Annotated in this window: 39 protein-coding genes, 6 tRNA genes, 3 rRNA genes, 1 other RNA gene and 1 other annotated feature; of the genes, 16 read left to right on the top strand and 33 right to left on the bottom strand. The window is 31.5% G+C overall.

Going from position 1 to position 51,332, the window contains the following annotated elements; genetic code table 11:
- The 16 genes from HMPREF9630_RS08370 to HMPREF9630_RS08300 form a co-directional block, all read right to left on the bottom strand.
- Positions 1-75 (bottom strand) — tRNA-Asn (locus tag HMPREF9630_RS08370).
- Positions 76-79: 4 nt separating this feature from the next.
- Positions 80-196 (bottom strand): 5S ribosomal RNA (gene rrf / locus HMPREF9630_RS08365).
- 164 nt (positions 197-360) lie between these two features.
- A tRNA-Ala gene (locus tag HMPREF9630_RS08360) sits at positions 361-436 on the bottom strand.
- Positions 437-653: 217 nt separating this feature from the next.
- A 23S ribosomal RNA gene (locus tag HMPREF9630_RS08355) occupies positions 654-3,565 on the bottom strand.
- A 359-nt stretch (positions 3,566-3,924) separates the two neighbouring features.
- Positions 3,925-5,453 (bottom strand): 16S ribosomal RNA (locus tag HMPREF9630_RS08350).
- The 16S, 23S and 5S rRNA genes sit together here with 2 tRNA genes alongside, the layout of an rRNA operon.
- 502 nt (positions 5,454-5,955) lie before the next feature.
- Positions 5,956-6,149: non-coding RNA, 6S RNA (gene ssrS / locus HMPREF9630_RS10115), on the bottom strand.
- A 71-nt stretch (positions 6,150-6,220) separates the two neighbouring features.
- A complete protein-coding gene (locus tag HMPREF9630_RS08345; RefSeq protein ID WP_009528054.1) occupies positions 6,221-7,243 on the bottom strand; it encodes a LacI family DNA-binding transcriptional regulator in 1,023 nt (340 codons plus the stop codon).
- A 717-nt stretch (positions 7,244-7,960) separates the two neighbouring features.
- Complete coding sequence (locus HMPREF9630_RS08340; RefSeq protein ID WP_009528053.1) at positions 7,961-8,800, bottom strand: metallophosphoesterase; 840 nt, start codon at positions 8,798-8,800, stop codon at positions 7,961-7,963.
- 39 nt (positions 8,801-8,839) lie between these two features.
- Positions 8,840-9,079 (bottom strand): heavy-metal-associated domain-containing protein, encoded by a 240-nt coding sequence (locus HMPREF9630_RS08335; protein ID WP_009528052.1) that lies wholly within the window; start codon positions 9,077-9,079, stop codon positions 8,840-8,842.
- A 249-nt stretch (positions 9,080-9,328) separates the two neighbouring features.
- Positions 9,329-10,852 carry a degradosome RNA helicase CshA gene (locus HMPREF9630_RS08330; RefSeq protein ID WP_009528051.1) on the bottom strand — a complete coding sequence of 508 codons (1,524 nt, stop codon included), beginning with the start codon at positions 10,850-10,852 and terminating at the stop codon, positions 9,329-9,331.
- 435 nt (positions 10,853-11,287) lie between these two features.
- The gene (locus HMPREF9630_RS08325; RefSeq protein ID WP_009526398.1) at positions 11,288-11,485 is read right to left on the bottom strand and encodes a cold shock domain-containing protein; all 198 of its coding nucleotides are present in this window, start codon (positions 11,483-11,485) and stop codon (positions 11,288-11,290) included.
- 312 nt (positions 11,486-11,797) lie between these two features.
- Positions 11,798-12,898, bottom strand: coding sequence for an FAD:protein FMN transferase (locus HMPREF9630_RS08320; protein WP_009528050.1), 1,101 nt, complete (start codon positions 12,896-12,898; stop codon positions 11,798-11,800).
- 144 nt (positions 12,899-13,042) lie between these two features.
- Complete coding sequence (locus HMPREF9630_RS08315) at positions 13,043-13,303, bottom strand: putative Se/S carrier protein (protein WP_009528049.1); 261 nt, start codon at positions 13,301-13,303, stop codon at positions 13,043-13,045.
- A gap of 4 nt (positions 13,304-13,307) precedes the next feature.
- Positions 13,308-14,582: a double-cubane-cluster-containing anaerobic reductase gene (locus HMPREF9630_RS08310; protein ID WP_009528048.1), complete on the bottom strand. Its 1,275-nt coding sequence runs from the start codon at positions 14,580-14,582 to the stop codon at positions 13,308-13,310.
- Between the two features lie 28 nt (positions 14,583-14,610).
- Complete coding sequence (locus HMPREF9630_RS08305) at positions 14,611-15,360, bottom strand: hypothetical protein (RefSeq protein ID WP_009528047.1); 750 nt, start codon at positions 15,358-15,360, stop codon at positions 14,611-14,613.
- Positions 15,357-16,109, bottom strand: coding sequence for an acyl-CoA dehydratase activase (locus HMPREF9630_RS08300; protein WP_009528046.1), 753 nt, complete (start codon positions 16,107-16,109; stop codon positions 15,357-15,359). Before HMPREF9630_RS08300 ends, HMPREF9630_RS08305 begins: the two co-directional genes overlap by 4 nt.
- A gap of 491 nt (positions 16,110-16,600) precedes the next feature.
- Between HMPREF9630_RS08300 and HMPREF9630_RS08295 the strand changes: the two genes are divergently transcribed.
- The 3 genes from HMPREF9630_RS08295 (at position 16,601) to HMPREF9630_RS08285 (ending at position 20,219) form a co-directional block, all read left to right on the top strand.
- On the top strand, positions 16,601-17,569 hold the full coding sequence (locus HMPREF9630_RS08295) for a P1 family peptidase (protein ID WP_009528045.1): 969 nt from the start codon (positions 16,601-16,603) through the stop codon (positions 17,567-17,569).
- Between the two features lie 122 nt (positions 17,570-17,691).
- Complete coding sequence (locus HMPREF9630_RS08290; protein ID WP_009528044.1) at positions 17,692-18,474, top strand: ECF transporter S component; 783 nt, start codon at positions 17,692-17,694, stop codon at positions 18,472-18,474.
- Positions 18,475-18,944: 470 nt separating this feature from the next.
- Positions 18,945-20,219, top strand: coding sequence for a Glu/Leu/Phe/Val family dehydrogenase (locus tag HMPREF9630_RS08285; RefSeq protein ID WP_009526406.1), 1,275 nt, complete (start codon positions 18,945-18,947; stop codon positions 20,217-20,219).
- A gap of 173 nt (positions 20,220-20,392) precedes the next feature.
- Here the strand turns inward: HMPREF9630_RS08285 and dnaB are convergent, their stop codons facing one another.
- The 5 genes from dnaB to HMPREF9630_RS08260 form a co-directional block, all read right to left on the bottom strand.
- Positions 20,393-21,721, bottom strand: a complete 1,329-nt coding sequence (dnaB, locus tag HMPREF9630_RS08280; protein ID WP_009528043.1) for a replicative DNA helicase — start codon at positions 21,719-21,721, stop codon at positions 20,393-20,395.
- Positions 21,722-21,730: 9 nt separating this feature from the next.
- Entirely contained in the window at positions 21,731-22,177 is a 447-nt protein-coding gene (rplI, locus tag HMPREF9630_RS08275; RefSeq protein ID WP_009528042.1) for a 50S ribosomal protein L9, read from the bottom strand.
- Complete coding sequence (locus tag HMPREF9630_RS08270) at positions 22,174-24,174, bottom strand: DHH family phosphoesterase (protein WP_009528041.1); 2,001 nt, start codon at positions 24,172-24,174, stop codon at positions 22,174-22,176. Before HMPREF9630_RS08270 ends, rplI begins: the two co-directional genes overlap by 4 nt.
- Complete coding sequence (locus tag HMPREF9630_RS08265; RefSeq protein WP_009528040.1) at positions 24,171-25,118, bottom strand: DUF2232 domain-containing protein; 948 nt, start codon at positions 25,116-25,118, stop codon at positions 24,171-24,173. Before HMPREF9630_RS08265 ends, HMPREF9630_RS08270 begins: the two co-directional genes overlap by 4 nt.
- A 441-nt stretch (positions 25,119-25,559) precedes the next feature.
- On the bottom strand, positions 25,560-26,120 hold the full coding sequence (locus HMPREF9630_RS08260) for a hypothetical protein (RefSeq protein WP_242824694.1): 561 nt from the start codon (positions 26,118-26,120) through the stop codon (positions 25,560-25,562).
- Between the two features lie 187 nt (positions 26,121-26,307).
- On the opposite strand from HMPREF9630_RS08260, the gene HMPREF9630_RS08255 reads away from it, so the two are divergent.
- On the top strand, positions 26,308-26,736 hold the full coding sequence (locus HMPREF9630_RS08255; RefSeq protein WP_009528038.1) for a hypothetical protein: 429 nt from the start codon (positions 26,308-26,310) through the stop codon (positions 26,734-26,736).
- A 392-nt stretch (positions 26,737-27,128) separates the two neighbouring features.
- Here HMPREF9630_RS08255 and HMPREF9630_RS08250 read toward each other — a convergent pair whose 3' ends face one another.
- The gene (locus HMPREF9630_RS08250; protein ID WP_009528037.1) at positions 27,129-29,075 is read right to left on the bottom strand and encodes a bifunctional metallophosphatase/5'-nucleotidase; all 1,947 of its coding nucleotides are present in this window, start codon (positions 29,073-29,075) and stop codon (positions 27,129-27,131) included.
- Positions 29,076-29,342: 267 nt separating this feature from the next.
- Between HMPREF9630_RS08250 and HMPREF9630_RS08245 the strand changes: the two genes are divergently transcribed.
- The 5 genes from HMPREF9630_RS08245 (at position 29,343) to HMPREF9630_RS08225 (ending at position 30,356) form a co-directional block, all read left to right on the top strand.
- On the top strand, positions 29,343-29,759 hold the full coding sequence (locus HMPREF9630_RS08245) for a pyridoxamine 5'-phosphate oxidase family protein (RefSeq protein ID WP_009528036.1): 417 nt from the start codon (positions 29,343-29,345) through the stop codon (positions 29,757-29,759).
- Positions 29,760-29,976: 217 nt separating this feature from the next.
- A tRNA-Lys gene (locus HMPREF9630_RS08240) sits at positions 29,977-30,052 on the top strand.
- An 18-nt stretch (positions 30,053-30,070) separates the two neighbouring features.
- Positions 30,071-30,145, top strand: a tRNA-Glu gene (locus HMPREF9630_RS08235).
- Between the two features lie 43 nt (positions 30,146-30,188).
- A tRNA-Val gene (locus tag HMPREF9630_RS08230) sits at positions 30,189-30,264 on the top strand.
- Between the two features lie 9 nt (positions 30,265-30,273).
- A tRNA-Leu gene (locus tag HMPREF9630_RS08225) sits at positions 30,274-30,356 on the top strand.
- Between the two features lie 100 nt (positions 30,357-30,456).
- Here HMPREF9630_RS08225 and HMPREF9630_RS08220 read toward each other — a convergent pair.
- Together HMPREF9630_RS08220 and HMPREF9630_RS08215 are read right to left on the bottom strand one after the other, a co-directional pair.
- Positions 30,457-31,368, bottom strand: a complete 912-nt coding sequence (locus tag HMPREF9630_RS08220; RefSeq protein WP_009528035.1) for a ParB/RepB/Spo0J family partition protein — start codon at positions 31,366-31,368, stop codon at positions 30,457-30,459.
- Positions 31,340-32,125, bottom strand: a complete 786-nt coding sequence (locus HMPREF9630_RS08215; protein WP_009528034.1) for a ParA family protein — start codon at positions 32,123-32,125, stop codon at positions 31,340-31,342. Before HMPREF9630_RS08215 ends, HMPREF9630_RS08220 begins: the two co-directional genes overlap by 29 nt.
- Positions 32,126-32,454: 329 nt before the next feature.
- Here HMPREF9630_RS08215 and yajC point away from each other — a divergent pair, with 329 nt between their 5' ends.
- Positions 32,455-32,805 (top strand): preprotein translocase subunit YajC, encoded by a 351-nt coding sequence (gene yajC / locus HMPREF9630_RS08210; RefSeq protein WP_009528033.1) that lies wholly within the window; start codon positions 32,455-32,457, stop codon positions 32,803-32,805.
- Positions 32,806-32,853: 48 nt separating this feature from the next.
- The gene (locus HMPREF9630_RS08205; RefSeq protein ID WP_009528032.1) at positions 32,854-35,004 is read left to right on the top strand and encodes a protein translocase subunit SecDF; all 2,151 of its coding nucleotides are present in this window, start codon (positions 32,854-32,856) and stop codon (positions 35,002-35,004) included.
- Between the two features lie 36 nt (positions 35,005-35,040).
- Here HMPREF9630_RS08205 and HMPREF9630_RS08200 read toward each other — a convergent pair whose 3' ends face one another.
- From HMPREF9630_RS08200 to HMPREF9630_RS08175, 7 genes are all read right to left on the bottom strand, one after another.
- The gene (locus HMPREF9630_RS08200; RefSeq protein WP_009528031.1) at positions 35,041-36,027 is read right to left on the bottom strand and encodes a hypothetical protein; all 987 of its coding nucleotides are present in this window, start codon (positions 36,025-36,027) and stop codon (positions 35,041-35,043) included.
- 13 nt (positions 36,028-36,040) lie between these two features.
- Entirely contained in the window at positions 36,041-37,108 is a 1,068-nt protein-coding gene (locus HMPREF9630_RS08195) for a hypothetical protein (RefSeq protein WP_009528030.1), read from the bottom strand.
- 174 nt (positions 37,109-37,282) lie between these two features.
- Positions 37,283-38,740 carry a hypothetical protein gene (locus HMPREF9630_RS08190; protein ID WP_009528029.1) on the bottom strand — a complete coding sequence of 486 codons (1,458 nt, stop codon included), beginning with the start codon at positions 38,738-38,740 and terminating at the stop codon, positions 37,283-37,285.
- A complete protein-coding gene (locus HMPREF9630_RS08185) occupies positions 38,737-39,330 on the bottom strand; it encodes an ATP-binding cassette domain-containing protein (protein ID WP_009528028.1) in 594 nt (197 codons plus the stop codon). Before HMPREF9630_RS08185 ends, HMPREF9630_RS08190 begins: the two co-directional genes overlap by 4 nt.
- 69 nt (positions 39,331-39,399) lie before the next feature.
- Positions 39,400-40,269 (bottom strand): 4Fe-4S binding protein, encoded by an 870-nt coding sequence (locus HMPREF9630_RS08180; protein WP_009526345.1) that lies wholly within the window; start codon positions 40,267-40,269, stop codon positions 39,400-39,402.
- 3 nt (positions 40,270-40,272) lie between these two features.
- Positions 40,273-40,413 carry a CD1871A family CXXC motif-containing protein gene (locus HMPREF9630_RS10450; protein ID WP_009528027.1) on the bottom strand — a complete coding sequence of 47 codons (141 nt, stop codon included), beginning with the start codon at positions 40,411-40,413 and terminating at the stop codon, positions 40,273-40,275.
- Positions 40,414-40,433: 20 nt separating this feature from the next.
- A complete protein-coding gene (locus HMPREF9630_RS08175) occupies positions 40,434-41,051 on the bottom strand; it encodes a TlpA disulfide reductase family protein (RefSeq protein WP_009528026.1) in 618 nt (205 codons plus the stop codon).
- 594 nt (positions 41,052-41,645) lie between these two features.
- Positions 41,646-41,895 (top strand) — a binding site (T-box leader).
- A 146-nt stretch (positions 41,896-42,041) separates the two neighbouring features.
- Between HMPREF9630_RS08175 and HMPREF9630_RS08170 the strand changes: the two genes are divergently transcribed.
- From HMPREF9630_RS08170 to HMPREF9630_RS08150, 5 genes are all read left to right on the top strand, one after another.
- Positions 42,042-42,242, top strand: a complete 201-nt coding sequence (locus HMPREF9630_RS08170) for an ACT domain-containing protein (protein WP_009526348.1) — start codon at positions 42,042-42,044, stop codon at positions 42,240-42,242.
- Positions 42,243-42,403: 161 nt separating this feature from the next.
- Complete coding sequence (gene ilvD / locus HMPREF9630_RS08165) at positions 42,404-44,059, top strand: dihydroxy-acid dehydratase (RefSeq protein ID WP_009528025.1); 1,656 nt, start codon at positions 42,404-42,406, stop codon at positions 44,057-44,059.
- A gap of 220 nt (positions 44,060-44,279) precedes the next feature.
- Positions 44,280-45,911, top strand: a complete 1,632-nt coding sequence (ilvB, locus tag HMPREF9630_RS08160) for a biosynthetic-type acetolactate synthase large subunit (protein WP_009528024.1) — start codon at positions 44,280-44,282, stop codon at positions 45,909-45,911.
- A 545-nt stretch (positions 45,912-46,456) separates the two neighbouring features.
- Positions 46,457-47,923, top strand: coding sequence for an alpha-amylase (locus HMPREF9630_RS08155; RefSeq protein WP_009528023.1), 1,467 nt, complete (start codon positions 46,457-46,459; stop codon positions 47,921-47,923).
- Between the two features lie 437 nt (positions 47,924-48,360).
- Entirely contained in the window at positions 48,361-49,242 is an 882-nt protein-coding gene (locus HMPREF9630_RS08150) for a DUF4300 family protein (protein ID WP_009528022.1), read from the top strand.
- Positions 49,243-49,314: 72 nt separating this feature from the next.
- Here the strand turns inward: HMPREF9630_RS08150 and HMPREF9630_RS10365 are convergent, their stop codons facing one another.
- Both HMPREF9630_RS10365 and HMPREF9630_RS08145 read right to left on the bottom strand, forming a co-directional pair.
- Complete coding sequence (locus tag HMPREF9630_RS10365) at positions 49,315-49,476, bottom strand: hypothetical protein (RefSeq protein WP_207634965.1); 162 nt, start codon at positions 49,474-49,476, stop codon at positions 49,315-49,317.
- Between the two features lie 246 nt (positions 49,477-49,722).
- Positions 49,723-51,332, bottom strand: a 1,610-nt coding sequence (locus HMPREF9630_RS08145; RefSeq protein ID WP_009528021.1) for a SpaA isopeptide-forming pilin-related protein, incomplete at its 5' end; no start/stop codon positions are given.

Below are 51,332 nucleotides of genomic sequence, written 5' to 3'. Positions count from 1 at the left end.
TGGCTCCGAAGGTGGGACTCGAACCCACAACCTACCGGTTAACAGCCGGGTGCTCCGCCGTTGAGCTACTTCGGATTACAATTGGCTATGACCTACTCTCCCAAGACCCTGCGGTCTAAGTACCATCAGCGATGAAGAGCTTAACTTCTGTGTTCGGTATGGGTACAGGTGTATCCTCTCCTCTTTTATAACCATATTGTTTCTTTCGATTGATATACTTCGCATAACTTCGTTAAGTTTCATATCGCTCGTCGGTCACGTATCCTTAGTACGCTCCCCCTCCTTACTCATTCACTTCCATCGTTCTACTTGTATCTGAATCGAAATATTTTTCATTTGTTATTTAAACATAAGATCTTTTGGTGGAGACAAGGAGATTCGAACTCCTGACCCCCTGCTTGCAAGGCAGGTGCTCTCCCAACTGAGCTATGCCCCCATCTCTTTCGATTGATATACTTCGCATAACATCGAAATATTTTATCTGATTGTACTTTGCACAATCAAAACTGCATATCATCTCTTTTCAAACATATACTTCGTATTACTTCGTTAAACTTCGTATCGCTCGTCAGTCACATAGCTTAGTATGCTCCTTCCTTACTCACTTGTTTGCCTCATACTACTCGCATATCTTTGAAAATACCTTATATTAGTAGGTTAAGTCCTCGACCTATTAGTACAAGTTAGCTTAATACATTACTGCACTTACACTTCTTGCCTATCTACCACTTACTCTTAATGGGGTCTTACTTCTTTCGAATGGGATATCTTATCTTGAGGTTGGCTTCGTGCTTAGATGCCTTCAGCACTTATCCGTTCCGCACATAGCTACCCAGCTGTGCCTTTGGCAAGACAACTGGTACACCAGTGGTGCGTCCATCCCGGTCCTCTCGTACTAAGGATAGCTCCTCTCAAATATCCTACGCCTGCGACGGATAGGGACCGAACTGTCTCACGACGTTCTGAACCCAGCTCGCGTACCACTTTAATGGGCGAACAGCCCAACCCTTGGGACCTACTCCAGCCCCAGGATGTGATGAGCCGACATCGAGGTGCCAAACCTCCCCGTCGATGTGAACTCTTGGGGGAGATCAGCCTGTTATCCCCAGGGTAGCTTTTATCCGTTGAGCGATGGCAATTCCACTTTCTACCACCGGATCACTAAGCCCGACTTTCGTCTTTGCTCGACTTGTTAGTCTCGCAATCAAGCTCCCTTTTGCCTTTGCACTCTTCGCATGATTTCCGACCATGCTGAGGGAACCTTTGGACGCCTCCGTTACTCTTTGGGAGGCGACCGCCCCAGTCAAACTGTCCGCCAAGCACTGTCCCGTACCTTGCTTCAAAGGTTCCGGTTAGAACTCACATAATCAAAGGGTGGTATCCCAAAGTTGGCTCCTGTAAATCTGACGACCTACATTCTCTGCCTCCCACCTATTCTGTACATTAATTACATAAATTCAATACTAAGCTACAGTAAAGCTCCATGGGGTCTTTCCGTCCTGTCGCAGGTTTCCGGCATCTTCACCGGTACTACAATTTCACCGAGTCTGTTGTTGAGACAGTGCCCAAATCGTTACGCCTTTCGTGCGGGTCGGAACTTACCCGACAAGGAATTTCGCTACCTTAGGACCGTTATAGTTACGGCCGCCGTTTACTGGGGCTTAAATTCAAATCTTCGATTTCTCTAAACTCTCCTCTTAACCTTCCAGCACCGGGCAGGCGTCAGCCCCTATACTTCACCTTTCGGTTTCGCAGAGACCTATGTTTTTGGTAAACAGTCGCTTGGGCCTTTTTTCTGTGGCCTACTCTCGTAGGCACCCCTTCTCCCTAAGTTACGGGGTCATTTTGCCGAGTTCCTTAACAACAGTTCTCTCGCTGGCCTTAGGTTTCTCACCTTACCCACCTGTGTCGGTTTTCGGTACGGGCTACTTGTATCTGGATAGAAACTTTTCCTGTCAGTGTGAAATCATTAACTTCGCTACTTTATTCGCTCCCCTTCACAGCTCATATTATCAAGCATACGGATTTGCCTTTATACTCTAACTTGCTGCTTGGACGTGCTCTTCCAGTCGCACGCTTTAACTATCCTCCTGCGTCATTCCTTCTCCTCTTTGGCGATACTCGTAGGTACAGGAATCTTAACCTGTTATCCATCAGCTACGCATCTCTGCCTCGCCTTAGGCCCCGACTTACCCTGAGCGGACGAACCTTCCTCAGGAATCCTTGGGTTTTCGGCCTGTGTGATTCTCACACACATCTCGCTACTCATGCCAACATTCTCTCTCGTATCTTGTCCACAGTCTCTTTCGATTCTGCTTCGTCCTATCATACGATGCTCTTCTACCACTCACGTCTTGCGTGAATCCAAAGCTTCGGTAGTATGTTTGAGCCCCGGTAATTTTCGGCGCAAAACCACTCGACCAGTGAGCTATTACGCACTCTTTTAATGTATGGCTGCTTCTAAGCCAACATCCTGGTTGTCTGTGCAATTTCACATCCTTTTCCACTTAACATACATTTGGGGACCTTAGCTGTTGGTCTGGGCTTTTTCCCTCTTGACTATGGATCTTATCACTCATAGTCTGACTGCCTTTTATCATATATTGGTATTCGCAGTTTGATAGCTTTCGGTAACCTATACGGCCCCTAGAGCATTCAGTGCTCTACCCCCAATATACTTTTTTTTAAGACGCTAGCCCTAAAGCTATTTCGAAGAGAACCAGCTATCTCCGAGCTCGATTGGAATTTCACCTCTACCCACAAGTCATCCCCGAACTTTTCAACGTTCGTGGGTTCGGTCCTCCATTTCATGTTACTGAAACTTCAACCTGCTCATGGGTAGGTCGCCCGGTTTCGGGTCTATGCTGTATAACTTATCGCCCTTTTCAGACTCGCTTTCGCTTTGGATTTGAAACTTAATTTCTTTTCCTTGCTTTACAGCATAACTCGTTGGCCCGTTCTACAAAAAGTACGATGTCACTTATCGCTCCATCTGTTTGTAAGCATATGGTTTCAGGTTCTCTTTCACTCCCCTCCCGGGGTTCTTTTCACCTTTCCCTCACGGTACTTTTCTCTATCGGTTGATTAGTAGTATTTAGCCTTTGGGGGTGGTCCCCCTTTCTTCTCGCAGGGTTCCTCGTGTCCTACGATACTCTGGTACTATCTCGTGCGTCTTCTTGTTTCGATTACCGGACTTTTACCGTCTTTGGTGTAGCTTCCCAGACTACTTCTTCTTCAATACCTCGTCACTTTCTTGATAGTCCTTACCCCATTTAAGTTTCCTTATATGGTTTGGGCTCCTCCCATTTCGCTCGCCGCTACTTTGGGAATCGATGTTTCTTTCTTTTCCTCCACCTACTTAGATGTTTCAGTTCGGCGGGTTCCCTTCCTATTACCTATTTATTCAGTAATGGATACTTAATATCTCTATTAAGTGAGTTTCCTCATTCGGATATCTATGACTATAACGGATGTTTGCTCCTTATCATAGCTTTTCGCAGCTTGCCACGTCCTTCTTCGGCTCTAATCACCAAGGCATTCACCTTATGCTCTTTCTTCCTTAACCTTTTCGTTTTTTTATCCTTAGTTTTCTCTAAGTTGACCTTGCTATTTGTTTACTTGGTGTAAATTGTATAATCCTTTGACTTTTTATTCGGAAAGACTTAATATTTTATTTTTGTCTTTCTTCCTTTTTGTCTGCGTTTTATACTTTGATGATATGCAGTTTTCATTGTACAAATTTCATTTCGTTTGATATACTTCGTCTAACTTCGTTAAGTTTCGCATCTGTACTCAGTTACATACTTTAGTATGCTCCTTCGTCCTTTGCTCGCTTGCCTCGTTATACTCGTATCTGAAACAAAATTATATTTTTTGTTGTTTTATGAACAACAAAAATCGGATAGTAAACTTTTTTCTCCTTAGAAAGGAGGTGATCCAGCCGCACCTTCCGATACGGCTACCTTGTTACGACTTCACCCCAGTTACTAAGTTCACCTTAGGCAGCTTCTTCTTTCGTTAGATCACTGACTTTGGGTGCCCTCAGCTCCCATGGTGTGACGGGCGGTGTGTACAAGACCCGGGAACGCATTCACCGCAACATTCTGATTTGCGATTACTAGTAACTCCGACTTCATGTAGGCGAGTTTCAGCCTACAATCCGAACTTGGACCGTTTTTTTCAGGTTTGCTCTTCTTCACAGATTCGCTTCTCTTTGTTACGGCCATTGTAGCACGTGTGTAGCCCTAAGCATAAGGGGCATGATGATTTGACGTCATCCCCACCTTCCTTTAGGTTATCCCTAACTGTCTTACTAGAGTGCCTGCCTTTACGCACTGGCAACTATTAATAGGGGTTGCGCTCGTTGCGGGACTTAACCCAACATCTCACGACACGAGCTGACGACAACCATGCACCACCTGTGTGGGATGTATACCCGAAGGTATTATTACGACTTTACATCGCTTTTCATCCCCATGTCAAGCTTAGGTAAGGTTCTTCGCGTTGCTTCGAATTAAACCACATGCTCCGCTACTTGTGCGGGTCCCCGTCAATTCCTTTGAGTTTTATTCTTGCGAACGTACTCCCCAGGCGGAACACTTATTGCGTTTGCGCCGGCACCGAGATTCCTCCCGACACCTAGTGTTCATCGTTTACGGTGTGGACTACCAGGGTATCTAATCCTGTTTGCTACCCACACTTTCGTGCCTCAGCGTCAGTTTTAGTCCAGAAAGTCGCCTTCGCCACCGGTATTCCTCCCAATATCTACGCATTTCACCGCTACACTGGGAATTCCACTTTCCTCTCCTATACTCAAGCTTAATAGTTTCAAGGCCGAACAGTAGTTGAGCTACTGCCTTTTAACCTTGACTTAACAAGCCGCCTACGCACCCTTTACGCCCAGTAATTCCGGATAACGCTTGCCCCCTACGTATTACCGCGGCTGCTGGCACGTAGTTAGCCGGGGCTTTCTTGTATGGTACTGTCATTTTTTTCTTCCCATACGACAGAACTTTACGACCCTAGGGCCTTCTTCGTTCACGCGGCGTTGCTGCATCAGGGTTCCCCCCATTGTGCAATATCCCCCACTGCTGCCTCCCGTAGGAGTTTGGACCGTCTCTCAGTTCCAATGTGGCCGTTCACCCTCTCAGGTCGGCTACTGATCGTCGCCTTGGTAGGCTTTTACCCCACCAACTAGCTAATCAGACGCAAGCTCGTCTATAACCGCCTCAGCTTTGATATACAATATTCCCATATCATATATTTTATCTCGTATTAGCTAACATTTCTATTAGTTATTCGTGTGTTATAGGTTGATTACTTACGTGTTACTCCCCCGTCCGCCACTAAGTCTTATATTCCATCCGAAAACTTCACATATGACTTCGTTCGACTTGCATGTGTTAGGCACGCCGCCAGCGTTCATCCTGAGCCAGGATCAAACTCTCAATTAAAATTTGACTTCTCTCAGCATTATTTATCCTTACTGACTTTGTTTGTTTGGTACATTTAACTTATTCTTCATAAGTCTTCTTTGTTTACTATCCGATTTTCATTGTTCATCTGTCCTTTGACAGCTCGTTTATTATATCTCTTATCTTTCTCCCTGTCAAGTACTTTTTTTTACTTTTTTTATTTTCTTTTTTTACTCTCTCACTGAGAGCTTTATCATATTATCATATTTACTTATGCTTAGTCAACTGTTTTTTTTATTTTTTTTTACTTTTTTTATTTTCTTGTCCTTTTTATTATTTTTATTGTTTTTTATCCTTTATTTGATTATATACTTTATTCCATTATTTTGTTTTTTCGTTTCGAATTTTATTATTCTTAATTATACATATGATTACATATTATATTTTTCTTTTTTTATTCTCATTATTTTTTATATGACACTATGCACTAATTAAAACTATATTATATATGATTAAAAATTTGCGTTTTTTCTTTATAAAATAAAAAACCAGAATATCGTCTCTACTCAAATTCAAGTCCCGAGATCACTCAGGTGGGTATCTTGCTTTGGCTATCTGAGGTCCAAAATATGTCCTAATTGAACACTAAGGCTTATCATTGACCAATAGACTACGATTCCCGTATACAAATTGTCGGTTGAATTTAAAATAGATTGACATATATTCCAGTAATTTTCTTTAATTATACAATAATATTGTTTTTTTTTCAATAAAATTATTAAATTTTGATTAAAATAATTTCATTTTTAATTGTTTAGTGTGCTTTTTCTTTCCACTAAGGTATATGGCAATATCATTTCATTTATTTTCTTTTCTTTTGATTTTTCTCTATTTTCTATATCTTTTACTATCATTCTTGCACAAACAGCTCCCATATCATACAAAGGCAAGGATATTGATGTTATTCCAGGTCTTATGATTTTAGTAATCTGAGTTTCATATACCTGAGCAACTTTCACATCATCAGGAACAGCTTTCCCATTGTCTTGTAAATAATATAAACTTCCAAGCGTCGCTTCATCTATTGATGATATTATAGATTTGATATTTTTATTTTTTTTCATTGCGGATTCTACCAATTTATATGTTTTTTCTACTGTATCCGCTCCATATATTATTTTACATTTACTTAATTTTATATTTTTTTTCTTCAAAGCTTTTTTTAGAATTTCTTCTTTGCTGCTTTCTTTATAATCATCTTCTTTTTTTTCAGGCCTTAAATAAATGATATCTCTGTCATCTTTATCAGTAACTTTTTCTATCAGCTTGACAAATGCCTCTACTCTGTCAACATCTACATAGTCTATTCCCGGAATCATAGGTGTACCTAATGTGTAATAAACTGTCGGAATTGCGGATTTTTTTAATTTCTTGTCGAGTTCTTCATTGATGTTTTGAGTTATAAATATTATTCCTGCAACTTGTTTGGACTTCAATAGATCTACATAAGCTATTTCTTTACTGCTTTCGCAATAAGTGTTGCATAATATAGTGTCATATTCATACATTCTGGCTATTTCTTCAACTCCGTTTAAAAATTCACTCATAGTATATTGAGATGAACCAGGTGTTATTACACCTATGAGTTGACTTTTTTTCATAACTAAGCTTCTTGCTACAGGATTTGGTACATATCCTGTTTCTTCTATAACTTTGAAAACTCTATCTCTTATATTACTACTAACTGGTTTTGAATCGTTTATTACTCTTGACACCGTTGATATTGATACCCCCGACATCCTTGCTACATCTTTAATTGTAACCGGCATTTTACCCTCCTAATTCTTTCTAAATATTATTTTTCGATAAATTAAAATTCAAAATTTTAAATAAATGTCGAATTATTATAGATGTAATTCATATTTAAAACAAAAAATTAGTTAAAGATACAAATTTATTAATAAAAATAATATAAATCTCTATCAAAAGTATAATACCAGTTAGTATTTTTTATAGCTACTGTTCAAAACTTTTAATACTTAAATCTTGCTATAAATGTTATAAAGCTATTCACCAACTTTTGAAACGATAATTATATTAATCTTAAATCAAATTTTTAACATTTAAATTATATAATAAAAAAAGAAATATTGCAATAAAAACGTTTTATTTTTATTATTAACATTATAAAATATTAATCCGATATTGTAATAATAATCATTTATAATCACAAAAATTTTAGATTTGATTACTTTATATTTTGTTGATTAGCAATAATTTTGTTGTAATGTAATTACATGGCGATTTAATGTTTTTTAGTATTATACTAAAAGTTAATAGAATAATGGATATTTCTGTTTTTAAGAGTTTATTTGCTAAGCAAATCAAGTATATTTAAAATATAATTTTTATCCATTAATTAAATATTAGTATTAATCATTTGATTAGATAATATGAATGAAAAATAAAATAAACTATTCATAATTTTTAAAAAAAAGATTGCACTTGATATAAATGCAACCTCTAATCATATTTCCATACATTATTTATTTTTTGGTATGTAGCGTAGTCACTACAATATCAGGCTTGTTGAATAATCTCACAGTAAATATAGTTCTTCCAAGACCCCTACTTAATATCATTGTTGTATCACTTTTTTTATAGATACCGCCTGTATATTTAGGAAAAAAGCCTTCACCAGGAGTTAAAAGTCCTTTACCAAATAATCTTACCTGTCCTCCATGCGCATGACCTGAAAACACTAAATCTACTTTATTTTCTACATATATTTCAAATTTTTCAGGTCTGTGAGAAAGTAATATTGCCAGCTTCTCTTCATCTATATATTTTTTAATATGTTTCAGCTTCTCTTCAAATATGACGTACCTTGTTTTTTTGTCATAAAACGAAGGATCCTTTAAACCGTATATTTGGATAAAATCATTCTTTTTTAGTATTTTCTCCATCTTATTATCTATAATCTTTATTCCGAACGATTTTATAATTTTACTATGCTTTTCCCAATTTTTGTCTCTTTGTTCATGATTTCCTGTTACAAAATATACAGGATACAGCTTTGATATCTGTTTCAAAAATATAAGTGAATTTTTTATCTTATGTGTATAGCTATAATATATATCTCCTGTTATTACTATTATATCAGGAGTTTCTTGTATTATTTTTTTCAGCAGTCTTTTTTGATTTTTTCCAAATAACTTATTATGCAAATCTGATATTTGCAATATTTTAAAACCTTCAAAATTATAAGGTACTTTATCAGAATTATAATCAATATATGTCTTGCTGATAGAATTATTTTCTCTATATATAAATCCTGCAAGCAAAAATGAACATAGTGTTGTAAGTTTAAATATATTCTTTTTCATAAATAATACCTTTTCATCAACAAAAGCTACTATTAATAATTATTTTATATCTTTTACTTCATACCCAGTATCATCCACAGCTTTTCTAAGCACCTCTTTATCAATAGGTATATCAGATGATATTATAGCTGTTTTTTTGATATGTGATGCTTTTACTTTTTCTACACCAGGCACTTTTCTTAGGGCATCAGCTATGTGGCTTTCGCAATGTCCACACATCATACCTTCTATCATCATAGTTGTAGTATATTTATATTTTTTTTCAAAAAGTCCGAACATAACATCCTCCTTATATGCAAGATAAATAATTAAATATTTTGTTAATATTCTATTATTGTAAGCAATCTAAGCAATAATCTATAAAACTGTTTTTAAATAAATCAATATTATAAAATATATTATGTTTAATACTTTTATAAATACTATATTTTAAACAGTATAAAAAATTATAGCACATTTATATCAAAAAAACAATTTTTCAAATAAAATTTAATTTCACTTTTTATGTTTATCTCACTCTTAAAAAAATTATTCATTATTGGATCTTTGGCGTTTTCTGTCATATCTTACAGATTTTTTATCTTTATTTCCTTTTTCATTGCCATTTTTCTTATCTTGACGATTTCTATGTTCTTGATGATTTTTTCTGTTATCGGATTTTTTGTGATAACTCCTCTTATCACTTCCTGCTCTGTTTTTATTTTCAAATTTTCTATATTTTTTGCTCAATTTTAATGGCGACTCACCTGTCAATCTGACTGCAGCTTTTTTCTTATCGCTCTTTGTCATTATTTTTAGCGCAGACGCTATCAAATCTACTGCATCATAAGTTTCCAACAATGTTTTAGCAATTTTTTCAAGTTGTTCTTCTTTTCCATTTGTTATGGTATCCACTATTTTATCTGAAGCTCTTAAATATATTGCTTCTTTGGCTTGTGCACCTGTAGGATTTTTGTATTTCTCCATTTTACTTTTTGTATGGCGTTCTATCTCTTGCAAAAACTCCATTTCTTTTGGATGAACAAAAGTAAATGATATTCCTGTATTGCCGGCACGTCCTGTTCTTCCTATTCTGTGTACATAGCTTTCAATTTCTTGCGGCAAGTCAAAGTTTATTACATGTGTAACCCCTGATATATCAAGACCTCTTGCAGCCACATCAGTTGCAACAAGTATATTTATATGTCTCTTTTTAAATTTTTCCAAGACTTTTTCTCTTTTTTCTTGTCGCATATCTCCATGTATGCCTTCTACTTTGTAGTCTCTTAATTGTAATCCGTTTATAAGTTCATCAACTCTTCTTTTTGTTCTTCCAAATATTATACAAAGAGGAGGCTGATATATGTCAAGCAATCTGCAAAGAGCTTCAAATTTCTCATGTTCACTTATCTCAATATATTTTTGGTCTATCGCATCTACCGTCATTGCTTTTGATTGCACTTTTATATGTGCAGGTTCATTCATAAAAGTTTTGCTGATATTTTTTATTCTGTCAGGCATAGTAGCAGAAAACAACATAGTTATAAGTCTATTAGGCATTTCATTCAATATTTCTTCAACATCTTCAATAAATCCCATAGACAACATTTCATCAGCTTCATCTAAAACAACTGTATTTATATATTCAGTTTTTACCGTTCTTCTTCTTATATGATCCATTAATCTGCCGGGAGTTGCAACTATTATGCAAGGTCTGTCTTTTAATCTTTTTATCTGCTTTGTAATCTCTTCACCGCCATAAAGAGCTACCGATTTTGACGGATAATATTTTAACAATCTGTTTATTTCCGCACTCACTTGCAAAGCAAGTTCTCTTGTAGGCGTCATTATAACAGACTGTATTTTTTCACTTTCAAAATCTATATTTTCTATTATAGGTATCCCGAATGCCACTGTTTTTCCGGTACCTGTTTGAGATTGTCCTATAACATCTTTTTTTTCAAGCGCAATAGGTATTATTTGCTCCTGAATTTGTGTCATACTTTCAAATCCCATATCATCTATGGCTCTCAATATATTCTCATTAATACAGTTTATTTCTCTAAAATTCATACATTCTCCCTTTACATCTACAATGTTCATATGAATATGAACTAAACCAAAACCTAATAGAGCAAAAATAATTCTATTAATGATACCAAGTTTCAGATTATAACATAACTCTATAATTCAACTGCCTAAATAAGCATATAATTAAAAAACGGCTTAATATAGGTCTTTATTCAAAAAATAATAAAATATTTATGATTTTTACACAATTATTGATATAAAATTATACCATTAAAATTAATATACCATATATATTTAAAAAAATATCACAATTTATATAAAAAACTAAGGAAAATTGATTTTATGACAAAAATAAAAGCCTGATTTTTAATGAAAAAACAGGCTTTCATCTGATTTTGACATTATCAACATTTACATAATAATTTTTAACAAAATTTAACCGAGAAATAATTCTCGGTTAAATGAATTGTCTAATTATTAAAGTTTAACTACATTAGCAGCTTGTGGTCCTCTTGCTCCTTCAGTTATTTCAAACTCTACTGCTTGTCCTTCGTCAAGAGTTTTGAATCCATCTGTTTGTATAGCTGAGAAATGTACGAATACATCGTCTCCGCCTTCTCTTTCTATAAATCCGAATCCTTTTTCTGCATTAAACCATTTTACTTTTCCAGTCATTGTAAATGCCTCCTTAATAAATATAATTTTTAGTAACTCAAAAACTGTGGAACTTTTAAAAAAACATTACGTGTGACCCTTATTGTAAATAAAATTATATTATTAAGGCAAACAAAAACATTTTTTTACTTCCAAATTTATTCAATTACATTTGATAGAATAACACAGTTTTTCTAAAAAAGCAAGTATAATATTAACTATTTTAAGCTTTACAAAAATGAAAATTACAACATTTTACAAAAATATTACACAATTCATATTTCAAATATATTTATTATAAAGAAGCTACTAAGTTTTTATAATATTAACTGATTACTGCAAAATTTCATACTCTTTATTTGTCAACTCAAGTTTTTCATTTACACCTGATGTTATATAAACTTTTTTATCTTTTGTCACAAATATAGCTTCAACGCCAGGTGTGTTTTCTATTAATTTAAGTCCCTCATCTACTCCAAGCGCAAATGTAGTTGTAGACAGCGCATCTGCCACCATTGAATTTTTTGTAAGTATAGTTGTTGACATAAGTTCATTATCTATAGGATAACCTGTCGAAGTTGATAATATATGGTGATAACGAACACCGTCTTTTATAAAATATCTTTCATATACACCTGATGTAACTATGCTTTCATCTTGAGTTTTATATATCCCAAAATAGGTGTTTGCATCTTGCGAAAAAGGATCTCTTATTCCCACCTTAAAATCTTCTCCGTTTTTACTTCCATGGACATATACATTACCACCCAAGTTTACTATTGCAGATTTCACATTATTTTCTTCCAATATCTTAATTATTTCATCAGCAACATATCCTTTTGCTATCGCTCCAAGGTCAATGACCATACCCTCGTCTTGCAAAAATACTGTTTTATCAGTATCATTAAGCACCATTTTTTTATAATCTATTTTTGCAAGCGCTGATTTTATTTCATCATCTGAGGGCACTTTTTCCTTATCAGTACCTATTCCCCACAGCTTTACTAAATCTCCTACCGTTATATCAAATTTACCCCCAGACAATTTGCTGTATTCGATAGAGCTTTTTATAACATAATATGTGTCTTCTGAAACTTTTACAGGCTTAATACCTGCATTTTTATTTATTTCAGATACTTCGCTGTTATCTGAATTAAGTGTAAATTTTTCTTCCAGTTCCTGCACTCTTTCTTGTACTTGCTTATATATTGTATCTTTATCAACATCTTCATCTCTTATGTTTAATGTAAGTATGGAGTTTAAGAAAAACAGTTTATCTTGCAACAACATCTTTTCATCCGATTGTTGCTCCTGTTGTTGAGATACTTCTCCTTGTTCTTTTTTTACTTTTATATCCTTATTTGAGCCACAAGCAGAAAACAATAAAATCGATCCGATTATACAAGAAAATATTTTTATATTATTTTTTTTCACAGTTTAAATATCCTTTCTAAATAAAGCAATTTATTATTTAAAAATTTTTTTCAATAAATACTATCATAAAAAAATAATATTTTCAATACGCGAATACTTAATGTTATACTAAAAATTACTTTCTCATATGTTGAAATTACAATTTCAGCAAAATTTGTATCTGTTGGGATTATCTTTATTTTCACAAGAATAGAAGTCGTCTATATTTATAGTTAATTCTTCTGATATTTTTTTTATCATATCTTTATCATTTTCATCGTAATATAATATGCAAACTCCACAGCAATGATCAGCTTCTCTCGGTGTAGGAGCTAAAGTTGATTTAATTTTTTTATCTTCCATAGCTTGATATAATGCCATAGCATCCATAGAATTTGATACTAATACATAATGTTTCATTTCCATAATATTAACTAAGCATTTCTATGAATGCGCCTATTCTTGTTTTTAATTGCTCTGCATCTTCATCTGTATAGTCTGTTTCTATTCCTATACAAGGTATTCCTGCATCCGCTAAGGCTTTTTCTACGAAATATCCTTCTATATCATAGATGTTGCAGAATTTAAGATTGACATCTATTACTCCATCAGCCTTATATTCTTTGGCAAGCCTTATTATATCATCTATCCTTGACTTATTAGGTGTAAAACATGCACAGTTTATATTACCTAAATATCTTTGTGCCAAATTTTCAATCATTTTTTCCATGGATGTTTTTTCTTCATTTACAAGTGCTTCACTATATCTTATGCCTGTACACATTTCCTCGCATACCACAGCTCCGCCACTTGTTTCTATTATTTGATGTAATTTCCAGTTAGGTATTGATAAAGGTGTACCTGTTAAAAGTATTCTTTTTGTACCTTTTTCATATACGCTAAAATTATCCTTTTTCCTTTGTTCAAGCTCATCACATAGAATATTTACCATCTGTGCAAATCTCTTAGGATCATCATAAAAAGCTATCTGAGTTATAAGCAATACATCTCTACCGCTTATAGGGATATTTTCCATTTTTCTAAATTCATTTAATCTTTGAAGAGCTTTTCTCTTGGCATTAACAGTCAATATAGCATCATACAAACTGTCTTGTGTAACCGTATTTCCTGTAAGCTCTTCCAATTTTTCTATATAATTTTTTATTTCCTTCTCCCATTTTTCAAAATCATCTTGTCTTTTCATCTGCGGTATGTCCATTATGTACATAGGAGCATCTTCTGAAAGCACTTCCCAAGCTTTTTTCTTACCGTCACAAGTGGTTTCACCTACAAATAAATCACATATTCTAAAAAATGGACAAGTTCTATCAAATCTTGCTCCTAAAGATGCTTTTATAAGTGGGCATGTCGCTGTAGGCAATACTTTTTCTCCACCCGGAACCCAAAATTGGGAGCCTGAACATAGACCTGTCGCTATTGCACCCGCTGCTATAACTACTTCGTCCGGAACGTGAATACAAAAACTTCCTACTACTTTTCCTCCATTTTTTTGATGCTCTATCAATTCTGAAGGACGTATACCATGTATATCTGCAACAACCATATTAAAATAATCCATCTTATTCGGTCTGTCCTTCTGGCTTAAAAATACATCTCCAAAAGCCTGCGGTAAAGCCTCACATAGTAAATCATGAGTTTCAACATCCATGCCAAGTTCTTGCCACATTTTGTGATTGTCTGCCATTTTTTTATACCTCCCAATATTTATTTTCTTAATAATTTATATATAAAGGTGCATCATATATACATCCTTTACAAGCTATATCAATATTTTTAATACCTTGCTTAAGCAATATGTCTTTTTCAAACTGATTTGATATGTTTTCATATATTCCGTATGGGCAAGGTGTATATATGCTCTTCTTATTTTTATTTCCCAAAGATAAATTTTTACTTATATCATCAAGAAAAGTTATTCTCTCATCTAATGATATTATGTATTTTGAAAAAAAATTGAGCATAAATTTTTCTTTCATAGATAAATTTGAATTTTCTATTTTTTCGTATAAGTTTTCAATATACTTCAACTTTTGTTTCTGTAAATCATATACATTATTGTCAAATTTTCTTCCATAAACTCTTTCTATCACACTTGACAATTTTTCATTATTTGAATATACCTCTACAACTTTATCTGTATTTTCACAAAAAGCATTATAAATATTCGTACATATATCCGATAAAAGATACATTTTTGATGAAAAGAGCAATGGACATTTTCCTGTTTTCATATATATAATCGTACTTCTTATAGTGTCGCAAGAGTCATATTCTCCATACTCAAAAATATGCGAATCCACTCCTACGATAGGAATTACTACAAGTCCATATGCATATAAAAAAGCTTCATCTATCCCTTCGCCAAATATACCTATTACATTGTTTTCAGTTTTCATCTTCATCAAAGTATCTACATAGGCTCGTCTTCTATACTCAACCATAGTTTGCACTATATCCGTCATCCTAACAATGCAGCTCCTATCGCACCCGCAAATCTTGCATTTTCATCAGTAAAAACTTCTTTCCCCAATTTTTTTGTAAGTTCTTTTATCATATACTCGGAATCACAAAATCCGCCTGTCAAAAAATATCTTTCGCTCTCTTTTTTCTTCATCACAAGCGATACTACTTTTGTACATATAGAGTTAACTACACCTGATGCTATATCTTCCCTTGGTGTACCTTTTCCCATAAGAGATATAATCTCCGACTCTGCAAATACTGTACACATAGAAGAAATCTTGATTTCTTTTCCTTTTTTTGCATATTCAAACATCTCTGCAAGGCTGAGTCCAAGCCTGTTAGCCATTATCTCCAAAAACTTACCTGTTCCTGCCGAACATTTGTCATTCATCAAAAAATCCATTACATTGCCATTTTTTATCTTGATTATTTTTGTATCTTGGCCACCTATATCAATAACTGTAACATCATCCTTAAACATATGCGAAGCACCCTTAGCATGGCATGTTATTTCTGTTACAGTTTTATTTGCATAAGGTACACTTACTCTGCCATAACCGGTTGCAACTATACTTATATCTTTAAAATCAAAACCTAAATCCTCAATCCATCTATGTATATCCATACTTGTCTCTTTACTGTTCCAACCACTTGGCATAAGTTTTTTATGTAAAATATTCGTCTTTTCCTCATCCATAATTACCACTTTACTTGCAGTAGAACCTATATCAATACCTATATACTTCATATATAAACCTCATTCACTAAATATTACGACATACTTATATAAATCTAATAAGTAGATTATTGTATTTTTTAACTTATATGTTTTTATACTAAAATCTTATAGAATAACGAAAAAACATAATAATTAATTTTTTCGGTAGACTATTTATATTAATTTTATACAATTATATAACTTATCCATAATTTTATTAGAAAATAGTATTACTTGCCACTTAAATAAAATTTATCAAAATGATTACACGATGAGTTTATCTGTTTTATATTTTTTTGTCAATAGATAATATTTTTTCGCAACACTTTGCCAAGAAATTGTCTATAATACAATGCCAGCACAAATATTTTTATAACGATATATATTCTTAATTGATATTTCGCTTTTTATAAAATATCCTGAATGCATAAAAATATATTTTTTCTATTTTATATAATTTTTATTTTATAGTATAATATTTTAAATTTCTCTCAAAATAATTTATTCTAAAGGAGTATATGATGTATAACGGATTTTTGACAGATGTCGATGATATAAAGGTAGGTCATTTTCAAGATTATAACGCTCTTACAGGTACTACCGTAATAATACCTGTAAACGGTGCTGTTTGTGGAGTTGATGTGAGAGGCTCCGCTCCAGGTACAAGAGAAACCGATTTGCTTAAACCTGAAAATTTAGTTGAAAAGGTAAATGCTGTAATGCTAAGCGGAGGCTCAGCATATGGACTTGACGCTGCAAGCGGAATTATGCACTACCTCGAAGAAAATGATATGGGGATGGATGTAACAGTTTGTAAAGTCCCGATAGTTGTCGGCGCAGTAATATTTGATTTGACAGTTGGTAGCAATAAGATAAGACCTGATTTTAAAATGGGGTACGAAGCTTGCAAAAACGCTACATTTAATAATAATTCCTCAGGCTGTATAGGAGGCGGTACAGGAGCTTGTGTAGGAAAGATACTCGGAAAAGAATTTTCGATGAAATCAGGTATAGGACAAGCCTCTATAACCATAGGCGATTTTAAAATAGCCGCTCTTACTGTTTTAAATGCATTCGGAGATATATATGATGCCGAAAAAAATATACAAATTGCAGGTGCATATTCAAAACAAGAAAAAAAATTTTTAGACACTATGAAAATATACGAAAAAAATTTAGACAATTATAATGTGTTCAATAAAGCCACAAATACAACAATATCCATTGTAGCGACAAACGCAAATCTTACAAAAGCAAATTGTAACAAAATATCTCAAATGGCTCATGACGGATTTGCAAGAAGTATAATACCTGTACATACTATGTTTGATGGAGATACTATATTTACATTATCAACAGGCAAAATTGATGTAGATATAAGCTTTGCAGGAGCTATGGCAGCAAAAGTCATTTCAAGATCTATAGCAAATGCAATATATACTTCAAAATCATATGATAACTTACTATCCTACCAGGATATAACAAATTAATATCATAATATCTATGTTTTAATATAATTATTTTTTAAATTTTATAGCATTTTTTATAAATAAGTAGTATAATTAGCAACAGAACAGTATCTTTAAATAAAGAAGTGTATCTGGAGGACAAAATGAATAACTCAAAGACAAAGAAGATAGTCGTATCTTCTATGCTCGGAGCAATCACTGTAATACTTGGATTGACTCCATTAGGTTTCATACCGCTCGGCATTATAAATGCTACAACTATGCACATACCTGTAATAGTCGGTGCAATTTTAGAAGGCCCTGTGGTTGGAGCATCAATAGGTCTCATATTCGGTCTGTCATCATTTATCAAGGCTTTTATGGCACCTACACCAATATCATTTGTATTTTATAATCCCCTCATATCAATTCTGCCAAGAGTTCTTATAGGAATTGTATCATACTACGTATATGCAGCACTTGCCGATAAGGATAAAAAATTTTTAAAAATCATAAGCTACATATTGTATCCGATTTTTATAATATTTTTATCATATCTGCTATATCAAAATATAGTAAGTGCTCATATCTTTAATGCTGTGTTGACAACAATATTCTTAATTACATCAATAATTTTGGCATATATTACTTACAAAAGCGACTACAATAATTTTGCAATAACAGCAAGTGCTTTTATAGGTTCGATGACAAATACCGTCTTAGTCCTTGGCGGCATATATCTTATGTATGCACAGCCATATATGGAAAAGATAGGTAAACCTATTGAACAAGCTAAAAGTGCTATACTGGGAGTAAGTATAACGTCAGGTTTACCGGAAGCAGTTATATGTGTACTTATCACAACAGTCGTAGTGAATTCCGTTTCAAAAATTAAGATGGATTCCGCAATATATAACGAAAAAAAGATTAAAACCATTGCAGATTAATTATATTAATTAATGTAGATACTGTTAAGAATTTAAAAGTTTGGCTTTTTATTTAAGCCGAACTTTTTTGTTTTCTAAAAATAAATTTATTTGCAATATAACATTATTTTTATTCTAAATTCATTTTATTTTCTAACATTATAAATCTATGTATAAACAATCATAGACCATTTACATTCACTCATTTTTATGTATGTTTTTTTATTTTTTTATAAGTTTTCAAAACAAAAAATCTATACAATTCTTGCAAGAAAAAATTCAAAAAAATATTTTTTTAAAAAAATTAAAAAAATGCTTGCAAAAAAAATCAAATTGTTTTATAATTAACACAAACAAAAGAAATCATTTGCAAAAAATTAAAAAACATTTTCTTATACTTGTTTTTTTATTACAGTTTTACATAATTTATATGATTTCTTGATTATATTAAACAATAAAAATTTAAATTTAATTTTAAGGAGTGTTTTATTATGGCAACAGAATCTTTAAATCCATTAGTTAACTCTCAAAAACAATTAAAAAGCGCTTGCGACCTTTTAGGAGTAGAGCCAATAGTTTATGAATTATTAAAAGAACCTCAAAGAGTAATAGAAGTATCTATACCTGTTAAAATGGATGACGGTTCAGTAAAAGTATTCAAAGGTTGGAGATCAGCTCATAGCTCAGCTATAGGACCATCAAAAGGCGGATGCAGATTCCATCAAGACGTTTGCTTGGACGAAGTAAAAGCACTTTCTCTATGGATGACTTTCAAATGCGGTATAGTAGGTATTCCATATGGTGGTGGAAAAGGCGGAGTTTGCGTTAATCCAAAAGAATTATCAGATAGAGAATTAGAACAAGTGGCAAGAGGATATATAAGAGGAATATACAAATATATCGGCGAAAAAATAGATATACCTGCTCCGGACGTTAATACAAACGGACAAATAATGGCTTGGATGGCTGATGAATACATCAAATTAAATGGCGAAAAAATGGAAATAGGTTTTATCACAGGTAAACCGGTTGCATTCGGCGGTTCTTTAGGAAGAAACGAAGCTACAGGATTTGGTGTTGCTGTAATAACAAGAGAATTTGCAGCTAAAAAAGGTATAGATTTCAAAAAAGCTAAAACAGCTGTACAAGGATTCGGTAATGTTGGTAGATACACAGTTAAAAACGTTATAAGACAAGGCGGAAAAGTAACTGCTATAGCTGAATATGATTTCAAATCTAACAAAACTTATGCAATAGTAAATGACGCCGGATTTAAATTTGAAGAATTAGATAAATATCAAGTAGAACACAAAACATTAATAGGATTCCCGGGAGCAAAAGAAATAACTCTTGATGAATTCTGGAAATTAGATGTAGATATATTAATACCGGCTGCTATGGAAAATGCAATAACTGCAGAAAACGTAGATTTAGTAAACGCAAAAATAATATGTGAAGCCGCTAACGGTCCTGTTACTCCTGAAGCTGCCGAAATATTGATCAAAAAAGGTATAGATATCTGCCCTGATATACTTACTAACTCAGGTGGAGTTCTTGTTTCCTACTTTGAATGGGTACAAAACCTATACGGATATTATTGGTCAGAAGCAGAAGTTGAAGAAAAACAAGAAATAGAAATGGTAAAAGCATTCAACAATATCTGGCAAACAAGAGAAACTTACAATGCACCTACAATGAGAGATGCAGCATTCGCATTCTCAGTTAAAAAAGTAGCTGAAGCCATGAAACTAAGAGGTTGGTACTAAAATTTGATACAATTAAAATAATTGTATCAGCAATGGAATTGATATTACGATTTAACATATAAAACATACCCTTTCCAAAAAAAAATCTCGTCACTTAAAGTGATGAGATTTTTTTTGGAAAAAAATTTTTCAACATTTAATCTAAATAGTATTCAGCATTACATAAGCTATTATTAATACGTTTCCAAACTCAAAAACAACTGATATTTTCCATGCCAAGCAAGCTCGACGGTTCCTATCTCTCCACTTCTATGTTTTGCAAGTATGACCTCTGTTACATTTTTTTTATCTGTATCAGGATTATATATCTCATCTCTGTATAAAAACATAACTATATCGGCATCTTGCTCTATTGCCCCTGATTCTCTCAAATCTGACAGCATAGGTCTGTGATTAGTCCTTTGTTCAGGCGCTCTTGAAAGCTGTGACAATGCTATTATAGGGCAACCCAACTCTTTTGCAAGAATTTTAAGCCCCCTTGATATTTTGGATATTTCCTGTTGTCTGCTCTCTGTCCTTACTTCCGACTCCATTAATTGAAGATAGTCTATAACTATCATATCAAGCCCTTTTTGCATTTTCAGTTTACGACATTCTGAGCGTATTTCAAGCAAATTTATTCCTGCCGTATCATTTATATAAATAGGATATTTCGTCATAACAGATATTGCGTTTATGAGTTTTTGCCAATCTTCTTCTTCAAGTTCTCCTGTTTTTAATTTTTTCAGTTCAACTTTGCTTTCAGCTGACAAAATTCTCTGAGCTAATTGCGTTTCGCTCATCTCCAAGGAAAACACTGCAACTTTTTTTCCGTCTTTTGATGCATTGTGTGCAAGATTTAGTGCAAATGCGGTTTTTCCTGTAGCAGGTCTTGCAGCAACAAGTATTAAATCAGTTTTTTGCCATCCATTTGTGATGTGGTTGAGATCTATAAATCCTGTTGTAATTCCTGTCATAGAGCCTTTATTTTTATAATTTTGCTCTATTACGCTATATGTATCTGTAAGCACATCTTTTATATGATGAAGTGTTGATTTTGTCTTTTCTTGAGAAATATTAAATATTGTATGCTCTGCTTCATCAAGCACATTTTCTACCGATTTCCCTGATTTTGCCGTATTTATTATGTCTTGAGATGCTTTTACCAATTTTCTCAAAGTAGATTTTTCTTTTACTATTTTAGCATAATGTACAGCATTGCTTGAATAATCAGGCATTGATGGGAGTTTGGATATGTATTCATATCCACCTACTTCTTCTATATTTACAGAATTTTTTATGGCATTTGTAAGCGTTAAAAAATCTATCGGCTTGCTTGAGGTATACAATTCAAGCATAGCTTTATATATGGCTTTATGTGCATCATAATTAAAATCATCCATAGATAGTATATTGGATATTTCTATTATTGTATCGTTATCTATAAGTATAGAGCCGAGCACAGATTGCTCGGCTTTTGCAGATACGGTTATATCATTATCTTGTTGATTATTATTTTCCATAATCATCACCTAAATTTGTTCTATTTCTACTTTTAAATCACACACTACATTTGTAAATAGTTTAAGTTTAACTGTAAAACTGCCTACCATTTTTATAGGCTCTTTTAAATCTATCTTCTTTTTATCCACAGATATATTTTTTTGTTTTTTCAATTCGTCTTCTATATCTTTTGATGTTATTGAACCGAATAATTTTTGTCCTTCTCCTGCCTTAGCTTTTATAATGAGTTTGTCATTATCTAATTTTGATTTTATACCAAGTGCTGCTTGTCTGTCTATTTCCATTTTATGTTCTTTTGCACTGTTTTGTTGGTTGAGTAAATTTAGATTTTGAGTTGTAGCCTCTTGTGCAAATCCCTTAGGTATCATATAATTTCTTGCATATCCATCTGATACTTCTTTTATTTCTCCTTTTTTTCCTGTTCCTTTTAAATCTTTCAATAATATTACTTTCATTTATTGTACTCCTCCTTAAGATATATTTTTACGGTTTCTTCTACTAACTTTATTACTTCATCTACAGATTTGTTTCGTATTTGCGTTGCAGCGGTATCTATATGTCCTCCGCCTCCTAATTTTTCCATTATAACTTGTACATTTATATTTTCAATAGAACGTGCAGACACTTGCACTGTTCCATTAATACCTTCTATTACGACAAAACTTGCCTGTATTCCTTTTATTCCCAACAGTTCATCAGCTATTTGAGCGGCTATTAAAGATGGACCTTTAATTTTTTTATCATATGATGATATAGCGATTATATCCTCTATTATTCTTGCATTTTTTATACAATCCGCTTTTATTATAAAGTTTTCAAAATCTCCCTTGAAGAATTTTTTTATTTCTAACGGATCTGCTCCATTTTTTCTCAAAAATGCTGCAGCTTCAAAAGTACGAACTCCTGTATTAAATGCAAAATTTTTGGTATCTAAGGTTATTCCTGAGAGCAATGCCTCTGCCGTAAGCACATCCAATTTTGCACCGTCTTTTACGTATTGCACGAGTTCTGTTATCATTTCACTTGCAGACGATGCATAGGTTTCATGGAATGTAAGCACTGCCTTATCCAAAAATTCTATTCCACGTCTGTGATGGTCTACGAGAACAATTTTATCAACAATTTCTGTTAACTGTGGCATTTCTGTTAAAGACGCTTTATTAGTGTCAACTACTATAAGCAAAGTTTGCTCATTAATATATTTACTCGTTTCATCATGAGTTATGAATATATCTTTATATCCTTCAGTATTTTTTATCTTATAATATAAATCGTCTATCGACTTATTTGAAGATGATAATACTATTTTTACAGGTGATTCCAACATATTACAGATAGCAACTATACCCATGCACGCCCCTATAGCGTCCAAATCAGGATATGAATGTCCCATTACAAGGACATTGGAAGATTTTTTTATCAAATCTCTCATGGCATGTCCGACAATCCTTGCACGAACTCTTGTTTTCTTTTCAACAGCTTTTGATTTACCGCCATAAAATACGGTTTTATCATATATCTTGCAGACAGCTTGATCACCACCACGACCAAGAGCCATATCAAGAGCCGACATTGCATTTTTGTTTGTATATGCCAGATTTTGCTCATAAGTAGATGCACCGATAGATAGAGTTACAGGTATAGTGTTTGACAGTTCTATCTCTCTCAAATCATCCAATATACTGAATTTTTCGTCTTCTGCCTGTTTTAACATAGGCTCATTGAATACACAGAAAAATTTATCCTTAGATAATTTAGTAAGTACACCATCCTTTTTCTCTACCCAAAACCTTATATGTCTTTCTATATCGGCTTCAAGCAAAGGTCTGAAATCATCAGCTGCAGACTCTACAACATCATTAAAATTATCCACCTGTATTGATAAAATTACAGGTTTAATTTCATTATACTTATCTATAAGAGATAATTCACTACTTATATCAAAAAAATACACCGCATATTTTTTCGCCTTTTGATTGTTTTTAGCAATGTCCACCGTCTGTATCTTATAGTGTTTATCACCTACCACATAATCATCAATAGATATCATCTCTTCATTATTCTTGGGTATAAGCTTATTTATATCAAGATTGTTAAGCAAACTTCCCAAATTTTTTTCTATAAGCTCCTCATCCGATAGCATAGTGGTCATTTTTTCATTATTCCATTTTATATTTCCATATTCATTTATAACACAAAAAGGCACAGGAAAATCGAGCATAGTTTGTTTTGATATTTCATCCATATCTATACTCAAGTTTTTGAAGTCCACCAATAAATCATTATTTTTATACTTAATTGCCCTTGCATTATAGTAAACCAAATATACAAATATCAAAAACACAAAAAGACCAATCTGTCTGTCAAAATATGATATTACAATACTCAGTACAAATATAAATGCCAGGTAAAGCTGAACTTCAGGGAAATTAAATCTTATCTTATCGTTCATTTGTCTCTCCTAAAGCTTATCTTTCTAAAATCAAAAGCCATATCCAATATTGCGATAAACGAAAGTACAAAAAATGCACTCCAAAACAAAATTATAGCAGCTATTACAGCTATAATTCTACTGTTCTTGTTTAATTTATTTATAAAAAATATCAAAACTGCAAAACCTTGTATTACAAGCATGTATATAATAAGATAAAGCACATTTGTAATAAGCCTGTCGCTATAATTTTTATCCAAAATATTAAATAAAGAACATGCATTTATAACAATCCAAAATATCAAAAAAAATACACCGAGTCTATCAGGTAATTCAAAATGACTGAAAGGTTTAAAATTCATATTTTCCTTCGGAAAAATTCTCTTAAGCAAAAACAACCCGATATATTTGCTTATAAGCGTTATAAAAAGACAAGTTATCATCACAATTGATGGAAACAGTTGCTTTGATATATTAACTATACTTTGAGCAGTGAGTTGTTTAGGCAAGGTATAATTCGGATTTATAGATTGTAGCTGTTTAGTTGACAGCTCAAAACTTTGCCTTAAATTTTCAAAAAAATCAAAACCACCTATACGCATAAAAACAGCAAGCAGTCCCAATACAGCAACAGCCATAACAACAGCGCCAACAAAATACGCTATATCTTCATTATCTTTATTTTTCATAATGTATCCCATAATAAGACAAGGTATGCAAAACACAACCAAATATATAAATGCACTTACAGGATCCAATAAAATAAAAAGCAAAAATGTATAAGCTATAAAAGATATGAATGTATATACTTTATTTTTGGATATCAATCCTATAATCATAAATATACTTCCTGTTAAAAATGAAAGTATGCTTAATGTAGGAACATAATACCCGAGTAAGGCTATGACGACCGCCAAAGTTATTAGCAAAGAAATTCTGGCCAAATCTTTATTATTAAAATTCATAATATCTCCTGCAAAAATTTCAAAAAAATATTTTTTAAATTATATCATAAAATTTAAAAAAACACAATTTATCGCTTTTCTATAATATATTCTCTTTCTTTACCAATTAATGATTATATTTACTCTAAATCTCACAAAGATGATATAATAAAATATTATAAATAAATGCTACAAACTATTTTTTATCAATATTTTTATATTGTTATTTAAATTAATAGTGAATTAACTTTTAAATGATACAAAAAATAATATATTAAAATCTTATAATAAATAAGAAAAATTAGAAATTATTCTCCTTAATCTTCTTTATTTACTATATAATTCATTTTCTCAAAATATAAGAATGTTTAGCAAACTTATGAGAAAGTTTTTATATGTTTTAATTTTAGAATACAAACAAAAAAATGTGGAATATATATATTCCACATTTTTTTGTTTGTATTAATATTGTTTAATAGGAAGTTGTAATCCAGTATAAGCTTTTTGTGAAACTGTTGTATAGTAGGTTTTTCTTCCATTAGATATTTTATAAACGTCATATCGCCTAACTTCTACTTGCATATTGACATATAAATACCAACTTCCATAACTAGGAACATTAACTGAATATCCTTTAACTCCATCCATTTTTCTTGAACCAACATTTATAGTGAACCCTATATGTTTGCCAGCTATGGTAACTCCAACTCCAACATCTGGACCACTACCTTCTTCCCAGTATATCATACCGCCATATGTAGGAAACGAAACAGGACCATAATTTTGACCGCCAGCTCTATAAGGTCCAAACCATCGTCTTGTACTCCCTACGAACTCAGTAACATATCTTGAATGATCTTGAGGTTTCATTTCATTATTTAAATAATTAGATGATATTTTACTTTCTAAATTGTTAATATAGTCTTCCATTTGCTGTTCAAATTCTTTGTCTATTTCTTCTTGAGATTTTAAAATAGTTTTTACATAAACATTATTTCTTTCTATGGTATCCAATGCATACACATTAATACTTGAAACAAATAAAGCGGTTATCAATAGAATTAGCATAATTTTTTTAGTTTTCATATAATATCCTCCTTTTCATAATAATGAAATTTTGATATAATAAACTTGCAAGTTATACATATATTCTATCAAAATTATATTATTATGTTAATTTTTTATTTTTATACTTTTAGGAGTGGTTTTTATGAAAAAACGGAAGCTTTTTATTTTGTTAATATCAGCACTTGTAATTCTAACTGTTTTAATTTCAAATTCTACACATCCTGAAAAAATTATGACAGTCGGATATCCTGAGAATATAACATCAATTTTATATGCGAGAGCGATTTATAATGAGAAAGTAATTGCAAAATTTGAAAAACTTCTTAATAACGTTGTTTTTGACGGAAACAAAATTTCACAAAGAGATGATTTGCCTGAAATAATATTGAGAATAAGCGAAAAAAATATTGAACGTACTCTTGAAATATGGGACAAAACAGAAAACGCCATATTGTCAGTAAACGAATACGGACGTATAAAAAAAGGAATAATAGACTCATCAAAGCTGAAAGTCATATTGGAAGAAATTGAAAATTTAGAGGAAGTCAAAAATCTGAAATCGGCAAATTAAATCTTTAAATTTATGACTTATTGTAATTTTATTTATTTTAAATAGTTATGCCGTAAATGTCAAAAGTCGCATTTTGGTTTTTTTTGTATATATTTCAAAAATAAATCATTATGCACAATATCTTGTAGTCTAAAATTCTAAAAATAGCTTTTGATACTCACAGTATCTTATTATATAATGTCATTGTTACCACTAACCAAAAATAATGATAGAAAATGATATTACACAAATATAATAAAAGAAAAAGTTATTTATAAACTTATTAATTTAAGGAATTATCTATTGTTGTATTAGAAATCAGTATTACTTATAAAATGTCTATTATTCTATTGAATATCGGTATTAATATAAAAAGTGGAGGTTGCCCTCCACTAAAAATTTTGCTTTCCATATTATTTTATGTTTAAATTCATAAGTGTTGAAAGTTGCGCCAAACTTACATAATTGGCACTGTTTATAAGATATACTTTCAATTTTTGGTCTTCTTTGCCGTTGACCATTATCTTTTGGTTGCTGTTTACAATCTTAGGTGCCTTTTGAGAAATTTTTGAAAGTTTTGCATTATTTCCGCTATATTTAGTATTTTTCTTCAATACTACCGATTTTGATTTTTTATCGTATTGTACGTCGAATGACTGTGCTGTATTACTGAAAGCTGCTGCAATATCTCTTACTTGGAAATATTTATCTCCGTTTATTATATAGCCTTCTATCAGTATTGATTTGCCTTCTGCTATTATCTTGTGGCTTGTAGGTATAACTTTCATATCATCTGTTTTAACTTCGCTTATTGCGTCTACTTTTGTAATCTCGCTATTAAGTATTATTCTGTTTCCATTTTCTTTATAATTTATTTTGCCGCCACTTTCTTTTATATAGTCTACCAATACATCTGACAATAGAGCATTTTCAGCAACTTTTTTTGCATTCTTAAGCATTGTATAATCATCGCCACCTATTGCCATAAAATCATTAGTTGCCAGTTTATATGATTTTTTAGTATCAAGATTTTCCCCATTTACTTTTATATCGCTAACTCTTTTTCCTGCAGGTTGTGATATATCATATGTGAATGTAAGTCCTGATACTTGCGGGAATTTACCGGCAGGTTCAGGCGCTTTATCAACTCCATGCTCCAACGCAGATGCTATTACATCACCTTTTACTTCCAAGCCTACTACGAAATTTGTGAACGGGAATGATGTAAGTATATCTCCCATTTTTATATCGCCTTTTTTAATTGATGCTCTTATTCCTCCGCCATTAGTAATTGCAACATCTGATGATATTGATTTTTTCATAGCGTCTGTAACAAGATCCCCAAGATTTGTTTCACTTGCTCTGACTTTTTCTCTAACTCCTACAAGTTCTGTTTCACTATATCCTATCACTTTATCAAGTGTAGGTTTATCCGCTGCAACCGCAACTTGTATTTCTTTTGCAATTTTTTCATCAGGTTTTATATCTTTTGCCTGTTCAAATGAAACCAAGTTTGCCTTTGCACTTTGAATTTTACCGTCTTTTATTTCGAGATTTACAACACCTATATTTTTTAAATACTCCCCTGTCTGAACTATAAGTGTATTTTTTATTTTTAAGCCTTCAGGGAGTCTTGTATGACTATGTCCGTCTATTATAAGATCTATTCCGTCGACTTCTTTTGCAAGTATATCGGAACGCTCACTTGATGATTCATCTATACCGAGGTGTGTAACCGCCACTATTATTTGTGCACCTTGTTTCTTTAATTCTTCAACTTGTTTTTTGGATGTTTGTATATAATCAAGAAAATCTACATTTGCAGTGTTTTTAGGGCTTGATTTATAAAGAGTTTCCGGTGTGGCAATTCCGAAAAATCCTATTTTAACACCGTCAATATCTTTTATAACATTGGCTTTAAAATCTTTTGTTCCATCTTTTCTAACTACATTTGCACATAAATAATCAAATTTTGCATCTTTTTCAAGAGCAATAAGTCTTTCATATCCGTAGTTGAAATCGTGATTTCCGGGAATGCCCACTGCAAATCCTATTTCATTCATAAGATTAAGCATATTTTTCCCTTCGGATATGTTGGCAAATGTTGTTCCATGCAAAGTATCTCCCGCATCTACAAGTAAAGTATCAGGATTTTTTGCTTTTTGTGCGTCATAAAAAGTTTTTAATTTTGCATAGCCTATGAGTTCTTTTTGATCTCCTTCAGCTCTTCCGTGAACATCGTTAGTATGTATTATTGTTATCATTTTTGTATCATCTGCAAATGTAGGTTTATAAACACTTAAGCCTAATACAAGTATGAGCGATAACATAATGCTGATACTTTTTCTGATTTTAAACATAATTCCCTCCTAAATTTTTTTAATATACTATATCAATTATACTATATAATCAAAAAAAATTCCATTATGTCAACAAAATTTAATATAGTAAAATTAACAGTTATAGGATTTTTAATAAAATAAATCCAAATTAAATATAAACTTTTTATTTATATTTAACACGTTTATAATTAAATTTTAAGTTGAGTTAAAATAAATTTACTGTTATAATTATACACAGAATTATTCAATATTTTTTAAAGTTTCTTTTTAAGGAGATAATATTAAATGGATACAAAAAAAGAATTTTTTAGAATGATGAGAGAACATTCGGAAATAGCACTTGCCACAAGCTTAAATAATACTCCTAATGTCAGAGCTGTAAATTTTTATTTTGATCCTGAGGCAAAAGTGTTGTATTTTGCAACATTTTCAGACAATACCAAAGTCTTTGAATTGGAAAAAAATACAAAGATTGCATTCACTACCATACCTAAGCATGGAACTGAACACATAAAAGCAAAGGGTATCTGTGTAAAAAGTTCAAAAACTGTATATGATTTGAAAGAGCAACTTATAGAAAAAATGGAAGGATATAGAGAGCTTATAGAGGATGTCGGTGTTTTTCTTGTAGTATATGAAATACACTTCGAAAAAGCTCAGGTAGTTTTGACTCTTGAAAATATGGATACTTATATTTTATAAATATATATTATTTATTTCTATTATTAACCATAATAATTTTTATAAAACATACAACTAAAACTGTATTAAATAAAATTTCTGTCGGCAATAGACATCACTAAATACAAGAGTTATAGAAATTTATTTATTGCCGACAGAAAAAATAAAAAAAATACTTGACAGATATAAAAATAATAGATATAATTAACGAGTTGATTGTTAATTATCAAAAAAATAAGACTCATTAGCTCAGTCGGCAGAGCACTTGACTTTTAATCAAGGTGTCCCGGGTTCGAATCCCGGATGGGTCACCATTTTATATTGATTGATGTGGCTCCTTGGTCAAGCGGTTAAGACACCGCCCTTTCACGGCGGCTACAGGGGTTCGAATCCCCTAGGAGTCACCATTTTAATCTATATATCCAATAATTGATTATTATACTTTGGTATGGATCCATAGCTCAGCTGGGAGAGCATCTGCCTTACAAGCAGGGGGTCACAGGTTCGAGCCCTGTTGGGTCCACCATTTTTTTGTGCGGATATGGCGGAATTGGCAGACGCACTAGACTTAGGATCTAGCGGGCAACCGTGGGGGTTCGACTCCCTCTATCCGCACCAGATTTTTTGTTAATGATGTGAATATCTCACGTCTTTTTTTATGCAAAAAAATATCCCTTAAATAAGTCAGTTATATCCAAGGAATATTCTTAATCATCACCTATAAAGTTTTCAGCCAATCATTGTACATTTTCATAAATTCGTCTTTCTTATCTTTTCGTATTTTGACCTTTAAAGTTATAAGCTCATCTTCTTTTTTTTCATCTTTTCTAAGTAATTCTAAAATTTCTTCATCATCTTTAAATTCACTTGCTTTTTTCAACAAATTTATGTCAAAATTTATATCATCTTTATTTTTCAATATCAATTTTTGAGTTTGATCCGGTAATTTGGCAAGCAATACAGCCATTTTTATATTTATTACAGATTCATCTATAAGCTCAAAAAATCCGCTATTCAGCATATTAAGCGATAGATAGTTTTGCACCATTCTCCCTGATATACCTAATTGGCTCGCGATTAAATCTCTTGTTTTTTCTCCTTTTTTCTTCTCAGATTTTATACGAACATATTTTTGAAGTATAGATTGTGTTTTTTCATATGTTGTAAGCTGTCTTTGTATCCAGTTTGTATCTACTATTATTTCCCTTGCTGTATTCTCGTCAATATCATCTTTTCTTTTAACTATCGCCGGAATTTTGCTATACTTTTCATCTTTCGTCATCTCATATAATGCCTTGTATGCTCTTACTCTATTGTGGCCTGAGAGTATCATATAACCGTCATTTTTTTCCCAAAGCACTACAGGATGAAGCAGGGAGTTTTTTTCTATGGATTCTATCAATTCTAAAAACTTTTCTTTCGGAAGTTTGCTGTAAAAATTCCATTCGCTGGGTGCTGATGTGAGCTTATTTATATCTATTTGAGATATATCGTTTGAAAAAACATCTATGTCAAATCTCGATTTTGCATTTTCTTCCGTATTTTCCTGTCTTTTATCTTTATCAAAAGCGGATATCCCCGAAAGATTTTTAAATCTGTCTTTATTTATTATACTTTTTTTTGTTGACAAGACTATCCACTTCCTTTGCTAAATTTTTGTAGGCAATTGACGCTCTTGACTCTGATGAAAAATTGCACACAGGTTGTCCCAAAAATTGACTTTTCTTTATATTTATATCTACAGGTATATCCGAAGACAATATTTTATCTCCAAACAAATCTCTTAAAAGTTCTCTCGTTTCATTAGTAGTAGACTCACGCTTATCAACTTTTGTTTCCACTATGCCGAGGATTTCTAAATCTTTGTTAAAAATTCTTACTTCCTCTATAAAATTGGATAAAGGTTCTAAACCTTCCACTCCGAACGCCGATAATTCAACAGGTATCAATACATAATCTGACGATACCAAAATATTGTAATTTAAAAGCCCCAAAAATGGACAAGTGTCTATTATTATATAATCATATACTTCGCTTTGTTTTAGAGGTGTAATTATTTTTTTAATCACATTTTCTTTATCATTTTTACCAACAAGCTGCATATCTACAGCAGAAAGCATATAATCAGATATTACCATATCAATATTTTCGTAGTTAGTCTTGCTTATAAAATCAGACAGGTCTTCTTCCAATGAAACAGCTTTGTATATATTTTTATCCTTGTCAATTTGCATATCGTATGAACGTGTCAAATTCATTTGCATATCCGCATCTATGAGCAAAATTTTTTTTCCATGACTTGCAAGCGCATAGCCGAGATTACCTGTAAGCGTAGTTTTCCCTGAACCTCCTTTGTTATTAGATATAGAAATTATATGAGTTTTCATAATATTCTCCGTTTCATTTATGTATTAGATATTGTTATTCCAATTAACTTCATTTTGAGATAACAATTTTTATTCAGTATTAAAATTTTTTATAAAAAATATAATCATGTTAATTATATCAAAAATACAATTTCATTACAAATATATTTTACAACTTGATATTAGAATTAAAACTTTTTATTATATCTTTTAGTTTATGGTTAATGTTTTTTATTTCACTTAAAAAATATTATTATTTATTTTAAAAGCTATTGTATAAATTTTGCTAAGTTGGTATAATATTAAATTGACATTTTGTTGTTAAATAAATATTTTTAGGAGGAATAGACTTGGCAAATACAGGTGCAAATGCGGCAGGCTCATTAGGAATGTTTTTCCCACTTATCTTGATGGGATTTTTCTTATATTTTTTTGTTATGAAACCGCAAAAAAAGAGACAAAAAGAAGTAATGGATATGAGAAGTTCATTAAAGGTAGGAGATACAGTAATACTTTATAGCGGTCTTATAGGTCTTATAATAGAAATAAAAGACGATACTATGGTATTGGAATGTGCTCCTGACAACACACATCTCACATTCAAAAATTGGAGCGTGAGAGAAGTTGTTATCAATGATACTGATGACGATGACGAAATTGAAGAAGATGATGAAGATATAGAAATAGACGAAGAAAAATAAAATTTTTATGCAATCCCTGACAATTAGGGTTTTCTTGGAGGAATTATTATGAGATTTAAGAGCAAAAGAAATTTTTTCTCTGTGGTTATCCTACTTATACTATTGACTGTATTGTCAATAACAGGTATAAAAAACGGAGATAATTACATTTTTGCCCCGGTATATACTAAAATCAATCAAGGCTTGGACTTAAAGGGCGGAGTCTATGTAGTATATGAGGCGAATACCGATAAAACAGGCGATGATCTGTCTAAGATAATTAACCAAACCATAGAAGTATTCAGAAAAAGAATAGACGGTATGGGACTTACAGAACCTCTTATAGTAAGAGAGGGCGAAAACAGAATACGTATAGAATTGCCTGGCGTCAAAGACGTAAATGATGCAATATCTACAATCGGAAAAACAGCACAGCTCAGATTTGTGGATTCACAAGGTAACGAAGTTTTAAACGGTTCACACGTTGTAAAAAGTGAAGTTGCTACAAACGGAAAAAATCAGTATGTAGTAACATTACAGTTCAACGATGAAGGTACAAATTTATTTGCAGAAGCTACAAAACAGGCTGCTCCTACAAAAGCTCCTATATATATTATGCTGGATGAGCAAATAATATCAGCGCCCAATGTACAATCTGAAATATTGGGTGGAAGTGCCGAAATATCAGGAAATTTTAATGCAAAATCAGCCACTGAATTAGCATCACTTATAAGAGCCGGAGCTCTACCTGTGGATTTCATAGAAGTAGAAAGTTCAACAAAATCTGCACAACTTGGAGATGACGCACTTCAAAAAAGTATACAAGGCGCAGGAATCGGTATAGCTCTTGTAATGCTTTTCATGGTCATCTATTATAAAATACCGGGTCTTATTGCAGATATAGCACTTTTAGCGTATATGTTGATATTTATATTAATATACTCTTCACTTGGTGCTACACTTACTCTTCCAGGTATAGCTGCACTTATACTTTCCGTAGGTATGGCAGTTGATGCCAATGTCATAATATTCGAAAGAATAAAAGAAGAAATAAAAGACGGAAAAACAGTAAAAACAGCACTTAAAAACGGCTTTTCAAAAGCATTGTCAACAATAATGGACTCACAGATAACAACTATAATAGCAGGTGTTGTGCTATACAGTTTCGGCACAGGTCCAATCAAAGGATTTGCCGTTACCCTTATATTAGGTATATTGGTATCATTATTTACTGCAATTGTAGTTACAAAATTTTTATTCCAAAACTTCCTTGGCTTTACGGACATTAAAAATATGAAGATGTTCGGAGTATCAGACAAAATCAAGGAAAATAAAAGCACATTTAATTTTGTAGAAAAATTCAAAATATTTGCATCTTTATCCGTTATAATAATAGTAGCAGGATTGGGATTAGGAATCTTCAAAGGCTTTAATATGGGTATAGATTTCACAGGCGGTACAACTATAGAAATCAATATGCACAAATTTGAAGATCACGATAAACTCTTGGAAATATCACATGGGTTTGACACTACATCAAGTGTGGATTATTTAGGCGAAGACAAGTCCATAATACAAATAAAAACTACAGAAAACTTGAATGATGCTCAAAGAAAAGAAGTATTTACAAAATATAAAGAAACATATAATCTTCAAGACGATGACCTTGTACAATCAGGATATATAGGAGCATCCATAGGAAAAGAAATACAAAATAAAGCTCTAATATCAGTAATACTTGCAAGTATATTTATGCTTATATATATATCGTTCAGATTCAAATTCACATTCGGTATATCAGCAATAATAGCACTTGTGCATGACGTACTGATAGTTTTAGCCGTATACGCAATATTCAAAGTACCTGTCAACTCTCCGTTTGTTGCAGCTGTACTCACAGTTGTGGGGTATTCAATCAACGATACAATAGTTGTCTTCGATAGAATAAGAGAAAATAAAAAATCACTTAGAAGAATGTCAGATTCGCAGATAGCCGATATATCGATAGGTCAAACTGTAACACGTTCAATCAACACATCAGTAACTACTTTACTGTCAATACTTTCACTATATATACTTGGAGTAGATTCAATAAAAGAATTCACATTCCCTCTACTTGTAGGTATATTATCAGGAACATATTCATCAATATTCATAGCGAGTCCTCTGTGGGTATTGTTTGAAAAAGCAAGAACAAAAAAAGCGACTGTAAAAAAATAACTTAAAATTTTTATATAAAAAAGTATAGGAGTAAAATTATATCCTATACTTTTTTAATTTTCCAATCAATAAATATACTGTTGAAAGTACAAACATATAAGTGATTATCGGTATGATATTATTCGCATATGTTGCAATATATACATTGTTTAAAAATATAAAAGAAAATTTTGCACTTTCAAATTTAGATATAAATATTGACAACATAGCTAACATTATAATAATAGGCATAAAATACAGATAATTTTTTTTGCTGAACAACTCTATTATTATACAAGAACTCAAATAAAGAGTTATATTATATACAAAAAAGTATACGGGAGTAAAAATTCCCGTCATAATTAAAAGTATTGCATATATGATCGCATTTACCAGTATGCTTTCAAGCAAAAACATATTTTTCAGTTTTCGACCTTTAAATGTGGAAAAAAACTCACTCTTACTTTCAAGATTAAGATAATCATAACATACAAGCAGAGATAAAACATAAAGCAAAAAACTCATAACCTCTTTTATAGGAAATATTTTTCCTGTTTCAGACATATCGTATTCAAATTTAAAGGTACGAGGCAATTCTTTTTCATACATTTTCACATACTTATCATCACTTAAACTCAGCATTTCTCTTGTATAATCATATGATATTATCTCAAAATATGTGCTGTAAAAGTCTTCCTTGGCAATCTCACTGAATTTTCCGTCACTTCCATATATGGTGAAAGGCTTGTCCTTTTTTGTTAAATCAACTGAAAAACCATATGTAATTTTACCATTTTTAATATCATTTTTCATATTTCCCAAATCTTCATATTTTTTATATTTAAAATATGAACTCTTGTTGATAAGTTTATCCGCAAAATTATTTTCAACAACTGAGTTGTTTGCTAAATATACACCCGTTTTCAAGTTTTCAGAAAAATTCAAATCAAGCTGCATATACAAAAAATATATAGTCATTGCAGATAATAAGGCAAGTGCAAATATAGGTGTTTTAACATATCTTTTTATGAATATAATAAACATAAATATAAACCCCCTAATATCTGAAATTTCTATATATTTTAAAATATACAAGCAAAATAAGTATGATTGTATAAAGTGCAAATATACTGTAGGATATGAGTGTATTTGCCATGATTAAATTTACAGGTGTGACATATGCATTCAAAAATATTGAAAATCTCGGTAGCAACAATCCTGATGACAAAGTCGAAACTATACACAAAATCAATATACAAAAACTTGCCCCTTCTTTGAATACAATCGCTATAAACTCGGTAAGACTTGCTATAAACATATTTATAAGCATTAATTTCAAAAACAATATCGCATTTAATGGAATTTTTTGAAAAAATAAAATTAATCCTGTTATAAAAGCAAAAATTATCGTATTTGAAAGTATCTCTAAAATATTTATCACAAGCAGATTATATCCTTTTACAATTAAATGTGCATAAACATCTATATAATTTTTGCTCTTTGAATTTGCAAATATAATTGATGATATTAAAAGTGTTATATATATAATTATAAGATTATTATCTTTTTCAGATTTTACCGTTTCAAACTCATCTTCTCTGTTCAATACCTCATTTAAAAAATACCTGTTCAGCTCATAGTTTCTACTTGACATATTGCTGTCCATTATAGAATCCGATACATATATATTTGCCTGAGCATATGACAATATATCCGCGGAGCTTTTTGTAAGCGATGTAAATATACCTTTTTCAGTTTCATTCAAGTATGGCGAAAAATATATGGTTGCACTTTTATTTTCACTATTCAATATACTGTTATAAAAATTAGCCGGCACTTTTATAAGAACATCTATATCGCCATCTTCCAATTTGCTTTGTGAAGATTGCAAATCATATGATATACTCAATGACAAATTGCTTTTTGTACTTGCAGTTCCGTTTATAAGACCTATAATCATATTGTTTTTTGAGTCTTGCTCATCAAAGTATATCTCCAAATTTATAACCTTATTCTTTGAATTAAGTGTAATTATATAAAAACTGCCCATAAAAATGAGCATTATAGCACATAATACGGGCATTAATTTTATTTTGGATTTTAATGTAAATATAAAAAACTTCATATTATTCTCCAAAAATTCTGAAAGTAAAATTTATACTAAATCCTATTTGAATCAGTTATATAACAAAACTGCCGAATTGGATATATTTTTTGCATTTTAATCAGGTATCAATACTGGGCATATCTGAAAAGTATTAAATTTTAACTTTTCAGATATTTTAAAAATTTTTACGAATTAAAGAATACCCATCATTGAAAGTAGGAATCCATAGTTATTTTTAACATTCTCCTCTACTTTTTCCATTATCTTATCAAGTTCATCTTTATCAACTTTTAATATCTCCACACTGTCTTTCGGCACTTCTATTGTAGGTGTTTCCAAGCTGAATAAAATATTACCTTTGAAATCTATAGCTTGACCTGCATAATCTGCTTTTAAACTGTCTATAACAAAATTATATCCTACTCCCGGTTTTACATCTTCATATTTACCCTGTAATTTTAAAGACATATCTTCAGAAGTATCTATATCCATATTAAGACTTTTTTCGTCTTTACCATAAATCGCTGAAATTTTTACCATATCATCAAAAGTATTAACTTTTATTTCATTTTCTTTTTCGCCTGTTGACATTTTAAATTCAACGACATCTATTTTGTCTTCTTCATTTACTGCCGTTACCACTATATGATCTGTAGTGTTCTTTTCGCCTACAAAGAATAAGTTCAAGTTTGAATCTTCTTCTACATCAAATGCAAGTAATACAAGTTTATTGTCTTTGCTTAACAAAGCTTTTATTGTAAATACTTCAGGCAATTCTTCATCATCTATTTCTTTTTTTAAGTCATCAAATTGTGCTTGAACTTCCGATAAATCCATGCCTGTAATCTGTCTTGATTGTAAATCTTCGTAATAATCAATTGATTTTTTTAGAAGTGCTTTAACATCTTGAGATTTTACCTGTATATTAAGTTGCTCCAAATCACTTCTTGAAGAGTTATATCCCTTTACACTGTCTGCAAGTTTTGTATCAAGATCTCCTGTTTCTACAACAGCATTGTTTTTAAGTGCTTCAAATTCTGATTTTACATAAGTAAAATACTCGTCTTTCATTGCTTTCACTGTGGAAGGAACCGCATATAAATCAACTTTTAAATCCTTTAAAGCTGACATATCCTCCCCTGTTTCCTCTTTGATTATATCGTTTTGCAAATCTGCTCCGATAGTTGATAAATCAAACTTAAATGCTTTTTCATACACACTCGGAATATTTAAGTACAATTCTTTGTCTATTGATGTAAAATCAAGGTTTGCCGCCAACATATTGCCTACAGAAACACTCAAATTAAGCTGTGTTTTTTTGTCTTTCGGCAAGTTTTTTTGGCTTATCTGTACACCGGCTTTATCTATTCCTATAGCCTTCAGATAATCAGTATTAAGATTTAAGTCCATTGAATATATGCCGTCTTCTTCAATTTTTTTATTCATCTTAGCTATGTCAAATCCCGGAGAAAAATCCTCTGATGTCTTTTCAAATTCAACCGGCAAATCAGCAATAGCCTTTTCCAATTTTCCCATAGGTGTAGTAGCTCCACCTTTAGAAGTTGCAAAGAACGCTATACCGGCTATTACAAGTATAGCTCCTATTATAGCAAGTACTTTCGTATTTGCCATGCCTAATGTTTTTTTCATATTCCATCCTCCAAAATACCATCTTTTAAGTAAAATTTTCGTGTTGCTATGTCTAATGTATCTTTCAAATGTGTAGTGTATATGAGTGTATTTCCCAAGTTTGTTTTTTCTTTAAGTTTATCCAAAAACAAATTTCTGCTCTTCTCATCCAATGACGAAAACGGCTCATCCAATACTATAAGATCGCTTTTTTCCATCAATGCAATACATAAAGAAATCTTGCGTTTAGTTCCTCCTGATAAATTTTTAACTTTTTTATCAAAAATGGTATCTATCGCAAACTCCTCTAAAACAGCACTGTTTTTTAATGACTTAAAATCTTTGAGAAATAATTTAAGATTATCTTTAACACTAAGCTCATCTATCAATATATTATCCTGAGGAAGATAAAATATATCTATATTATCCTTGTAGGTTATCGTTCCCATATATTTCTTAAGTTTACAAATACATTTTAAAAGAGTAGATTTCCCTGCAGAATTTTCACCTAATATACATATACTCTGTCCCTCAAAGACATCCAAAGATATGCTATGAAGTACCTCATATGTACCATATTTAACACTCAAATTCGAAATTTTTATAAGCATAACATCACCTATACAAAAATAGAGTGCATCTATAAAAAAATATAGATACACTCTAATTATAACATAAAATTAATTTTTTGCCATACATTTTTGTTTTTCAATAAGCGGCTGCCTTATAAGTGCTTCAGTAGGACATACTTTTAAGCATCTGTTGCATCTTATACAATCCATACTGTTTGGAGTTTTATACGTCTTTATATCCATAGGACATACTTTTTGACACCTCTTACAATTTATGCACTTATCTTGTCTCACTTCAAATTTATATATTGCTATAGGATTAAAAAATCCATAAATTGCTCCTAAAGGACATATATATTTGCAAAACGGTCTGTAAAATTTTAATGATAATCCAAAGAAAATTATTAATAAAAATAATTTCCAAGTAAACAATTTACCTATTGCCGATGCAATACCTTTATTGGTTAAGGCAAGCGGTATACCTGCCATAAAAGTTCCTGAAGGACATATAAGTTTGCAAAAATACGGTGATGACATACCGAGTTTATTAGTCAATAATAATGGAAGAAGTATTACAAACACCAACAATATCACATATCTCAAATATTTAAGAATATTGTGAAACGGCATATTTTTTACTTTCTTCATCTTAAAAACTTTTATCTTATATATCAAATCCTGGAATAATCCGAACGGACACATAAAACCGCATACAAGTCTGCCAAAAGCCGCCCCAAATAAAAGAAATACTCCTATAAGATAAAGCGACAGCTTATTATGTGCTCCTGCAAACGCATTTTGTATTGATCCAAGCGGGCAAGAGCCTAATGCTCCCGGACAAGAATAACAGTTAAGTCCGGGAACACACATATTTTTCAAGTTCCCTGTATATATTTTACCCTTCAAAAAACCGTAAAAATATGAATTTGTAATCAACGAAAATCCTATCTGAAATTTGTTTCTATTGTCCAAGCTCATAATCTAACCTATGCCTATACATTCCATACATATATGAACGGACTTGTTAAGCACACCTTTCAAATCTCCTCTGTTTATTCCGACTACCATTAAAATTATCGCCAAGATAATTAAAATATACGGAACAGCTTTTTTCTTATTCATAGGCAATACTCTCTTATCAATTATTGCAATTTTGCTAATTCTTCGTCAACTTCTTTTTGGAAACCTTCTAAATTTCTGCTACCTGATATTTCTCTCAAAATTTTTCCTTCACTGTCAAGAATTAAAGTTTTTGGGAAAGCTTGTATATCTTTTAGATAAATTTCAGCTAATTCCTTAGAAGGTAACAAGTTTACATAATTCACATTTATTGTTTTAAGCATATCTTTCGCTGTTGTAATCATATCATCCATAGGATTAAAATCTGCATCTACAGTATCAGCTACTATTCCTACTACTTGTACACCTTTATCCTTATATTCATCAGATAATTTTCCAAGTTCAGGCATCTCTTCTACACAAGGTTTGCAGAATGTTCCCCATATATTTAAGACAGTTAATTTACTGTTTTTGAATATTTGTTCACTTTGTTCATTACCGTCTAAATCCTTAGCCGTAAACTTTACCTCGCCCATTTCGGAATCCTTGTTCATATCAGAGTCCTTATTTTCCATTTGCTGTTCAGTCTTAGTGTCATTGTTTGCCATAGCAGACTTATCCTCTTGTTTTGAACAAGCTGTAAAGCTTAATAATAAAGACATGGCAACCGCCGCTGATAATAATATTTTCTTTCTTTTCATTAATAAATTCCTCCAATTTATATAAAAATTATATATACAGTAATTGATCATATGCAAAGCTTGAATTATGATACAAATATTACATTTTTTTATAGTGCTAATTATTGCCAAAACTACATAATTCAATTTCAACACACACTTTAAAATAAAACCAAATTATTATTTAACATACAATCAATAAACCATATCAATCTATTTACGAATTTTAGCATAAAAAAATTAAATTTACCTTAAAAATATAAAAATATATTCACTTAAATTTTACATTTTGAAAACAGATTTTACCAACTGCCGTTTACAAATTATACAAACCAGTATACAAACACTTAAAATATTTGAAATTTCAACATATTTTAAGCCTATCTAAGCAAGATATTTTATCTTGTAACAAATATTAATCAAAATCCATTTCATAAATTAATTTTATCTTTTAAAACTTAAAAGGCTTGCAATTACTAATATTCTTTTAATTCATCAAACTTTAAATTCCTATGTAATACAAGCCATAATTTTTTTTAAAATATTGTTGACAAAAATGGATTATTACAATATAATACTAAAACAACAAACAGTTATATACTTAATATATGGTATTAAAAGGCGTTGAGGAAGACAAAAATATTCATATTTTCATTTACAGAGAGTCGTAGGTGCTGAGATACGATGATGAAAGAATATATAATAAATCACTTCTAAGCTTATCTTTGCTAAAGCGAAAGCAAGTAGTAAGATACGGTGTTCACCGTTATATGAATGAGAGTTGATTGACTCAAAATGAGGAGGCAGATTTTTAATTTTATTTGCAATTAGGGTGGTACCGCGGAATTGTATTTTCGTCCCTGTATAGATATATTATCTATACAGGTTTTTTTATACAAATTTTTGAATCAATATTATAAACAAAAACTCAAATAAAAACAGTCAAACCATAACAGTATTAACAAAAATTTTTGATAATAAGATGAGAGTCAAATTCAAGGAGGTATAGTGATGAGAACTTTAAATTTCACTTTGAGAAACGGTATGGATTCAATGGTAAGAGTTATGAGTCTATTAAGAAGAAAAGGCTTTGATATAAAACAAATAAGACTTTCAGGAAATATGCTTGAATTTGAAATAGCTGAAGAATTCAGCATGACTGTACTGAACAATGTTAGCAAATTAGCAGATGTGACTTATATAGCCGCATAATATAAAAATATTAATAATATAAATAATACTAAACTCTATCACAAATATTAACATTTTTAAATTTTATATATTTATTATTTTGAAAAGAATGACTTTTTAAATATATTTTATAATATACTTTTGATTAGTGTTTAGTATAAGCAATAACTTAGGAGATATAAATGTTAAGTAATAATATAAAATCAGGATATGCACGTACACCACACCGCTCACTGTTAAGAGCTTTAGGACTTGATGAAAATGACTTCAAAAAACCTTTTATAGGTGTATGTAATTTTTTCAATGAGATAGTGCCGGGTCATATACATCTTAGAACAATAGCTGACGAAGTAAAAAAAGGTGTTCTCATGGAAGGTGGTATACCTTTTGAGTTTCCTGCAATAGCTGTATGTGACGGCATAAGTATGAATCACTCCGGTATGAGATATTCACTGCCAAGCAGAGAGCTAATACTTGAGAGCATAGAAGTTATGGCATTGGCACATCAATTTGACGGACTTGTTTTAATTCCCAACTGTGATAAAACTGTACCTGCTGCAATAATGGCAGCTTGCAGAATTAACATACCTACAATAATAGTAAGTGGCGGACCTATGCTTTCAGGTAAGCAAAATGATACTGATATAGACCTCGTCACAGGTTTTGAAGTTGTAGGGAAATATAGCCTTAATAAATGTAGCGAAGAGGAAATGCTTGCAGTAGAAGAAAATGCCTGTCCTACATGTGGCAGTTGCTCAGGAATGTTCACAGCAAATTCTATGAATTGTATAACGGAAGCTCTCGGGATCTCTTTACAAGGCAACGGCACAGTACCTGCAGTATATTCAAAAAGAAAATCTCTTGCAAAAAATTCAGGCAAAAGAATAATGAGCCTTGTAGAAAAAAACATACGTCCACGAGATGTAATAACAGAAGATTCTATAAAAAATGCACTTACACTTGATATGGCACTTGGTTGCAGTACAAATACGGTATTACATCTTACAGCAATCGCAAAAGAAGCCGGTATAAACATAGACCTTAACACTATTGATGAAATAAGTTCAAAAACACCTAATCTGTGCAAATTGTCACCTGCAGGTCCTTATCATATAGAAGAACTCGATCTTGCAGGTGGAATCTATGCTGTATTAAAAGAATTAGCAAAAAAAGATTTGATAAACAAAAATGCACTTACAGTATATGAAAAACCTATAGGTGAACTGATAGAAAAAGTACACAAAACTTCATCAAAAATAATAAAAGATATAGAAGCTCCTTATTCGCCAACAGGTGGAATAAAAGTATTATTCGGCAACTTGGCAGAGCGTGGAGCAGTAGTAAAAAAATCTGCAGTAGATGAAAAAATGATGAATGTAACACTAACTGCAAAAGTATATGATAGCGAAGAAGACGCATCAGAAGATATATTTGCAGGCAACATACAACCTGGGGATGTCGTAGTAATAAGATACGAAGGACCAATCGGAGGTCCCGGAATGAGAGAAATGCTCACTCCAACATCAGCACTTTGCGGTATGGGCTTAGATGACAAAGTCTGTCTTATAACAGACGGTAGATTCTCCGGAGGCTCAAGGGGAGCTGCTATAGGACACGTCACACCTGAGGCGGCACAAGGCGGAGTAATCGGACTTGTTCAAAACGGAGATAAAATACACGTAGATATAACAAACGGAAGTCTTACACTATTGGTAGATGATGAAGAACTTTCAAAAAGACGAGCAAACTTTGTACCTAAAAAATCTGAAGTTACAGGTTATTTGAAAAGATACTCACAAAATATATCATCAGGTGCAGACGGTGCAGTATATATGTAATTTTTTTACAGCTTTATATTTTTAAATTAACATTATACCATTAAGTAACATAGCTATTTTTTAATATAATGCTCAAATATATTTTGCTCAGAATACTTTTTTATAAATATATTCAAAACAAATATTTATAAAAAGCATTGGTAAGTATGATAACAAAACAATTTGAGCATATCTTGATTTTAATAAGATTTAGTATTAGATTAACAGAGATTTTAAGGAAGTGATTAATATACAAGGTTCTCTATTTTTACTTGAATGTCTAAAAAAACAAGGTGTCGATACAATATTCGGTTATCCGGGAGGCGCAGTAATACCAATATTTGATGCGCTATACGACTTTGACAAAATAAAACTTATAAGACCTTGCCACGAACAAGGAGCGGCGCACGCTGCAGACGGATATTCAAGAGCAAGCGGAAAAACAGGCGTCTGTATAGGTACATCAGGACCGGGAGCTACCAACCTCATAACAGGTATAGCCACTGCATATCTTGACTCAATCCCTATGATTATAATAACAGGTCAGGTAGGCAACAATTTCCTCGGCAAAGATTCCTTCCAAGAATTAGACATAACAGGTCTTACAATGCCGATAACAAAACACAACTACTTGGTGACAGATGCAAATGATATAGCCTCAGTAATATCAGAGGCATTTTTCATAGCAAATGACAAGAGAAAAGGTCCTGTGCTTATAGATATAACAAAAAGCGCATTTTTGCAAGAAGTACAAGACACAACTTACAATATAACACCTATACAAAAAGATACAAGAGCAAAAAACTATCAGGATAATTTAAACCTTGCAGTCCAAACCATAAAACAATCATCCAATGTAGTTATATACGCAGGTGGAGGAATAATAAGAGCTAATGCAAGTGAAACTTTAAGAAAATTATACAAAAATCATAATATACCTGTATTAAACTCCACTATGGGACTTGGCAGCATAGACAGAACCGACAGCTTATCATACGGAATAGTAGGAATGCACGGAGAACCTGATGCAAACGAGCTATGTTACAACGCAGATGTGGTACTGGCTTTAGGTGTAAGATTTTCAGACAGAGCAATCGGAAATCGTAACGGATTTACAAAAAACGCAAAAATTATTCATATAGATACAGACGAAACAGAAATAAACAAAAATTTAGACTCATTCACAAGTATAATAGGCGATATATCAGATATAATGGAAGAATTGGACGAAAAATTAGGCGATTACAAAATGCCTACACTAAAACGAACAAATCCAATATATCAATCTGATCACCCACAAAAAATATTTGAACTGCTCAATAAAATGTACAAAGATGACACCATAGTAGTAACAGACGTAGGACAACACCAGATGTGGACTGCCAAATACTATATGTTTAAAAAACCAAATACATTTATTACATCAGGCGGACTCGGTACTATGGGTTTTGGAGTAGGAGCAAGCATAGGTGCAAAACTATCAATGCCTGACAAAGACGTATTGCTTATAACAGGCGACGGTTCATTTAGAATGAACCAGTTAGAGTTACTTACGGCAACCGCAAACAACATCAACTTCACAACAATATTGCTGAATAATAAAACATTAGGTATGGTAAGACAATGGCAATGCCTGTTTTCCAATCAGAGATACTCACATACAGACATAGATGACGGATTAAATCTTGAATATCTCTCAAAAGCCTACAACGTAAACTATTACAAAGCTGAAAATATAAATCAGCTTGAAAATGTGCTTAATATGGTAGATAAAAACGCCGTAAATCTGATAGACTATATCATGGATAAAGACGAATTCGTATATCCGATAGTCCCTTCAGGTGAGAGCATATGCAATTATATAGAAAAATAATCTGTATTAGTAAAAGATATAGATAGTGTAAATAATTTTGAAACAAATTAGTTTTTTTGATGAATTCTGATTGATTAAATAAAATATCTATATAAACAGTATTGGGGATATTGCAAAAGGATTGATATCATTGCAATATCCCTTTTTATTTTTCCATTGTATTTTTTATTATACTAATCTCAAAACAAAAGACTAATATCTTTATAAAAATACTTTATACTAATAGCCCATTAAATTGCCATTCAAATATTTTATACAATTAATTTTATAAAAGAGTATATATTTATTAAAAAATAGTATTTTATGATATAATTTACTTTAAATATTACATATATAATTTTTAATGAGCAATTAAAAGTGAATTTTAATGAAAAAAAACAAGGAAGTATTTATTTTTATACAGAGAATATAATTTATATTTAAGAACATCTATGATAAACAGAATGGTTTTAAAACTAGCCAAAATGATTATATGAATACTTGAAATTTGGATTTTATTTTTGTCATTTTTTATAATGAAATTAAACAAAGAGAAGGAGGATATTATGAATGGACTGTTATTGCAAGGCTTTGAATGGTATGTTATAGATGATGGAAAGTATTATGAAAATTTGAAATCAAATTTGGAAAAACTAAAAAAACTTGGTTTTACTGCAATATGGCTGCCTCCTGTTTGCAAAGCCACAGGAACAAATGATGTAGGATATGGTATATATGATTTGTATGATTTGGGAGAATTTAACCAAAAAGGCTCTATAAGAACAAAATATGGAACCAAAGAGGAGCTTCTAAACTTGATAAACAAAGCTCACGAATTAGGAATTTCAATTTATTTGGATGTTATTTTAAATCACAAGGCAGGAGCAGATGAGGTGGAAATTTTTAAAGCTATAGAAGTTTCTGCTGAAAATAGAGAAGATGAAATAGGCGAGGAAAGAGATATTGGAGGTTGGACAAAATTTACTTTCCCAAACAGAAACAAAAAATATTCAGATTTTGAATGGAATTTCAATCATTTTTCAGGTGTTGATTATGACAATATCCAAAAGAAAAAGGCAATTTTTAAAATCAGCGGATTTAATAAAGGCTGGAGCTCCAGTGTTTCAAATGAGCATGGCAATTTTGATTATTTAATGTATTCCGATATTGACCATAACAATGCAGATGTGAGAGCAGAGCTTTTTAAATGGGCAAAATGGTTTATCAATGAGTTAAATGCCGATGGCTTTAGATTGGATGCAGTCAAACATATAGATGCAGATTTTATGGATGAGTTTATAAAATATATTCAAGGTGAGATAAAAAAGGATTTTTATCTTGTTGGAGAATATTGGGTTGCTGATAAAGGCTCATTGCAAGGTTATATGGCAGAGACTTCAGGAAATATAGATTTATTTGATGTTTCACTTCACTATAGTTTTTATAGAGCATCTCTGGAAAAAGAAAATTATGATTTAAGAAAAATATTTGATGAGTCCATAGTGCAATCAAATCCTATTATGGCAGTAACTTTTGTTGACAATCACGATTCTCAAAAAGGACAATCTCTTGAATCTTGGATTGAAGATTGGTTTAGACAAATTGCATACTCTCTGATATTATTTAGAAAAGACGGATATCCATGCATATTCTATGGAGATTTATTTCAAATAGGTGATGGTAGCCTTTATTGTGGTATGGGTGATAAATTAGAGAAACTTTTGGAATTAAGGCTGAATTTTGCATATGGTAATCAAGATGATTATTTTGAGTTGCCAAACGCTATAGGATTCGTAAGACATGGTGATGAAAATCATCCAAATAAATTGGCAGTAGTAATATCCAACTCACACGAAAATGTTATAAGAATGTTTGTAGGAGAGCATTTGAAAAATTTTGAGTTTTATGATTATTTGGGCAATAATGAAGGTATTGTAAAAATTGATGAAAAAGGATTTGGAGAATTTAGAGTCAGTGAAAAAAGTGTAAGTGCATGGGTACAAAAAACTGATTTAAATTTATTGATTTTATAGTTAAGCGATAAGTTAAAAATCATTTTTTAAAATAGGGATACAAAGAAAAATCTGTCAATAATAAGTTTTCTTTATATCTCTATTTTTTATACTCATACTAAACCTCTATAAAATAACGGTGCAAAAGAGAAAAATAAGATATAATATCTTCCAAAAAATATAGATTTAAGGGATTTGAACATGGTATATATTGGGGGCAATATTAACTATAGAATATATATTTTTATAAATATTATTAAAATATGAATACAGATGGTTATAAAAAATTGAATTTACTATCAACTTTTGCTATAATAAGCGAGGTTATATTCAGTGTAGTTTTATATGTTTGAACTGTATTTTATGGCTCACTAATTTTATTTTACTAAAATAGATTAGAAAAATATATAAAAAAGAATATAAGACTAATAAATTTTTTAATATATTTGGAGGTAATGATGAAAAAAATATTATCAGTTTTAATGGTAGTACTTAATATATTTCTTATTTCATGCCAAGAAAATAAGCCTTTAAACAATACTGCTGATGTAAAAGAAGAAAAGGTGGAATCTCAAAATGCAAAAAAAATAACACTTTCCAATATGAGTGATGAAGATAGCATAAAAGAGGTAAAAGCTATTTTAAAAACATATTTAGACGAAAAAAATGTAGACAAGTTTCTAAAAGGGGTTGAAGACTATAATGAAGTAATAGAAAAAAACGGATTAAGTGCAAGATTTGAAGAAAAAGAACAACCTGAATATGATGTGGAGAAAATAGCTAAACTGTGGTCAGCAAAAAAAGGAGAATTTATAGGAACAAATTGCAGATTGAATTCATTTATCCTTTTAAAGAATAATATTGAAATAAAAAAAGGCAATATAGATGACTCCTTGTTATTTTTAGACAACTCTGCTATTAAAACAGGAAATCTTTTTGATGAAAAGGAAACTGAAGAGTTTAGGATGTTATTTTCAAAAATAAAGACAGAAAATACAAAAGATATCAATGTTCATGCTAAAAAAATGGAGGAGCATTTTTCTAATATTAAGTTTGATGAAAATGCAAGGATGATTTCAGTAGTTTTGCATGACAATTTAGATGGAGACGGTCTTTTTGTAGGTCATGTTGGTGTTTTGGTAAAAAATAAAGATGAATATCTATTTATTGAAAAATTGTCTTTTGAAGAGCCTTTTCAAGCTATAAAGTTTAAAAGCAAAGAAGAATGTTATAATTACCTATTTTTAAAATACAAACATTATCATGACGAAACAACTGCAAAACCTTTTATTATGGATAATGAAAAATTTGTAAAATTAGATTTATATAATAAAGAATAAATTTTTTATATGATATGAAAAATATATAAATAATTAAAAATTACAATATCAACTTGTTTATTATATTGCTTATCATTGTTTCTGATAAGCTAAATCCATATATCTCTTGTTGTAGTTACCTTTGCATACATTGATTGGTATTATTTGTTGCTCTATATTTGATATGTCTTTTTCATATTTCTTTATTACATGTACTTCAAATGCACTTTGTCTTCTTCTTATACTAAAAATCAATAGAATAATAAACATTTCTGTTTTTAAAAACTTATTATCTAAGTAAAATTAAGTATATTTAAAATAAACAACTTATATAGATGTATTTATTAATTAAATGTAGATTAGTATTTTAAAACCCTCCAACTTAAGTTTATTTTACCTTAAGTTGGAGGGTTTTCATACACAAAATTTTTCACAGCCTCTTTTATTTTTACTGCTGTTTTTTTATTACATTTTTTTACTGCTATTTTTTAATGAGTTGTCTTATTTTCTGAATTTTTTTATTCCAAATATAGCCATAGCCATTCCTAATATTACATATAGCATATTATCTTGACTACCTGTCTTAGGTAAGCTTAGAGGCACTTCATCTTCAGCTATTTCTAACTCATCACCATTTGTATTCGCTGCTGATAGAGGTGTAGTTTCTTCATCCACAGTTACTGTATCTGCATCACCATTATTACCAGTATCAGGTACTGATAGAGGCGTAGCATCATCATTTACTGTTACTGTATCTGAAGTTGTACGTGGTCTACGTGGTTCGTTGTCTCTGTCTCTATCTCCTGAATCTCCTCCGCCTGAGTTTCCTCCACCTGAACTATCATCTTGATTATTTCCACCCGGTGAATCTCCCCCCTGTGGATTCGGATCTTGTTGTCCTCCTGGTGAATCCGGACTTCCTCCCGGTTGATTCGGATCCGGATCCGGAACAGGAGTCGGATCATCTTGTTTGTCTTCAGGTTCGACTTTAGGATCATTTTCACTACCTATTACATAATTTGTTATTTTCAATACTCCGTTAGGTAATAAAGTCGTTCCGATTTCATTTCCGTTTTCATCTTTGTTAACGATTAATATACTGTCTGTTGTTACTCTTAACGTAACAGGTGTTGTAGCTTTATTATAACCCATACTTTCAGCATTAGTTTCGCTTACTACATAATCACCTTTTGACAATGATATTTTACCATCTACTATTCCTTCGCCAACCAATACACCGTCACTATTTGTAGTTCCTGATATCATATCATTATCTTTAACTATAGTAAACTCTATACCTTGTAATGGTTGATTATTATTACTTCCGTCTAATTTCTTGATAGTTAAATCCTGCAACTGATTTATGAATTTTACTCCATATAATCCTTGTATTTGATTTTTATTCTCAGGATCTTTAATATCCTCTGTTCTCTGGATATATGAAACTTGTCCATCATCTGTATCAGTAACTTTTTCAGATAGATAATATTTTATAAAGTTGCCCTGATCATCTCTTGCAGGAACTTTAAACTCAATTTTTCCATTACCTGTTATTGTTAAGTCGCCTTTGACTTCTTCGTCTGATAATGGTGTTATATTTCCGTTAACAAGTTTTGAAACTGTTATTTTAACTTGATATTTTGCAGCATCTTCATCTGACATTGGGCTTCCATCTCTATTAAGCCATTGTTTTTCAGCAACCAAAGTTCTATACACTTCTTCATCTTTGATGTTTGTAACAGTGTAGTTAATAACTCCATTTTCATCCATTGAAGGTTGTGAAATTGAACCTAATTTATATCCTTCAGGAATATTAGTTTCGTTAATAGTGTATTTTTGATTTATCTGTTCGAATGTTAATGGGTTTCCATCACTGTCAAATTTATCAACTTCAAATGTTACACTATTATTACCAGTTACAACTTTATTGGCTGTAGGATCTCCATTTTCAAGAAGATTTATTGTTGCTGTAAGATTAGCCGGATCTTCTACTCCTACCCACTCTTTAGTTACTTTTATTGTTAGCTTGCCAATGTTTTGCTCTTGCGGTTTATTCACAAGTTCAAATACATTGTTTCCATTTAATTCTGCATTTCCTACTTGTTCATAAG

Source organism: Peptoanaerobacter stomatis (assembly GCF_000238095.2).
Classification (GTDB): Bacteria; Bacillota; Clostridia; order Peptostreptococcales; family Filifactoraceae; genus Peptoanaerobacter; species Peptoanaerobacter stomatis_A.
Note: the sequence above shows the minus strand (reverse complement) of the source record. Positions and strands in the feature narration are given on the sequence as shown.

Excerpts from the sequence above, each read along its gene's own strand:
- HMPREF9630_RS08345 (WP_009528054.1), bottom strand. The coding sequence starts at position 7,243 with ATGCCGGTTACAATTAAAGATGTAGCAAGGATGTCGGGGGTATCAATA.
- HMPREF9630_RS08340 (WP_009528053.1), bottom strand. The coding sequence starts at position 8,800 with ATGAAAAAGAATATATTTAAACTTACAACACTATGTTCATTTTTGCTT.
- HMPREF9630_RS08335 (WP_009528052.1), bottom strand. The coding sequence starts at position 9,079 with ATGTTCGGACTTTTTGAAAAAAAATATAAATATACTACAACTATGATG.
- HMPREF9630_RS08330 (WP_009528051.1), bottom strand. The coding sequence starts at position 10,852 with ATGAATTTTAGAGAAATAAACTGTATTAATGAGAATATATTGAGAGCC.
- HMPREF9630_RS08325 (WP_009526398.1), bottom strand. The coding sequence starts at position 11,485 with ATGACTGGAAAAGTAAAATGGTTTAATGCAGAAAAAGGATTCGGATTT.
- HMPREF9630_RS08315 (WP_009528049.1), bottom strand. The coding sequence starts at position 13,303 with ATGGAAATGAAACATTATGTATTAGTATCAAATTCTATGGATGCTATG.
- HMPREF9630_RS08310 (WP_009528048.1), bottom strand. The coding sequence starts at position 14,582 with ATGGCAGACAATCACAAAATGTGGCAAGAACTTGGCATGGATGTTGAA.
- HMPREF9630_RS08305 (WP_009528047.1), bottom strand. The coding sequence starts at position 15,360 with ATGACGGATATAGTGCAAACTATGGTTGAGTATAGAAGACGAGCCTAT.
- HMPREF9630_RS08300 (WP_009528046.1), bottom strand. The coding sequence starts at position 16,109 with ATGAAGTATATAGGTATTGATATAGGTTCTACTGCAAGTAAAGTGGTA.
- HMPREF9630_RS08295 (WP_009528045.1), top strand. The coding sequence starts at position 16,601 with ATGTATAACGGATTTTTGACAGATGTCGATGATATAAAGGTAGGTCAT.
- HMPREF9630_RS08290 (WP_009528044.1), top strand. The coding sequence starts at position 17,692 with ATGAATAACTCAAAGACAAAGAAGATAGTCGTATCTTCTATGCTCGGA.
- HMPREF9630_RS08285 (WP_009526406.1), top strand. The coding sequence starts at position 18,945 with ATGGCAACAGAATCTTTAAATCCATTAGTTAACTCTCAAAAACAATTA.
- dnaB (WP_009528043.1), bottom strand. The coding sequence starts at position 21,721 with ATGGAAAATAATAATCAACAAGATAATGATATAACCGTATCTGCAAAA.
- rplI (WP_009528042.1), bottom strand. The coding sequence starts at position 22,177 with ATGAAAGTAATATTATTGAAAGATTTAAAAGGAACAGGAAAAAAAGGA.
- HMPREF9630_RS08270 (WP_009528041.1), bottom strand. The coding sequence starts at position 24,174 with ATGAACGATAAGATAAGATTTAATTTCCCTGAAGTTCAGCTTTACCTG.
- HMPREF9630_RS08265 (WP_009528040.1), bottom strand. The coding sequence starts at position 25,118 with ATGAATTTTAATAATAAAGATTTGGCCAGAATTTCTTTGCTAATAACT.
- HMPREF9630_RS08255 (WP_009528038.1), top strand. The coding sequence starts at position 26,308 with ATGAAAAAACGGAAGCTTTTTATTTTGTTAATATCAGCACTTGTAATT.
- HMPREF9630_RS08250 (WP_009528037.1), bottom strand. The coding sequence starts at position 29,075 with ATGTTTAAAATCAGAAAAAGTATCAGCATTATGTTATCGCTCATACTT.
- HMPREF9630_RS08245 (WP_009528036.1), top strand. The coding sequence starts at position 29,343 with ATGGATACAAAAAAAGAATTTTTTAGAATGATGAGAGAACATTCGGAA.
- HMPREF9630_RS08215 (WP_009528034.1), bottom strand. The coding sequence starts at position 32,125 with ATGAAAACTCATATAATTTCTATATCTAATAACAAAGGAGGTTCAGGG.
- HMPREF9630_RS08205 (WP_009528032.1), top strand. The coding sequence starts at position 32,854 with ATGAGATTTAAGAGCAAAAGAAATTTTTTCTCTGTGGTTATCCTACTT.
- HMPREF9630_RS08200 (WP_009528031.1), bottom strand. The coding sequence starts at position 36,027 with ATGTTTATTATATTCATAAAAAGATATGTTAAAACACCTATATTTGCA.
- HMPREF9630_RS08195 (WP_009528030.1), bottom strand. The coding sequence starts at position 37,108 with ATGAAGTTTTTTATATTTACATTAAAATCCAAAATAAAATTAATGCCC.
- HMPREF9630_RS08190 (WP_009528029.1), bottom strand. The coding sequence starts at position 38,740 with ATGAAAAAAACATTAGGCATGGCAAATACGAAAGTACTTGCTATAATA.
- HMPREF9630_RS08185 (WP_009528028.1), bottom strand. The coding sequence starts at position 39,330 with ATGCTTATAAAAATTTCGAATTTGAGTGTTAAATATGGTACATATGAG.
- HMPREF9630_RS08180 (WP_009526345.1), bottom strand. The coding sequence starts at position 40,269 with ATGAGCTTGGACAATAGAAACAAATTTCAGATAGGATTTTCGTTGATT.
- HMPREF9630_RS10450 (WP_009528027.1), bottom strand. The coding sequence starts at position 40,413 with ATGAATAAGAAAAAAGCTGTTCCGTATATTTTAATTATCTTGGCGATA.
- HMPREF9630_RS08175 (WP_009528026.1), bottom strand. The coding sequence starts at position 41,051 with ATGAAAAGAAAGAAAATATTATTATCAGCGGCGGTTGCCATGTCTTTA.
- HMPREF9630_RS08170 (WP_009526348.1), top strand. The coding sequence starts at position 42,042 with ATGAGAACTTTAAATTTCACTTTGAGAAACGGTATGGATTCAATGGTA.
- ilvD (WP_009528025.1), top strand. The coding sequence starts at position 42,404 with ATGTTAAGTAATAATATAAAATCAGGATATGCACGTACACCACACCGC.
- HMPREF9630_RS08155 (WP_009528023.1), top strand. The coding sequence starts at position 46,457 with ATGAATGGACTGTTATTGCAAGGCTTTGAATGGTATGTTATAGATGAT.
- HMPREF9630_RS08150 (WP_009528022.1), top strand. The coding sequence starts at position 48,361 with ATGAAAAAAATATTATCAGTTTTAATGGTAGTACTTAATATATTTCTT.